This window comes from Youngiibacter fragilis 232.1 (genome assembly GCF_000495435.3).
In the GTDB taxonomy this organism is placed as follows: domain Bacteria; phylum Bacillota; class Clostridia; order Clostridiales; family Clostridiaceae; genus Youngiibacter; species Youngiibacter fragilis.
In genome coordinates this window covers 1-52,013 of the sequence record NZ_AXUN02000233.1, presented here as the reverse complement: position 1 = coordinate 52,013, position 52,013 = coordinate 1, and the positions used below count along the sequence as shown (strand labels likewise).

The 52,013-nt window shown below is 48.1% G+C and carries 49 protein-coding genes and 1 riboswitch; of the genes, 37 read left to right on the top strand and 12 right to left on the bottom strand.

What is annotated here, in order from left to right; genetic code table 11:
- The 6 genes from T472_RS20705 to T472_RS18750 form a co-directional block, all read right to left on the bottom strand.
- Positions 1–99 (bottom strand): RRXRR domain-containing protein (locus T472_RS20705; protein ID WP_174515133.1); only part of this gene is annotated, 99 nt, incomplete at its 3' end.
- A gap of 539 nt (positions 100–638) precedes the next feature.
- The gene (locus T472_RS18775) at positions 639–2,888 is read right to left on the bottom strand and encodes an ABC transporter permease (protein ID WP_207643994.1); all 2,250 of its coding nucleotides are present in this window, start codon (positions 2,886–2,888) and stop codon (positions 639–641) included.
- A 107-nt stretch (positions 2,889–2,995) separates the two neighbouring features.
- A complete protein-coding gene (locus T472_RS18770; RefSeq protein ID WP_023387126.1) occupies positions 2,996–3,694 on the bottom strand; it encodes an ABC transporter ATP-binding protein in 699 nt (232 codons plus the stop codon).
- A 112-nt stretch (positions 3,695–3,806) separates the two neighbouring features.
- Complete coding sequence (locus tag T472_RS18765) at positions 3,807–4,118, bottom strand: hypothetical protein (protein ID WP_052011868.1); 312 nt, start codon at positions 4,116–4,118, stop codon at positions 3,807–3,809.
- A 772-nt stretch (positions 4,119–4,890) separates the two neighbouring features.
- Entirely contained in the window at positions 4,891–5,784 is an 894-nt protein-coding gene (locus tag T472_RS19660) for an RNA-guided endonuclease TnpB family protein (protein ID WP_052011867.1), read from the bottom strand.
- Between the two features lie 552 nt (positions 5,785–6,336).
- Positions 6,337–7,719: an L-cystine transporter gene (locus T472_RS18750; RefSeq protein ID WP_023386098.1), complete on the bottom strand. Its 1,383-nt coding sequence runs from the start codon at positions 7,717–7,719 to the stop codon at positions 6,337–6,339.
- Positions 7,720–8,259: 540 nt separating this feature from the next.
- On the opposite strand from T472_RS18750, the gene T472_RS18745 reads away from it, so the two are divergent.
- From T472_RS18745 to T472_RS18735, 3 genes are all read left to right on the top strand, one after another.
- On the top strand, positions 8,260–8,922 hold the full coding sequence (locus T472_RS18745) for a hypothetical protein (RefSeq protein ID WP_023386100.1): 663 nt from the start codon (positions 8,260–8,262) through the stop codon (positions 8,920–8,922).
- 129 nt (positions 8,923–9,051) lie between these two features.
- Positions 9,052–9,738, top strand: coding sequence for a response regulator transcription factor (locus T472_RS18740; RefSeq protein ID WP_023386102.1), 687 nt, complete (start codon positions 9,052–9,054; stop codon positions 9,736–9,738).
- Positions 9,735–11,099, top strand: coding sequence for a sensor histidine kinase (locus T472_RS18735; protein ID WP_023386105.1), 1,365 nt, complete (start codon positions 9,735–9,737; stop codon positions 11,097–11,099). Before T472_RS18740 ends, T472_RS18735 begins: the two co-directional genes overlap by 4 nt.
- 284 nt (positions 11,100–11,383) lie before the next feature.
- Here T472_RS18735 and T472_RS18730 read toward each other — a convergent pair whose 3' ends face one another.
- On the bottom strand, positions 11,384–12,106 hold the full coding sequence (locus T472_RS18730) for a pseudouridine synthase (RefSeq protein ID WP_023386107.1): 723 nt from the start codon (positions 12,104–12,106) through the stop codon (positions 11,384–11,386).
- 158 nt (positions 12,107–12,264) lie between these two features.
- Here T472_RS18730 and T472_RS18725 point away from each other — a divergent pair, with 158 nt between their 5' ends.
- Positions 12,265–12,495, top strand: coding sequence for a glutaredoxin family protein (locus T472_RS18725; RefSeq protein ID WP_023386109.1), 231 nt, complete (start codon positions 12,265–12,267; stop codon positions 12,493–12,495).
- Positions 12,496–12,546: 51 nt separating this feature from the next.
- Here T472_RS18725 and T472_RS18720 read toward each other — a convergent pair whose 3' ends face one another.
- Complete coding sequence (locus tag T472_RS18720; protein WP_023386111.1) at positions 12,547–13,551, bottom strand: hypothetical protein; 1,005 nt, start codon at positions 13,549–13,551, stop codon at positions 12,547–12,549.
- A 205-nt stretch (positions 13,552–13,756) separates the two neighbouring features.
- Here T472_RS18720 and T472_RS18715 point away from each other — a divergent pair, with 205 nt between their 5' ends.
- The 5 genes from T472_RS18715 (at position 13,757) to T472_RS18695 (ending at position 18,869) form a co-directional block, all read left to right on the top strand.
- Positions 13,757–14,518 (top strand): alpha/beta hydrolase, encoded by a 762-nt coding sequence (locus T472_RS18715; protein ID WP_023386113.1) that lies wholly within the window; start codon positions 13,757–13,759, stop codon positions 14,516–14,518.
- 205 nt (positions 14,519–14,723) lie between these two features.
- Positions 14,724–15,362 (top strand): redox-sensing transcriptional repressor Rex, encoded by a 639-nt coding sequence (locus T472_RS18710; RefSeq protein WP_023386116.1) that lies wholly within the window; start codon positions 14,724–14,726, stop codon positions 15,360–15,362.
- Positions 15,363–15,644: 282 nt separating this feature from the next.
- Positions 15,645–16,547 (top strand): sulfide/dihydroorotate dehydrogenase-like FAD/NAD-binding protein, encoded by a 903-nt coding sequence (locus T472_RS18705; protein WP_023386118.1) that lies wholly within the window; start codon positions 15,645–15,647, stop codon positions 16,545–16,547.
- Positions 16,534–17,925, top strand: coding sequence for an NADPH-dependent glutamate synthase (gene gltA / locus T472_RS18700; RefSeq protein ID WP_023386120.1), 1,392 nt, complete (start codon positions 16,534–16,536; stop codon positions 17,923–17,925). The genes T472_RS18705 and gltA overlap by 14 nt, the downstream gene beginning before the upstream one ends.
- 2 nt (positions 17,926–17,927) lie before the next feature.
- Positions 17,928–18,869, top strand: coding sequence for a DNA-3-methyladenine glycosylase family protein (locus T472_RS18695; RefSeq protein WP_023386122.1), 942 nt, complete (start codon positions 17,928–17,930; stop codon positions 18,867–18,869).
- Positions 18,870–19,012: 143 nt separating this feature from the next.
- On the opposite strand, the gene T472_RS18690 is transcribed toward T472_RS18695, so the two are convergent.
- Positions 19,013–19,675, bottom strand: a complete 663-nt coding sequence (locus T472_RS18690) for a TIGR01906 family membrane protein (protein ID WP_023386125.1) — start codon at positions 19,673–19,675, stop codon at positions 19,013–19,015.
- A gap of 301 nt (positions 19,676–19,976) precedes the next feature.
- Between T472_RS18690 and T472_RS18685 the strand changes: the two genes are divergently transcribed.
- From T472_RS18685 to groL, 5 genes are all read left to right on the top strand, one after another.
- A complete protein-coding gene (locus tag T472_RS18685; protein WP_023386128.1) occupies positions 19,977–21,359 on the top strand; it encodes an MATE family efflux transporter in 1,383 nt (460 codons plus the stop codon).
- Between the two features lie 15 nt (positions 21,360–21,374).
- Positions 21,375–22,280 (top strand): LysR family transcriptional regulator, encoded by a 906-nt coding sequence (locus T472_RS18680; protein WP_023386130.1) that lies wholly within the window; start codon positions 21,375–21,377, stop codon positions 22,278–22,280.
- A gap of 77 nt (positions 22,281–22,357) precedes the next feature.
- Positions 22,358–23,158: an MBL fold metallo-hydrolase gene (locus tag T472_RS18675; RefSeq protein WP_023386132.1), complete on the top strand. Its 801-nt coding sequence runs from the start codon at positions 22,358–22,360 to the stop codon at positions 23,156–23,158.
- A 219-nt stretch (positions 23,159–23,377) separates the two neighbouring features.
- Positions 23,378–23,659 (top strand): co-chaperone GroES, encoded by a 282-nt coding sequence (gene groES / locus T472_RS18670; protein ID WP_023386135.1) that lies wholly within the window; start codon positions 23,378–23,380, stop codon positions 23,657–23,659.
- A gap of 10 nt (positions 23,660–23,669) precedes the next feature.
- On the top strand, positions 23,670–25,286 hold the full coding sequence (gene groL / locus T472_RS18665; RefSeq protein WP_023386137.1) for a chaperonin GroEL: 1,617 nt from the start codon (positions 23,670–23,672) through the stop codon (positions 25,284–25,286).
- A gap of 155 nt (positions 25,287–25,441) precedes the next feature.
- On the opposite strand, the gene T472_RS18660 is transcribed toward groL, so the two are convergent.
- Positions 25,442–26,797, bottom strand: a complete 1,356-nt coding sequence (locus tag T472_RS18660) for an ATP-binding protein (protein WP_023386139.1) — start codon at positions 26,795–26,797, stop codon at positions 25,442–25,444.
- 500 nt (positions 26,798–27,297) lie between these two features.
- Here T472_RS18660 and T472_RS18655 point away from each other — a divergent pair, with 500 nt between their 5' ends.
- Together T472_RS18655 and T472_RS18650 are read left to right on the top strand one after the other, a co-directional pair.
- Positions 27,298–27,642 carry a type II secretion system protein gene (locus tag T472_RS18655; protein ID WP_023386142.1) on the top strand — a complete coding sequence of 115 codons (345 nt, stop codon included), beginning with the start codon at positions 27,298–27,300 and terminating at the stop codon, positions 27,640–27,642.
- The gene (locus T472_RS18650) at positions 27,643–28,212 is read left to right on the top strand and encodes a hypothetical protein (RefSeq protein ID WP_040908254.1); all 570 of its coding nucleotides are present in this window, start codon (positions 27,643–27,645) and stop codon (positions 28,210–28,212) included.
- 38 nt (positions 28,213–28,250) lie between these two features.
- Here T472_RS18650 and T472_RS18645 read toward each other — a convergent pair whose 3' ends face one another.
- Entirely contained in the window at positions 28,251–29,039 is a 789-nt protein-coding gene (locus T472_RS18645) for a Cof-type HAD-IIB family hydrolase (protein ID WP_023386147.1), read from the bottom strand.
- 221 nt (positions 29,040–29,260) lie between these two features.
- Positions 29,261–29,360: riboswitch (purine riboswitch) on the top strand.
- Positions 29,361–29,419: 59 nt separating this feature from the next.
- Between T472_RS18645 and guaB the strand changes: the two genes are divergently transcribed.
- The 4 genes from guaB (at position 29,420) to T472_RS18625 (ending at position 35,127) form a co-directional block, all read left to right on the top strand.
- Positions 29,420–30,877 carry an IMP dehydrogenase gene (gene guaB, locus T472_RS18640; protein WP_023386149.1) on the top strand — a complete coding sequence of 486 codons (1,458 nt, stop codon included), beginning with the start codon at positions 29,420–29,422 and terminating at the stop codon, positions 30,875–30,877.
- Positions 30,878–30,885: 8 nt separating this feature from the next.
- Positions 30,886–32,418, top strand: a complete 1,533-nt coding sequence (gene guaA, locus T472_RS18635; RefSeq protein ID WP_023386151.1) for a glutamine-hydrolyzing GMP synthase — start codon at positions 30,886–30,888, stop codon at positions 32,416–32,418.
- Between the two features lie 226 nt (positions 32,419–32,644).
- The gene (locus T472_RS18630) at positions 32,645–33,922 is read left to right on the top strand and encodes an ATP-binding protein (protein ID WP_023386153.1); all 1,278 of its coding nucleotides are present in this window, start codon (positions 32,645–32,647) and stop codon (positions 33,920–33,922) included.
- Between the two features lie 197 nt (positions 33,923–34,119).
- A complete protein-coding gene (locus tag T472_RS18625) occupies positions 34,120–35,127 on the top strand; it encodes a Fic family protein (RefSeq protein WP_023386156.1) in 1,008 nt (335 codons plus the stop codon).
- Positions 35,128–35,384: 257 nt separating this feature from the next.
- On the opposite strand, the gene T472_RS18620 is transcribed toward T472_RS18625, so the two are convergent.
- On the bottom strand, positions 35,385–36,224 hold the full coding sequence (locus T472_RS18620; RefSeq protein WP_023386158.1) for a Cof-type HAD-IIB family hydrolase: 840 nt from the start codon (positions 36,222–36,224) through the stop codon (positions 35,385–35,387).
- A 329-nt stretch (positions 36,225–36,553) separates the two neighbouring features.
- Between T472_RS18620 and T472_RS18615 the strand changes: the two genes are divergently transcribed.
- The 17 genes from T472_RS18615 (at position 36,554) to T472_RS18535 (ending at position 51,916) form a co-directional block, all read left to right on the top strand.
- Positions 36,554–36,829, top strand: a complete 276-nt coding sequence (locus tag T472_RS18615; RefSeq protein ID WP_023386160.1) for a CC/Se motif family (seleno)protein — start codon at positions 36,554–36,556, stop codon at positions 36,827–36,829.
- A gap of 45 nt (positions 36,830–36,874) precedes the next feature.
- Positions 36,875–37,162: a CC/Se motif family (seleno)protein gene (locus tag T472_RS18610; RefSeq protein ID WP_023386162.1), complete on the top strand. Its 288-nt coding sequence runs from the start codon at positions 36,875–36,877 to the stop codon at positions 37,160–37,162.
- Between the two features lie 146 nt (positions 37,163–37,308).
- Positions 37,309–37,611, top strand: a complete 303-nt coding sequence (locus tag T472_RS18605; RefSeq protein ID WP_023386165.1) for a CC/Se motif family (seleno)protein — start codon at positions 37,309–37,311, stop codon at positions 37,609–37,611.
- 187 nt (positions 37,612–37,798) lie between these two features.
- Complete coding sequence (locus T472_RS18600) at positions 37,799–37,993, top strand: hypothetical protein (protein WP_023386167.1); 195 nt, start codon at positions 37,799–37,801, stop codon at positions 37,991–37,993.
- Between the two features lie 48 nt (positions 37,994–38,041).
- Positions 38,042–38,557 (top strand): SprT-like domain-containing protein, encoded by a 516-nt coding sequence (locus tag T472_RS18595; RefSeq protein WP_160319154.1) that lies wholly within the window; start codon positions 38,042–38,044, stop codon positions 38,555–38,557.
- Positions 38,558–38,698: 141 nt separating this feature from the next.
- Positions 38,699–40,039 carry a glucose-6-phosphate isomerase gene (locus tag T472_RS18590; RefSeq protein WP_023386171.1) on the top strand — a complete coding sequence of 447 codons (1,341 nt, stop codon included), beginning with the start codon at positions 38,699–38,701 and terminating at the stop codon, positions 40,037–40,039.
- A gap of 72 nt (positions 40,040–40,111) precedes the next feature.
- Positions 40,112–40,822 (top strand): pseudouridine synthase, encoded by a 711-nt coding sequence (locus T472_RS18585; RefSeq protein WP_023386173.1) that lies wholly within the window; start codon positions 40,112–40,114, stop codon positions 40,820–40,822.
- A gap of 338 nt (positions 40,823–41,160) precedes the next feature.
- Complete coding sequence (pcrA, locus tag T472_RS18580) at positions 41,161–43,395, top strand: DNA helicase PcrA (protein ID WP_023386175.1); 2,235 nt, start codon at positions 41,161–41,163, stop codon at positions 43,393–43,395.
- A 17-nt stretch (positions 43,396–43,412) separates the two neighbouring features.
- Positions 43,413–45,413, top strand: coding sequence for an NAD-dependent DNA ligase LigA (gene ligA, locus T472_RS18575; protein ID WP_023386178.1), 2,001 nt, complete (start codon positions 43,413–43,415; stop codon positions 45,411–45,413).
- The gene (locus T472_RS18570) at positions 45,406–45,711 is read left to right on the top strand and encodes a hypothetical protein (protein WP_023386180.1); all 306 of its coding nucleotides are present in this window, start codon (positions 45,406–45,408) and stop codon (positions 45,709–45,711) included. The genes ligA and T472_RS18570 overlap by 8 nt, the downstream gene beginning before the upstream one ends.
- 75 nt (positions 45,712–45,786) lie before the next feature.
- Positions 45,787–46,077: an Asp-tRNA(Asn)/Glu-tRNA(Gln) amidotransferase subunit GatC gene (gene gatC, locus T472_RS18565; protein WP_023386182.1), complete on the top strand. Its 291-nt coding sequence runs from the start codon at positions 45,787–45,789 to the stop codon at positions 46,075–46,077.
- Between the two features lies 1 nt (position 46,078).
- A complete protein-coding gene (gene gatA, locus T472_RS18560) occupies positions 46,079–47,521 on the top strand; it encodes an Asp-tRNA(Asn)/Glu-tRNA(Gln) amidotransferase subunit GatA (RefSeq protein WP_023386185.1) in 1,443 nt (480 codons plus the stop codon).
- Between the two features lie 9 nt (positions 47,522–47,530).
- Positions 47,531–48,964 carry an Asp-tRNA(Asn)/Glu-tRNA(Gln) amidotransferase subunit GatB gene (gene gatB / locus T472_RS18555; RefSeq protein WP_023386187.1) on the top strand — a complete coding sequence of 478 codons (1,434 nt, stop codon included), beginning with the start codon at positions 47,531–47,533 and terminating at the stop codon, positions 48,962–48,964.
- 102 nt (positions 48,965–49,066) lie between these two features.
- Complete coding sequence (locus T472_RS18550; RefSeq protein WP_023386189.1) at positions 49,067–50,041, top strand: AIR synthase family protein; 975 nt, start codon at positions 49,067–49,069, stop codon at positions 50,039–50,041.
- Between the two features lie 30 nt (positions 50,042–50,071).
- Complete coding sequence (rph, locus tag T472_RS18545) at positions 50,072–50,809, top strand: ribonuclease PH (RefSeq protein ID WP_040908251.1); 738 nt, start codon at positions 50,072–50,074, stop codon at positions 50,807–50,809.
- 3 nt (positions 50,810–50,812) lie between these two features.
- Complete coding sequence (rdgB, locus tag T472_RS18540; RefSeq protein ID WP_040908249.1) at positions 50,813–51,424, top strand: RdgB/HAM1 family non-canonical purine NTP pyrophosphatase; 612 nt, start codon at positions 50,813–50,815, stop codon at positions 51,422–51,424.
- Between the two features lie 3 nt (positions 51,425–51,427).
- Complete coding sequence (locus T472_RS18535) at positions 51,428–51,916, top strand: metallophosphoesterase family protein (RefSeq protein ID WP_023386191.1); 489 nt, start codon at positions 51,428–51,430, stop codon at positions 51,914–51,916.
- The last annotated feature ends 97 nt before the right edge of the window (positions 51,917–52,013 follow it).

Here is a 52,013-nt window from a genome sequence, read left to right as displayed (position 1 = left end):
TACCACTTTTGCCTTGCCATCCTTCAACAGATGCTTCACTTTTCCATGCCGATTGGTAGGCATAAGTGGATTTCCATTTTTACTTAAAATGTAGACCAAACCGGCACCCCTTTCTTGATGTAGTTAAGTACATAATTCCGGCAAAATTGCCAGTTGGCATCCTTCGCCAATGTTGTAATTGCTTTTTACGCCTGCAACACCGTTCCCGTTAACCCAAGAGAACTTTTAATCACAGGCAACAGAGCCACGGATTAGGATGGACGTCCGTAGGTGTTATGACAAAAACAACGTAGTGCCGAAGCACTTAGGCTAATCAACCAGGCACAATGGATTGCTCCTTCATGCCTTCGACTTCAGTCGAGGGTTAGTTGACACCTATTATAACAAATATCAGTCCCAAAATCGTAAATGCGCTGCTTCGGCTTTCCCAACCAAAAATGTAGCTAAGTGCATTATATAACAGCAATATGGATCCAACTAGCGCCATTACATATCCTTGGTTCTTTGTATTCATTTTACATCCTCCTAAGGCTTTATACGATACAACGATATTGTATAGAAAACTGAGTTTCTTGAAGTATGCATATTGATTGGTGTTCTGCGTGATCATTTTAGTGAAACATTAGTGGCCCTATTGTTTATTCTCCGTATGCCTTTAGGACCTCCTGCAGTGGGACCTTGCTGATGCGGCGCCTGGAAATTGCTGAACCAACGTAGAATATGCCAATGACAAACAACAAACCCCAGATGATCTGGAGAAGCTGGAACTCGAAGGGAATAAGAATTCTATATCCCGAGGCGAAAATACGCATCAATCCCTTTATTACCAGGAGTGCCAAAGGGATGGAGAGGAAATAAGATACCACTGAAAATGCCAGGTAGCTGTTCAGAATCATCCTGTTGACCTCACGCTTGCTATAGCCAAGTACCTTCAAAAGTGAAATCTGGTAGTAGCTGCCCTCTACTGTAAGGGAAGACAGCACAAACAGGAGGAAAGTTGAAATAAGGGCTGAACCGCCTACCATCGCAGAAGTGACGACATTGACAAACTCAGACATTGCAGATGACTGTTCGATGATTGAAGCCTTGCTTGTGACTGACTCATAGGATGAAGCCGATGGCTCGGATTTCGCATAGACTCCGCTGAAAAGGTCCGAATCGGCCCCCGAACTCAGGATCATGCTCAGACTTGTGATATCCAGATAGATGCTGTCACCCAGGAACTCATCTGCAACTCCGTTGACCCTGAAACTGTACAAATCATCTTCTATCCTCACACTGATAGAATCTCCTGTATCGATTCCCTCCTTCATCGACAGTCTCCTGCTTATTACAACACCATTGACAAGCTCCGATGTGATTACCCTATCCTTATCATCGTATAGCCTGTAGAGGGTGGAGTAAGGGGAAATACCCTCCATTGATACAGTCAGTCCATCCATATCCGCGTAAGGATATTTAAGGAACTTCTCCTCTCCTTCAGCAGGCAGGGGCAGCGGTCTGATTGGATCCACAAAGGCTATGTATTCGTAATCGACCTTGTCCAGGTATCCAACGGTCATACGCTGGACAATGCCCTTAGTCATGAAGGAAAACTGAATCAGTATGGTGAAAAACAGTATTCCTACAAAGAAAACAATGAAGGAAAGCGTATTGCGCATGGCGTAAAGATACTTGAACTTGGTAGAGGCCTTCATTCGCTTGAGAAGCTTTGAAACACTCTGCATTACAGACCCCTGAACCTTTGGGACCGGGGGATGCAGCAGGGAAAGGGGGCGCTCACTAAGGATCCGGGAGATGATAAACGCTGAAATGTTGCTGAAAAACAGGAGAGGGACAAATACAGAAGTGGCGAAGATTCCAAACTTATGGACGATAGGTACGTAAGGAACCAGATAGAAATCAACATATAGCCCCTTCATAGGCTCTGAAAGAAGGTATCCTACAAAATACCCTGCCAGAAGAAGGAGAAACGTAAAGAGTGAAATGGACAGCAAGTATGGTTTGGCTATCCTTCCTTTACTATATCCGATAGCCTTCATCAGGCCTATCTGGCTGCGCTGGCCATGGAGCAGATGATAAAGCATCAGGGCTACCACCGCTGCACCGATGGCTCCAATAAATAGAGACAGTCCGATTCCCATTACCCAACCCTGGGTCATCTCGCTAAAAATAGCTCCGCTCCACAAGGTAGTTTCTTTGTCAGTGAGTGTGCTGACGTAGTCTATGTCATATTTGTAGAAGCTGTCGTCCACTGGAGTACCTGATAAGCTTGCTCCAGAAAGGTGGAATCCTTCGTCGCCACCCAGGGCTTCAAATGCGTTATCAGACATAAGGGCTGTAGTCTGGATTCCGGTGTTTACATTGAAGCTGTTGTCAATCATCGGGAAGTTGTAGTCGGGGAACAGAACAAATCCTGATAGTACGTATGACCGGCCTCCGATTGACAGGCTGTCTCCGATCTCCAGATTGTTTTTTCGGGCATAGACTCTGCTGACGCAGATTTCACTGTCCGATGATGGTGAGGTTCCTTCCTCAATCATGGAGAGGTTAATCCTCTCGGCATCTTTAAGGACCATGGCCTTGTGTTCTGTGCCGTTTAGACTATAGCTGATGATCCTGTACTGGCGGAGCTCGAGTTCAAATCCAGAATAGTGGCTGCTAAACTCACTTATCCGATCCTGTGCCAGAGAGAAGAAAAGATTGGGATCTTCCTCCTTGATGTCTGAGAGTGTGTATTTACCCTGGGCAGCAAGAACGGCAAGGTCAGGGTCAGTAAGCTCCTTCTGAGTCAGTACCGGCTTCATTTCAATTGAGAAGTCCTCCAGCCTGTACTCTTCAAGGAACTGTCTCGTTGGATCCTCAAAGCTTGAAAGTGAATAGAACATCATGGAATATATGGCGGAGCATAATAGGACAATGCCCCCCAATGCCAGGAGCTGGATCCATTTTCTGCTAAAACTTCTTAGGATGTTTTTGTATAGCATGGGACCTCCTAACTCCAGGAAATATCCCTGGCCCGTTTTCGAACGGGGTTCACTGTATTTGAAATGATCTGGCCTGAATTCATGCGGATTACCTTGTGGGCCATTTCAGCGATACCGGTATTGTGTGTTATCACAATTATCATTGTCCCGAATTCCTCATTCAGCTCCTGGAGAATGGCAAGGATCTGCTTGGAGTTTTCCTCATCAAGTGAACCGGTGGGCTCATCACAGAATATGATTTCAGGATTCTTCGCAAGGCTCCTTGCAATTGAAACACGTTGCTGCTCACCTCCGGAGAGCTGCCAGGGGTATTTGTTGCGCAGATCGTAAAGACCGACACGTTTCAGAAGCTCTTCGACATTCAGGGGCTCATTTCCTATTTCAGCACCGATCTGGATATTCTCCAGGACAGTAAGATTAGGAAAAAGGTTGTACTGCTGAAAAATGAAACCGAGCTGTTCACGTCTGAACCGTGTCATTTCTGTGTCACTGAACTCAGTTAGTTCATTGCCGTTATATATGATGCTGCCTGAGGTTACTGTATCAAGTCCGCTGATGACATTCAAAAGTGTGCTCTTGCCGCTGCCGCTCGGGCCCAGGATGACAGCCAGTTCACCATCCTCAATTTCCAGGCTGACTCCTTTGAGGGCCTCTGTCCTGACCCCTCCGGCTTCGTAGGTTTTGGTCACATCCGTTAGTTTGATCATGATTTTCCCACTCCTTTTCCCTGCACGCTTCAGTCAGGTTCACCAATTGGTAAAATCCATCTGTTAAATTTTTCATATTTGGCAGCAGATGCTCCTCAGTTAAGATCAGGCTTTAGCCTATTGAACTCATAGACTTTACAAGGGAATCATTTTTGATATCCCTATGCAATGATTCAATCCCGTTTAAAGCTTCTGCATAGTGTGAGTCTGATACAAAACTGACATTGGGGTTCTTTTGGATTACACACGATACATATGTTGGATTGTTTTTTGAAGGCTGTTCTGTGAAGGTATCAATGCCAATATACTCAATGAAGAGGTTTGCTACTATCATATCTGCAGCAGGCAACCCGTTTTCAATGTCTGACAAATCTGATTTCTTGTGCACAAGCAGATTTTCAGATTTCTGTACTTCTCTCTGCATGCATCCAGATGGCCTGATTTATGTCAATACCATAAACAGCCTTTATCCTTGAACGGTCTATTTGCTGCAAGTCATTTCCGCCTGCTATGCCTAATATGGTAACCGATCTAACCTCGTATTCATGCAGCTGTGACTTCATGATCTTATTCGGTTTATGCAATTGCTGTACAGATTTTTATTAATGCCCATTCTGAAATTGTGAACCAACTCTATATATATAATTATAATCCTAAATTTTCAGAAACATCCAATTTTTCAAACGGGACTGAAGCATAAAAGCTCTCTGTAAGCAGACTGGAGTGATGCAGTCTTACTGTACTTCTGTTATCGAATTAAATTCTTCCTCATTGGTTACACCGACAGGAATTCAGAGAAGATTTGGAGTCCAAGATTTGCGAGATGAAAAAAGACACCTCAGTAGAAGTGTCATCTAAATATTTGCGATGTTGATCGAATTAAAGCAGCTATCCTAGTTTGAAAATGATCAGCGAATCTCAATGTGTACTTCCTTTCCTAAGCTTTTTGCGATTTTTGCCAGGAATGCTCTCATGACTAAAGTCACGAGATTCTTGGGAACAGAGCATACTTACCGGCTTATTTCTTTGCCGCCAGAGGTTTCTCTTGTTTACCAAGCTATCCCCGCAATTCCTGCGGTTCCTGTTTGTTTCTGTATTGCTAAGACTCTGGTGTAAGAGCTCTTATCCTGATGACTTCTTTTCCATACCAGGAAGCCTTGTACTGCAGTTTCGATACAAGGCTCGTCCACGATACATCAGAAATGCTTTTTGCCAGTTTGTGGCTCTAGCATCATGCCCTTCACGTTAAGGTCCTCGATACAGATGATATCGTGGTTTTTGACTATCTCCGTACTGAGTTTGTTCAGAAATTCATTTCGCTGGTTCGCAATCCTTTCATGGAGCCTTGCTACCTTCCGTCTCTGCTTCTGATAGTTCCTGGCTTCAGACAGGGGAACGCCTCTTTTCTCCGCATCAAGTGCACGCCTTGCAAGCTTTCGCTGCTCACGTCTTAGTCTCTCTTCCATTTGCCTGGTGAAATGGTTGTTGTCATTCCTGATGCCGTCTGACAGGACTGCAAAGTCAGTGATTCCGAGGTCAATACCGACTGCAGAGTCAGTCTTGGGCAATTCACAGATTTCCTCTTCACAAAGGATTGATACGAAGAATTTCCCACTCGATTTCCTTCGTACTGTGGCATTCAGTATACGCCCTTTCATCTCCCTGCTGTCTGCAAACCTGACCAGGCCGAGCTTAGGCAGCTTCAGGTAGTTTCCGGATACTGCGATATTGTTGTTAGTTAATTGTGTAGTGTAGCTTTGCCTCGGGCTCTTTTTGCTCTTGAACCGGGGATGCTCATTCTGTCCTTTGAAAAAGCGGGAGAAGGCGTCCGACAGGTTACGAAGCGAATTCTGGAGAGAGAACTTATCCACTTCACAAAGCCATACAGTTTCCGGGTCCCTCTTCATCTTGGTCAGAAGTTTGGAGTCTGCGAAATAAGTCAGACCTTTTCCGGTCTCCTCATATTCATTGTTCCAAAGTTCCAGAAAATGGTTGTATACATACCTTGAACAGCCGATGGTCCTTACAATCAGCGTTTCCTGTTTCTTATCCGGATAGATGCGGTATTCATAGGCCTTATGCTGCAGCACTGCACTCACCTCCACCAATGTAAAGTATGGAATGTCTCATTTCTTTTCTGATTCTGTATGTACCTGCGGATCTGTTCCTCGGTGCTTTCGATCTGCAGATGTACATAATCATTATGCGTTTCAACATCCAAAATATACAAAGCATTTTTATCAGTAATCAGAATTAACAAATCGTTCACATAACCGTGTACATAATGGATTTTAGACATAAGAATACCCCAGGTACGTATAACATTTGGAAATGCAAAGCTATTATTCAAGTACTTGATGATATTTATTACTTTGTATGTGTTATTCTTCAAACTATTGATTGTTTTTTGACTTTGCTTGCTAACTCACGACTGAAGTCACGAGTTTGCGCAAGCTATTTCATCAAGTACCAGTTCAAAACTTGCTATCTATGCCTGGATACTTTTGGGCTGAATCTATCTGTATACGCATCTTCGATTGTTATGCTCAGTTTGCAAAACATATTTCAGTCAGAACCTGGTAAATAAATTACAGTTATAAAAGAGCTGCCGCCACCAAAGAGGTGAGGGACAGCTCCTTTTGCTATGCGGTTAATTCTTCCTGGTCGCTGCTGTTATATACACTAAGGTCAAGTTCTCCAAGCCGCCTTGCTGTGACCACACCTGCAAGCATGGAATCTGAAACGTTGAGTGCAGTCCTTGCCATGTCTATGAGCGGCTCAATAGCAATCAGGAGTCCCACCAGGGCAACAGGCAGTCCCATCGAGGAGAGGACTGTGAGGGCTGCAAATGTTGCTCCGCCGCCTACTCCGGCTATACCGAAGGAGCTTATGGCAGTAATGACTATGAGCTTCACCATGAAGGCTGCATCAATGGGAATACCGGTGCCTACCGCTATCATCACTGCTAGCATGGCAGGGTATATCCCAGCGCAACCGTTCTGGCCTATGCTGGTACCAAGTGAGGCCGAAAGGTTTGCTATTCCCTGGGATACACCAAGCTTTCCAACCTGTGTCTCCACATTGAGGGGAAGCGTGCCTGAGCTTGACCTTGATGAGAAGGCGAAGGACAGGGGACCTGATGACTTCCTGAGGAATGTAAGGGGGTTGAGTCCGTTTAACGAGATTATCGCAAGGTGTACCAGGAACATTACGGCTATTGCTGCGTATGAGGCGAGAACGAACTGCAGTAGCCTTGCTATCTCAGTGAAGTTTGAGGTTGCGACGAACCTCGTGATGAGGGCGAATATTCCATAGGGAGCCAGTCTAAGTACCATTGTCACCATCTTCATGACGATGTCATTAAGCATAGACAGGAAAGCTGTGAAGTTCTCAGCGACCTCGGGCTTCTTCCTTCTAAGGGATACTGTGGCGATTCCAAGGAATGCCGAGAAGAATACCACCGATAGGGTAGCTGAGCTTCCCTGACCAGTCATTGCGTAGAAGATGTTCCTCGGGATGATCTCAGTTATCTGGTCGGCAATGGGCTTTGCCTGGAAATCCGCAAGCGCCTTTACCAGGGCTTCACTCCTCGCTGCTTCAGCCTGTCCTGATATCAGCGTGCTTGAGTCAAGTCCGAAGATGAGCGCTGCCGCTATGCCGATGGCTGCTGATATTGCAGTGGTAATGAGAAGCACAGCGATGACTGAGCCTGCGCTCTTCTTGAGGCTGTTTGAGTCCTGTTTCACGATGGCGGTTGTTATCGCAACGAATACGAGTGGGATCACGATCATTGCAAGAAGCCTTACATAGCCGTTTCCTGCTATACCAAGAACGGTCATAGTCTCCTTGACTATATCAGAGTTGCTTCCGAAGATGTACTGAAGTGCAGCACCTGAAACGAGACCTGCACCAAGTGCTGTCATGGTCCTTGCTGTGAATGAAAAGTGCCTTTTCTGCATTGAATATAGTCCGTAGAGTATTGCGGAAAGTACAAGGATATTTACGATGATATATATTGTGTTCATTTCTTCCTCCTTAATTTGAAATCCCGGGCAGTTTCACCATGCCGGGAGTCCTTTTATTTCCGGCCGAAAAATAAAAAGACTCCCGCCTCATACAGAGGCGAAAGTCAAGCTTCCACGGTTCCACTCTGTTTAAGGAAAATCACAAGGATCCTCCCAAACTCATTATCGGTACAAACATACCTCAATGCTGTAACGGGCATACCCGCTGGAGTCTACTAGTCTTCGATCCAGTACTCAGAGATGCATTTCATTCCTGCTACGTATGGGATCCCTCTCAGCCATGGGGTTCCTTCTCTGTAGACATCGCCTGGAACTACTCTTCTCGTCAATGTAATCCGATTATTCTGCTCGGGATTAAATACAATTGTTACTATAAGGCAGAGTTGGAATGTTGTCAACACCTTTTGGAAAACCGGATTTCCAGTTACCACAATTATGCCACAGTCTTCACTGAGGTTTAGGGGTATTATTGAATCAGAGAAATGGTATATTTTCTACAAGGGAAGCAGATAGCTTCAGAAATGAAAGGGAGAGATGATGATGAACAAGAAAGTGATCGCAGCTGCAATGGCGGCGGTAATAGGAATCGGAGCAATGGCATTCTTCGGATCGAAGGCACTTGCGGCTGAAACTGAGACGGAGGTTCCACAGCAGAACCAGTACTACAACAGAGGCGGATCGTTTGGCGGCGGAATGTTCGGGAGAGGCAGCAGGAATACCGGGGCCCGCGGCATGATGGGTGGACAGGCTGGTAACTACCAGGACCTGACCGATGCACAGATAGCAGACCTTCAGAAGATCAGGGAAGAGATGATCGACCTGAGGGACGAGTTCTATGATGAGACACAGGAAGTAAGGGATGCTCTTAAAGGAGCGCTTGAAGAAGCGGACAAGGCAAAGATACTTGCAGCATATCCTGCATACAAGACACAGAAGGAAGCTAACATCAAGGAGATGGAGACCCTCAGGGACAAGATGCACGAGATACTTGGAGTAACTGATGTGACACCAAGAGGACAGGTTTTCCTTGATGAGGCCGATGACCTCATAGAAGAGCTCAAGAAGACTGATGACCAGACTGAGATCAAGAGCATAGCTGATGAAATCCTCGGACTCTTCGGCAGAGGCGGCGGCAGGGGCGGCAGTGGCGGCTTCAGGGGAGCTGGCTGCGGATTCTACAACGCACCTGACAGCGACAGCTAGAAACAAATAGCATGACAGTACCTCTGGTAAACAGAGGTATTTTCATATCCATATATTTTCCATATCCAGGATGAAATATGATGGATAATGGTTTAGAATCAAGTAAAGACAGTATTTTTGGAGGTTGAGATGGGAAGACTCATATATGCCGCAGATGACGAAGAGAATATCAGGAAGCTCATACAGTCGTTCCTTGAGAAGGAGGGCTATGAGGTTTTAACCTTCGGTGACGGGGAAGCCCTGCTTTCAGCCTTCAGGGAGAAGCCTTCGGACCTTGTGGTGCTTGACATCATGATGCCGGGAAGGGATGGCTTCGCAATTACTCAGGAGATAAGGAGCATCAGCAGGGTGCCTATAATAATACTTACGGCCAAGACCTCGGATGCAGATTTCATAGCGGGAATAACTCTCGGAAGCGATGACTACATGACCAAGCCCTTCAGTCCAATGGCGCTTGTAATGAAGATCAGGGCAATGTTCAGAAGGGTTGAGCTTGACAGAGAAGACCAGGGAGCTCAGCAGTCAGTCTTCCTCGACATCGTAATAGAGAACCAGAAGAAAGAGGTTAAGGTAAAGGGCAGGACAGTTGACCTCGCCCCCAATGAATACAGCCTTCTGAAGTACCTTGTCGACAACCAGCACAGGGCGGTTTCAAGGGATGAGCTTCTTGACAAGGTGTGGGGCTACGCTACCGCAGTCGAGACAAGGGTAACAGACGATACCATGAAGAGGCTCAGGAAGAAGATTTCAGACAGCGATGCCCAGATCGAGACAGTCTGGGGCTTCGGCTTCAGGCTCAGAAAGAGGGATTCATGATGACTAAAAGAGGCATCAGGACAAAGATACTCGTATATTTTTCAGCAGCCATGGCGCTTGTGCTGATCATGGTCGCAGTGGCTTTCGGGCTTGCGGGAAGGCAGTATTCTGTCAACGAGGCCAAAAGGCAGCTTGAAGATGCTTATGAGACTGTGACCTCAAGAAGCGGTATGGGAATGGGACGTGGCATGAGGTCCATGGAATACTCCATGATCATAAGGCAGGGCAACGTCCTGTCTGATGTGGACGCGATAATAGTTGACAAGGACCTCGCCATAGTGCAGGAGAATTCTCTCACAGACAGGTCAGCAAGGATTGTGGCTGAGGCGGCAAAGGACAGCAAGGTATCGCTCGGCGTGAGCTCTACGGTAAGGGTAGCAACCTCTGACGGGGCTTATTTCGTTAAGTCCGCAAAGCTTTCAGAAACGGTTGACGAGTACCTGCTGATGTACATAAGCTTAGCAAAGTTCCAGGGCATCACCGACCGCTTCCAGGGGATACTCAGGCTTGTCATACTGTTTGCACTGGCTATTACTGTAGTGTTCGTACTCTTCCTTTCAAATGGCATAGTTGAACCCATATACAAGCTTCAGGGGCTCTCAAGGAGGATAGGGAACGGGGACTTCACCCATGAGGACTTCAACTTCACGGAGAAGGAGCTTGCCGACCTGAACATGAGCCTCAATGAGGCTTCAGCCAAGCTCTCGGACTACAACGAAGCACAGAAGACCTTCTTCCAGAACGTCTCGCATGAGCTCAAGACCCCTCTGACATCCATCGAGGGTTATGCTGAAGGGATCAAGTACGGGGTGTTCACTCCCGAGGAAGCAAGTGATGTAATAGTTGCAGAAAGCGAGAAGCTCAACAGGCTTGTGGAGGATATACTCTTCCTCTCCAAGATGGAGTCAAGGGGAGAGGGGCACCAGGAAAAGACCAGGAGCCTCCTTGATGACATGGTAATGGAATCCATAGAGAGGACAGCCACGTTCTTCAGGAAAAGCGGCAGGGAGCTTTCAATAACAGTGATGGAAAAGGGAATGAAGGCTGATGTTGTTGCCGAGGAGATACTGAGGGCACTGGACAACATCCTTAACAATGCAGCGAAGTATTCGAATTCAAAGGTTCAGGTGTCTCTGACAAAAGAAGGGGACTTCGGGGCGATAAGGATCACTGATGATGGCGACGGGATTTCCGAAAAGGACCTTCCGCACATATTCGAAAGGTTCTACAAGGGCAGGTCAGGAAGCCATGGCATAGGCCTGTCAATCGCTTCCACGGCAGTCGAGAAGCATGGAGGAAGCATAATGGCAGGGAATACAGGAAGCGGTGCGGTTTTCACGGTGAGGCTGCCACTGGCTTAGATAAGGTGAAGGCCTGGAGATTCTCCAGGCCTTCATTTTGCTGTGGGGATAAACTTCAGTTAATCCCCAGGATTTGCCCACACTTGCAACAGGTTTTCCACAGATGCTGCACCGGTTTTTGTTGATATCTGTGGATAAACCGGTATTCTGAGACATCGATGGAATGAGTCGCTTTGGTAATCAAACTGATTTCCAGAGGATAGAAACAGCATCTCCACAAGTTATCCACAGGTGATTGTGCACAATGTTGAAAACTGAACAGACGTACTATCGGACTTGAATCATTACGGGGTATAGGTCTTTTCCGAATCCTTGAGCAGTGATTCCAACCCATTTAGCTCCAGGGGTGAAAGGTTCCTCCACTTGCCGGTCTCGAGGGATCCGAGGGTAATGTTCATTATCCTTATCCTTTTGAGGGAAACGACCCTGTAGCCAAGGTATTCGGTCATCCTTCTTATCTGCCTGTTGAGACCCTGGGTGAGTATTATCCTGAAGGTATCCTTGTATATCCTTTCAACATGGCATTCCCTTGTGACCGTATCGAGGATCGGGACACCCTTTGACATCTTCCTTAGGAAAGCATCGTCATAGGGTCTGTCAACCTTCACTATATATTCCTTCTCATGGTTGTTCCTTGCCCTCAGGATCTTGTTCACTATGTCCCCGTCATTTGTCATGAGGATGAGGCCTTCTGAATCCTTGTCAAGCCTTCCTACAGGGAATATCCTTTCCTTGTGTTTCACGAAGTCCACGATGTTGTCCCTTGTCCTCCTGTCTGTAGTGCATTCTATCCCTCTGGGCTTGTTCAGGGCGATGTAGACCATGGGGGGCTTTTTTGACACGGTTTTACCATCCACCGTGATTTCATCCTCAGGTGTCACCTTCATGCCCATGAGTGCAGGACTTCCGTTGACCTTCACCCTTCCTGCATCTATGAGGGAATCTGCCTCCCTGCGGGAGCAGAAGCCCGTATCTGATATTGCCTTGTTGAGTCTTTTTTGTTCCATTCGATCACCATCTATAAATATTTTATACAATTTAATTTATTAAAATTTAATCTTTGTTCATTAGACAAATTTCATTACATAGTATACAATCATTTTAGGTGGAATGCACAATTATTTTGGCGCTTTGAATGTCGCCTGTATAAAATGGAGGGAAAAAGATGGAGAAGAAGGTTGTAATATATACTTCGCAGACATGCCCATACTGTGATCTTGCAAAGGAGTACTTCAACGAGCACGGGATAGCGTACGAGGAGAAGAGCACTACAAAGCCTGAATTCAGGAAGGAGCTCATAGCACTTGGAGTAAGAAGCGTACCGACGATCTTTGTTGACGACAAGTACATGGTTGGTTTTGAGGAAGGCGCATTCGAGGAGCTCTACAAGGGCTAAAACTGCATCTGAAAATGACAAGGACTGTCTTATTGAAAGGCAGTCCTTATATTATTTTGTCGGTTTCAGCTCAATGCTCATGAGGTTTCCCAGGTTGTTTATCTTGTACTTCAGCTGGTAGCTCACGATCCGGTCATGGGTCCTTCCTGAAGTGAAGAAGTCTGAGGGGAGGGCTTTACCGGATATGAGGATGGTTATCTCATCGCCCTCTCTGATGTATTCCCTGATGTATGCCTGCTCGATCATCTCCCCGATGGCGGTATCGATATCCTTCCTGTCGAAGATAGCACCTTCGAGCATTGTTGTTCCCCTTGAATTCTCAGCCCTTGAAGAGATCATCGTCCCGAGCTCGTTGAACTGAAGCTGGACAAGGCCTCGGGCTGATATCCTGACAGTAGTTGCAATGGTCTTTGACATGTTGTATGAGATCAGGAGGAAAAAAGCAAGGAGCACAGTTAGGATAACAAGGGGGATCCTTAGGTGGTTCCTTGTGTTTGCAATCCTGCCTGTTGTAATTTCACCGATTCCGGAATCAGATCCGGTTATTGCCAGGAACTCACCCTGGCTGGTCATTATCATTGTCTTGTCCTTATGCTTCTTCAGGGCAATCCCTGTGAATATCCTCTTGTCCTTCTGGAAGCTGTCTCCCTGTCCTCTTTCAGCGAACTGGAGATACCTCGTCACCAGAGGGTATTTTCCGCTGCAGAAAAGGAGGACATAGGCGGTGAGATATTTCTCATGCTTCTGCAGGAAGAATACAGGCTCCTCAACGATCTTTGAGATCCTCTTGAAGGGCAGCCTGCGAGTTGAAAGAAAGCTGCTTACAAGCGTCTCTTCCGTCGATATTATCAGCGCAATGTTAAGAAGAAGATTACGTGTCCTCTCGTCAGGAACCTCCTGGGAGAGCTTCATGAGACTTAGCTTGTGCTGGATGAATTCCCTCTTCATGAGGGATATCTGCCGCTCCCTGCTCTCTATCTCGCTCTTGTGATAGACCTCCATGGCAGGTCGCTTAAGGAATATATATCTGTCTTTTTCAAGTATCCTGCCTTTCATGGATCACCTCAGTGTCGTCTTTGATGGTGAAGTCTAAGTGATGCACTATGGCATACCCTGCAGACTTAAGTAGATTTTATCACAATTTGCTGCAATATTGGCGCGATGTGAAAAACATAATCAATTTTTAAGTTGAGCACTTCGTCAGGTTAGTGAGGTATAATGGAAAGGGTCTATAGAAAGCGAAGGGAGATTCATATTTGACATGGAAAAGGTATCAAAGAGAAAAAGAAGAAGCAAGGCCACTATAGCCACGCTGAAGGTCATATTCGTTCTTGCCGTATTCGGAGCGGTAGGAGGCTACATATGGTCATCTGACTACTACAGGGCTTCTGTGACGGCTCTTGAGGCGCTTGAATCAGGAGAAGTGAATGAAAGAGGCGATATAGTTTTTGATGTTGAAGGCACGGATAAGGGTGTGATAATATATCCTGGCGGAAAGGTGGACGAGAAAGCCTATGCGCTTCTTGCGAAGAGCATATCAGAGCAGGGCTATGACGCATATGTCGCAAAGATGCCTCTTCGGCTTGCAATCCTTGGGATTGGAAGGGCGGAAAGGATCATGGAGGAGAACACAGAGGTCAACGAATGGGTAATGGTAGGCCATTCACTTGGCGGTGTTGCAGCTTCTCGCTTCATAGTGAAGGATCCTCACGGCATAAAGGGGCTTGTGCTGCTTGGCTCATACCCTGATGACAAGACAGACCTTGCTTCAGCTGGTATCAAGGTTCACTCGCTTATCGGAACGGAGGACAGGATAGTGGACCGCGCAGCTCTTGGCGCTGCTGACAAAAGGCTCGGGAAAGACTTTGTCAAGGTAGATGTTCAAGGCGGCAACCACAGCTACTTCGCGAACTATGGTGTCCAGGATGGTGACGGCGAAGCCGCAATCGGGTATGGGATTCAGCAAAGCCTTGTCCTGAAGGCTGTTTCAGACATATTCGCATCTGAACCGTCAGGGGAATGACAATAAGTCGTCGACTTTGTGAAAACTGGTTGATGTTTTGTTAAAAAAGATAGTTAAAAAATAACAATGTACCGTTAAAAGTGTTCGATAATTGGATTTTTTGCATTTATTTTAAATCCAAGAATTTCTTTGATAAAAATGTCCACAAGTATGCAGATAATATGGTATTATATCGTTAATAAATTATCTAACATAGGGGTGTAAGATGGACAAAAAGAGAGACATATCCATGGCGGTCATAAAGAGATTGCCGAAATATTACAGACATCTGGCTGAACTTCTCAGGAACGACGTTGACAGGATTTCATCAAAGGAGCTAAGCGACAAGATAGGATTCACCGCATCACAGATAAGGCAGGACTTCAACTGCTTCGGTGGATTCGGACAGCAGGGCTACGGATACAATGTGAAGGAGCTCTACAACGAGATAGGGAAGATCCTTGGTACCGACAAGGAGTACAACACCATAATAGTCGGTGCAGGAAACATAGGCCAGGCAATTGCAAACTACTCGAGATTCGAGAAGGTTGGCTTCAACCTTAAGGGTATCTTCGATACCAACCCTAAGCTCATAGGAGTAAGGATAAAGGACATTGAGATCGAGGATGTTGACAACATCGACGCATTCCTCTCCAAGAACTCTGTGGACATCGGAATAATCTGTGTTCCAGCGAACACAGCGCAGAAGATAGCTGACCTGTTCGTTTCGAACGGTATAAAGGGAATCTGGAACTTCGCTCCGGTTGACCTTGACGTACCTGAGGACGTATCGGTTGAGAACGTACATCTCCTTGAGAGCATGCTGACCCTTGTTTATCTCATGAACGAGCAGAAGGCAAAATAAATATTGAACCAATGGGCAGGCTGGAATTGTGCGATTCCTCCTGTCCTTTTTCATTCTCCATGAGGAATTTGAATTTCAAAAGCCTCCCGTTGTGAAGGAACCCTTATGGATATTAAGTTATGAATGACAACGATTAAGGATGAAAATCGGCAAAACTGTAGTCAAAACGCTAAAAAAGTCGTAAAATTTATTGGTAACGGGTATGCTTTGCATAATATCTCAAATCATGTGCAAAGCAACGGGTATGGTAGAATAAAGTATCAAGGGATAAGGGGTAGTGTGATGTATCTTATAACAAAAAAGGAAGAGCTTACTGAAAACATCTATTGGATGGATGTCTGCGCACCAAGGGTAGCCAAGTCAGCCAAGCCGGGACAGTTCCTGATCGTCAAGGCCGGGGAGAAGGGTGAGAGGATTCCTCTTACCATATGCGACTATGACAAGGAACAGGGAACCGTGTCAATAGTGTTCCAGACGCTTGGAGATTCGACGAAGAAGATAGCCGCCCTCAATGAAGGTGAATACCTGCATGATTTCGTGGGACCGCTTGGAAACCCGTCGGAGCTTGTGTTTGAGGATCCGGAGGAGCTGAGGAAGAAGAAGATATTGTTCGTGGCAGGAGGAGTAGGCACCGCGCCTGTATATCCTCAGATAAAGTTCCTGCATGACCTGGGGGTTGACGTTGATGTGGTGCTCGGAACTAAGAGCAAGACGACACTGATCCTTGAGGACAAGATGAAGGGTGCCTGCACAAACCTTTATGTGTGCACCGATGACGGAAGCTACGGCTTCAAGGGCATGGTGACTGACAGGGTGAAGGCGCTTGTAGAGAATGAAGGGAAGACCTATGACCTGTGCGTGGCCATAGGACCGATGATAATGATGAAGTTCGTGTCAAAGCTCACAAAGGAGCTCGGGATACATACCATAGTCTCCCTGAACCCTATAATGGTTGACGGAACTGGCATGTGCGGTGCATGCAGGGTTACCATCGATGGAAAGGTAAAGTTCGCATGCGTGGACGGACCTGAGTTCGACGGTCACCTCATAGACTTTGATGAAGCCATGAGACGACAGGCGATGTACAAGACAGTTGAAGGCAAGAAGGCCATTCTTCAAGAGAACAAGGAAAGGGAGCACAAGGAAAAGTGTGATTATACGGAGGCTTTGAATGAGACTAAATAAGGTACCGGTAAGGGAACAGGATCCTGAGGTAAGGAAAAGGAATTTCAGTGAAGTAAGCTTCGGCTACAATATGGAAGAGGCGATGTCGGAGGCGGAGAGATGCCTTAACTGCAAGAAGCCGAAATGCGTGCCCGCATGCCCCGTTGCAATTGACATACCCGGATTCATCAGGGAGCTCAAGGACGGTAATGTAGGTGAGGCTGCAAAGGTGATCGCAAGGTCAAGCTGCCTTCCTGCTGTATGCGGAAGGGTATGCCCCCAGGAAGAGCAGTGCGAGGGCAGCTGCATAGTTGGCCTCAGAGGGGAAGCAGTGAACATCGGCAAGCTCGAGAGGTTCGTGGCTGACTGGTCAAGGCAGAACAATATAGAGTTCACAGAGAAGCAGCCGGCAAACGGCATGAAGGTTGCTGTCATAGGAAGCGGCCCTGCAGGTCTTTCCTGCGCAGGGGACCTTGCGAAGATGGGCTATGACGTTACCATATTCGAAGCGCTCCATGAGCCGGGAGGAGTCCTTGTATATGGAATCCCTGAGTTCAGGCTTCCGAAGGAAGCAGTCGTAAGGGAGGAGATCAACCTCCTTAAGAAGCTTGGAGTGAAGCTTGAGACAAACGTCATAATCGGAAGGACGGTTACAATTGAGGAGCTGTTCAGGGATGAGGATTTCAAGGCTGTGTTCGTAGGCTCGGGAGCAGGCCTTCCGAAGTTCATGGGAATACCCGGTGAGAACTCCAATGGAGTCATGTCAGCCAATGAGTACCTTACAAGGGCGAACCTCATGAAGGCATTCAGGAACGACTATGACACGCCTATTACCATGGGCAGGAAGGTCGCCGTGGTAGGCGCAGGAAACGTGGCAATGGACGCAGCAAGGACCGCTGTGAGGCTCGGAGCTGAAGCATACATAGTATACAGGAGATCCGAGAAGGAGATCCCGGCAAGGATAGAGGAAGTCCACCATGCCAAGGAGGAGGGTGTCATATTCAACCTTCTTGTCAATCCGGTTGCGATACTTGCAGACGAGAAAGGCTGGGTAAAGGGACTGAGATGCGTAAGGATGGAGCTTGGGGAGCCTGACGAGTCAGGCAGAAGAAGGCCTGTTGAGATGAAGGGCTCGGAATTCGATATCGAGTGCGACAGCGTGATCATGAGCCTTGGAACAAGCCCGAACCCGCTCATAGCTTCAACAACTGAAGGGATAAGCACCAACAGGCATGGCTGCATACTCATTGACGAAGCATCAGGCGAGTCTTCAAGGGAAGGCATATTTGCAGGCGGCGACGCCGTTACAGGCTCAGCTACGGTAATCCTCGCGATGAGCGCAGGAAGAAAGGCTGCAGCAGGAATAGACAAGTACATCAAAGGGAAGTACATGAGGTAACAATGGACTACGATCATCTGGAGCCCACTGACGGCGGGCTTAAGCTCATAGGGGTCAGGAATTTCAAGCCGAAGCACATTTTCGAATGCGGACAGTGCTTCAGGTGGGATATGGTCAATGAGGGCAGATACCTTGGCATAGTCAGGGGAAAGGTCCTCGAGGTAAGCGAGGAAGACACAGGGATATTCCTTCACAATGTGAATGAGGAGGATTTCAGGACTGTCTTCGAGGACTACTTCGACCTGAAGAGGGAATACGGACCGATTAAGGAAGAGCTTTCGAAGGATCCTCTCCTGAAGGAATCGGTTGAATTCGGTCACGGGATAAGGATACTCAACCAGGAGCCCTTCGAGACCCTGATATCCTTCATAATCTCAGCGAACAACGGAATACCGAGGATAAAGGCTGCGGTCGCGAAGATCGCGGAGAAGTGGGGAACGCCAATTTCCTACAACGGAAGAACCTACCATGCCTTCCCGAGCCCTCTGCAGCTGTCAAAGGCTTCAGAAGCGGACCTTAGAGGAATCGGCATAGGCTTCAGGGCAAAGTATGTCGCAAGGACAGTCAGGGCTGTATACGAGGCTGAGTGCATTGAAAGGGAATCCCTCACAAGGAAGCTTACTGACGATGAAGCCCTTAGCCTTGAGCAAAGCCTGGACAGGATAGCGTCTCTGCCACACAAGCTATGCCATGACGCGCTGCAGTGCTTCGAGGGCGTAGGACCAAAGGTTGCGGACTGCATAATGCTCTTTTCAATGGGCAAGCAGGAAGCATTCCCGGTGGACGTATGGGTTAAGAAAGCCATGAGCTTCTTCTACAAGGCCCCTGAAATGTCCCTCCCTATGACCAGGGAATTCGGCCAGGACAAGTTTGGAAGATTGTCTGGCTTCGCCCAGCAGTATCTTTTCTACAATGCGAGGGAGAACAAGGTGAAGGTCGAGTAGTGCGTTGCCTGGAAAAGCGGCTAAAAGTCGTTAGGATCAGCACAAAGCGAATATGATATGGGACAAATACAAAGGAGCATCCGGTTTCGGATGCTCCTTTGTATTTCCTGACTTATTCTTTAAGTCATTTCCAGCTTATAGGGTCACTTCAGCATATAGTTCCTCGGGTCATAGCTTATGCTATCGTCTTTTCCCTTCCTGAAGCCAATTGCAAGCTGTATGACAGCAAGGATCAGTATAAGGCCGATTATGAGGAACGCCTCCTGCATGAAGAACCATTCAGGCAGTATGTTGATTATCGGGTCGACTGCAGGGTCGAAGAGCCAGAAGTCATTGGAGAAAGCAAGTTCATGGAATACCACGAAGGCTGTGGAGAAGTCAAGAATGAAGGGTATTGCCAGTGTGAAGGGTATCAGCACCGTCAGAAGCCCCGACCATCTCATGTACCGGAGGTCTCTCTTTCTCATGAAGCCAATGAAAAAAGCTGTTGAGATAAGGAAAGAGATTGCCATGGCCCAGAATACCTTGGTGAATATCAGCTTCACTTCATAGAAGTGGAATTCACCGCTGTCTGACATAGGGATCCCCTCGAGGACAAGCTTGTCAGGACCGAGTGGGCTCTGGTAGTCAATGAGTATGTCGTAGTTGTTCCTGATGGTCTCTTCGGTGTACTTCGGATTTTCAGCCGCTATCTTCGGTATCTGGAGATAGTAGGCCGGCCTGAAGTTAAGGACAGCGACCACAGAGAAGGAGACTATGAAAATTGAAAGCGTAAGTGCCGCTATGGCAGCAGTAAATCTCTTCATCAAGCACCTCAAAAGCCGGCGAGGTTTACCCTGCCCGCTGTATTATTTCTTCCAACGATATTATATCAGAAAAGTGTCAACAATATGAAGAAAATGGGTCATCGATATATTTACATGTAAAATGAGGCTGTATTCGGTGGAATCTGGAGAGGCCTGTGTAAGTCACAGAGGGTTAAAGGTTTCCGGGCAGCTTTTCATTCTACATTATCATGCTTAAAAAGCATCATAAATCATATAATATAGGTATTTTATTATTTTTCTTGATTCTGTTAGGATGATTTCAGGACAAGGAGGATGAAAAATGGACCTGATATCCAAGATTATCGAACCAAAAACGCAAATAGAAGATAACAGAAAGCTGTTTTCGAATAATTATCTGAAGCACCTCATACTCCCGCTTTTCGTTGAACAGCTGCTGGTAATGTCAGTAGGGATAGCGGACACACTCATGGTAAGCTATGCGGGAGAATCGGCGGTTTCGGGAGTGTCCCTAGTCAACATGTTCTATACCATATTCATCTACATATTCACTGCCATTGCTTCCGGCGGGGCGGTTGTAGTAAGCCATTACGTGGGGAGCAGGGACAGGGAAAAGGGAAGCCAGGCAGCCAGCCAGATGGTCACCCTCGCAATGCTTGCTTCTGCAGTTTCAACCATACTCGTGCTTCTTTTCAACAGGCAGATACTCGGTCTTCTCTTCGGAAGCGTGGATAGTGCCGTAATGGAAGCAAGCATCATCTACCTGAGGATATCCGCATATTCGTTCATTGCGCTGGCTCTATACAACGCAGGCGCTGCGCTGTTTCGGAGCATGGGGATGACGAGGGTGACGATGTACATATCACTTCTCATGAACATAATAAATGTAGCAGGCAATGCGATCGGCATATTCGTGCTTAAGGCAGGAGTTGCCGGTGTTGCCTGGCCCTCGTTCATATCAAGGGTATTTGCGGCCGTGGTGGTCATCACCCTTTGCTTTTCGAAGGACAATCAGGTGGTGCTCAGCCTCAGGCATATCTTCAGCTGGAGCAGGGACATGGTAAGGAGGATACTCGGTATTGCGGTACCAAACAGCATAGAAAGCGGATTGTTCCAGCTGGCGAAGGTTGCGCTCTCAAGCATCACGGCATTGTTCGGGACAAGCCAGATCGCTGCAAACGGGGTCGCACAGAGCTTCTGGTCGCTCTCAGCACTTGTGGGAGTCGCAATGGCACCCGCATTCATAACCGTCGTAGGGCAGAGCATGGGTGCGAAGGATCCGGGAGCCGCGGAATACTACATGACTAAACTTCTGAAGATTACCTTCCTTTCGTCTGTCCTCTGGAATGGAGCCATACTCCTCGCAACACCAGTCATGCTGACACTATACGACCTGCCGGCATCGACAAAGAGTCTTGTGTTCATCCTTGTGCTCATCCACAACATCTTCAACTCAGCGGCATTCCCTGTGGCAGCGCCGTTCGCAAACGGACTGAGAGCGGCAGGTGATGTCAGATACACGATGTACGTGTCTCTGTTCACGACTGTAGTTGTCAGAGTGGTGCTGTCTGTCATCCTGGGCATCTGGCTAAACCTCGGAGTAACAGGAATCGCTCTCGCCATGGCCGGGGACTGGTGCATAAGGGCTCTTCTGATGTACCATAGGTATAGAGGCGGAAAATGGAAATCATTCACTCTGATCTGAGAAGGAAGGTGCTTCATGGATATACGTGTCCTCAAATATTTTCTGGCAGTGGCAAATGAGGGAAACATAACGAAAGCGGCCGAGGTGCTGCACATAACTCAGCCGACCCTCAGCAGGCAGCTCATGGAGCTTGAGGAGGAGCTTGGTACAGCGCTCTTTGTAAGAGGAAAAAGGCAGGTTTCGCTGACTGACAGCGGGATACTTTTCCAGCAAAGGGTGAAGGAAATCATCTCACTGTTAGGAAAGGCTGAGAGGGAGATCTCAGAAGAAAACCAGCTAGTGGGAGGAGTCATTTCAGTAGGCTGCGTTGAATCTGCGGCATCGATGATATTACCTGAGGCCATGTCGGAATTCTCCGGCAAGTATCCCATGGTAAGGTATGAATTGTATACTGCAAATGGAGATGATTTGAGGGACAAGCTTGATTCTTGCGCGATTGACATAGGGATACTTGTTGAGCCTGTAGAGACTTCAAAATATGACTTCATGAGGCTGAAGGTTACAGACAGGTGGGGCCTCCTCGTGAGAAGCGATGATAGACTGGCAGCGAAGGAATCCATTGATGTCTCTGACCTCATTGACCTTCCTCTTATAGTGCCGCGGCGAACAATTGTCAAGGAAGAGATAGCAGACTGGCTTGGAACAGGCACAGGGCAGCTGAATATAGTCGCATCGGTGAATCTGCTCACAAACGCTCTATTGCTGGCTGAAAGGAAGCTTGGCTACATTGTAACCATAGAAGGGGCCTATCAGATCAGACCGACGGATGGATTAAGGTTCATACCATTCTCACCGGAAAAGATATCCGGACATGTTGTGGCATGGAGGAAGAACCGCATCTTCACTAAGGCAACAAGGCTGTTCGTTGAACAGCTGAGGGACCTGTCAGGTGAAGAGCAGTCTGGCGGCATGGCGGAGTGATGAAATGCACATGACTTAAGAGCGTATCTTTCACAGTATCAGGATGTATCGCATAAGCTCAGAAAGGAGTAGGATAAATGGAGAAAAGGCAGGCGAAGGCTCCGGCAACTGTAATAATTGACCAGGATGCCTTTGGCAGGATAAACCACACTGAAGTACGATGGCTTGGAAATTCCGGCGCATTGATAAACAGCAGGGGCACTACCCTGATGATAGACCCTCTGCTTAAGGGCTTCGACATGCCGCTTCTGATCGGGATGCCGATAGCGACTGATGAGATTCCAGGACTCGATGCAGTGCTTATAACACACAGCGACAATGACCATTTCAGCAGGGTTACCTGCAGTGAGATCGCGCCTGTTGTAAAGGAGTTCCATGGACCGCATTATGTGGCGTCCCTGATGAAGGCGATGTCAATTGACGGGAAGGGTCATGACATACATGAGTCCTTCGAGGTGGGGAACGTGAAGGTTACGCTTACCCCTGCGGACCATGCATGGCAGAACGAATACCCCAAGCACAAGACAAGGGAATTCATGATGGAGGACTACTGCGGCTTCTGGCTTGATACACCGGATGGCAGCATATGGGCTGTTGGAGATTCAAGGCTCATGGAGGAGCAGCTGAACATGCCATCCCCCGACGTGATGCTGTTTGATTTCTCTGACAGCGCATGGCACATCGGCTTTGAAGGTGCGGTAAGGCTTGCTGACGCATACCCTGACTCAAAGCTTATCCTCTGGCACTGGGGCAGCGTTGATGCGCCAAACATGAAGGAATTCAACGGAGACCCGGCAGACCTTGCGGCAAGGATCAAAAATCCCGGGAGGATCATAATCCTTGCTCCCGGTGAAGCGTACAGGATGGAAAAACCTTAATTGGGACCACAAGGCAAGAACAGGGGATGGAGCAGTGCTTTGATTCAGTATTTGAATCAGAGGACAGCTACGTTCCCTGTTCATTTTCATATGGAGAATTAATCAGAAATTAATGCAAGACCCTTGAAATTTGGCATGGGTGAATTATAATAAAAAGGTAAGTATTAGCACTCGGTCAAAGTGAGTGCTAACAAATAAACTTCTGGAGGTATGTGGAACATGATAAAACCATTAGCAGACAGGGTAGTCATCAAGAGGCTTGAAGCTGAGGAGACTACAAAATCAGGTATAGTCCTTACAGGTTCAGCGAAGGAAAAGCCTCAGGAGGCTGTTGTAGTAGCTGTAGGCCCTGGTGGCTATGTCGACGGAAACAAGGTTGATATGGAAGTCAAGGTGGGAGACAAGGTCCTGTTTTCAAAGTATGCAGGGACTGAAGTCAAGCATCAGGGCGAAGAAGTTATAATAGTAAGGCAGAGCGATATTCTGGCGATAGTGGAGTAGGAGGAATAAAATGGCGAAGAAGATAGTACTTGGAGAAGAAGCGAGGAGATCCATGCAGAAAGGCGTGGACATACTGGCAAATACCGTTAAGGTGACACTCGGGCCTAAGGGCAGGAACGTAATCCTTGAGAAGAAGTTCGGTGCACCACTCATAACCAATGATGGTGTGACTATAGCAAGGGAGATCGAGCTGGAGGACGGGTTCGAGAACATGGGAGCCCAGCTTGTAAAGGAAGTTGCTACAAAGACAAATGACATAGCAGGAGACGGAACGACAACAGCTACCGTGCTTGCACAGTCGATAATCAAGGAAGGTCTCAAGAACGTGACTGCTGGAGCAAATCCGATGCTCATAAGACAGGGCATCAAGATGGCTGTGGATAAGGCAGTCGAGGAGATAAGGAACCAGTCAATTGCCATAAGAGGCAAAGAAGACATAGCAAGGGTTGCCGCAGTATCCGCATCTGACGAGGAAATCGGAATACTCATATCCGATGCAATGGAAAGAGTCGGAGCTGAAGGCGTAATAACAGTAGAAGAGTCAAGGTCAATGGTCACTGAGCTTGAAGTTGTTGAAGGAATGCAGTTCGACAGGGGCTACGTATCAGCATACATGGCAACTGACACTGAGAAGATGGAAGCAGTACTTGACGACCCATACATACTCATAACAGACAAGAAGATATCAAACATCCAGGAGATACTTCCTGTGCTTGAGCAGATCGTACAGCAGGGCAAGAAGCTCCTTATCATCGCGGAGGATATCGAGGGAGAGGCCATAGCTACCCTTGTTGTCAACAAGCTGAGAGGAACATTCATCTGTGTCGGCGTAAAGGCTCCTGGCTTCGGCGACAGAAGGAAGGAAATGCTTCAGGACATCGCCATCCTTACCGGCGGTAAGGTGATTTCCGAGGAGCTCGGAAGAGAGCTCAAGGAAGCTACCATAGACATGCTTGGAAGAGCCGAGAGCGTAAGGGTAAGCAAGGACAACACTGTACTTGTCAACGGACACGGGGACAAGAACGAGATCCACAACAGGATAGCCCAGATCAAGAGCCAGCATGAGGAGTCAACCTCAGACTTCGACAGGGAGAAGCTGCAGGAAAGGCTTGCAAAGCTTGCAGGCGGAGTAGCGGTTATCAAGGTTGGAGCCGCAACTGAGACAGAGCTCAAGGAAAAGAAGCTCAGGCTCGAGGACGCACTTTCAGCTACCAAGGCGGCTGTTGAGGAAGGAATCGTAGCAGGAGGCGGAACAGCCTATGCCAACGTAATTCCAAAGCTTGCAGGCCTCACCCACGAGAACCATGAGATCAAGGTCGGTATCGACATAATCAGAAGGGCTCTTGAGGAGCCTCTAAGGCAGATTGTCACTAACGCAGGCCTTGAAGGCAGCGTGGTAATTGAGAAGGTAATGCACAGCGAGCCTGGAATAGGATTCAACGTACTCACTGAGAAGTATGTAGACATGATCCAGGAAGGTATCGTTGACCCTACCAAGGTAACAAGGTCAGCACTCCAGAACGCCGCATCAGTAGCTGCTACATTCCTCACAACAGAGGGTGCGGTAGTGGACATCAAGGAGCCAACACCTCCGATGCCAGCACCTGGAATGGACGGAATGTACTAAGCCATATTATTTAATAAACGACAAAGGGATGCGCGAGCATCCCTTTTCATTTTTGCAAAAAAATTCAAAATAGCTTTTAACCTGAACAGATGCTATTTCTGCTGATTGTGGGCAGGATTTCCTGAGCTGCATCGATCCTTAAGAGACACGCCAAACTAAAATTCAGAGCTTCCCTTGCCGAGCTGCTCCAGTGCAATTCCAATAAGCTTGTCTGCATGGTCTGCCAGAAATAGCGGAATATTGAGCATATCGTCATCCAATTTAAGGTTATCCAGCGAAAAGCGCACACGCAGTTTGACTTTGTCGCCGAACAATTCCTTGAACTTTTTCAGGCTCCTGCTTGTAGTATTGGTTTCGGCCTTGACTTCCACAGGGATGATGTCATTTTCCCGCTGTATCAAAAAGTCAACTTCATATGGTGGATTAATTTGTGCCCAATATCGTGGAGTAGCCTCAAACTGTTTTGTCAAAGCCTGAAGCACGTAATTTTCAGAAAGAGCACCCTTGAACTCAGTGAACAGCCGATTGCCCTCATTGAAGGCAGTAGGTGCAAGCAGGGACAGTCTTCTGAGAAGTCCCACATCGGCAAGGTAGACCTTGAATGCTGAGAGATCATCGTAAGCTGAAATAGGAAGGCCTGGAGCACTGCGCCTGAAAACCTTGTGCACAAGTCCTGCTTCCACAAGCCACTGCAGGGCGTCTTCATACTCCCTGGCACGAGCACCTTCCCTGATAACCCTATAAAGGAATTTCTTATTTTCTCTGGAAAGCTGGGATGGTACTGATTTCCAGAGCATGGAGATTTTAGGGAACTGAGTAACGTCCGGATGCTTGCCGAAGTCACGCTCATATGCACCTATTATGCCTGACAGCGCTCCCTGGATTGCATCCACATCGCGGGCTTCCGTCCACATAAGGACTGATTCAGGCATACCACCGGTAACGTAGTACATCTTAAGCTTTTCGTAAAGCGGATTGAAGAATGCGTCGGGTATGGGTTCAATCATATTTATTGTATCCAAATAACGGGCAAGGTTCTCATTGCCGTTGGCAAGAAGGAACTCGGTAAAGGTCATCGGATCAATTTGCAGGAAATTGACTTTACCAACCGGGAATGAGGAGGGCTTTGCAAGTGCGATGCCTAGCAGGGAACCTGCACAGGCAATATGATATTGTGGTGCGTTCTCCTGGAAGTATTTCATTGAGTTTATCACATTGGGACAGTCCTGAACTTCATCGAAAACTATCAGGGTCTTTTCGGGAATGATCTTCTGTGAACTTGCCAACATCAGGTTTTGAAGTATTCGGTCAACATCCTTTGTGGTTTCGAAGAATTGCCTGTATTCCATGTTCTCATCGAAGTTGAAGTACGCAACATTGTCATAATATTGCCTTCCAAATTCTTTCAGTATCCAGGTCTTGCCTACCTGCCTGATACCTTTTACGATCAGAGGCTTTCTGTAAGGGGATTCCTTCCATTTTGTAAGTTCTTTTATGATAAGGCGTTCCAAAAGCATCATCTCCCAAACTTTAATTGGCATTAATGTAATGTAGTCACACCTTCATTATAACACGTGTTCTAATAGAAACTTTCCGAATCACATAATTATATGGAATTATGTGACTCCAGTCACATAATTATTAATTATTATGTGTATGATGCGGTTTTTGTACTCAAAGGACAGCTCTTAACTCAAAACGACCCTTTTTTAATGCTCCTTATTTGCAACGCTCGGCCTATCGCTTCATCTATCGTTGCATTTTGAAGCGATAATGCACCTATCGCTTTCCATCGATGTGGAACTATGGAAATCCAACCTCAGATACGAATGTTTTTGCCATGCAGTCTGAATAATTTTAATGCCATATTCCAGTCCTTCTGCATCAATTCCTATTCAAAGAGGATAGAAATAAACAAGGGGAAATTTGATGTGAACTCCTGATTAATATGTTTGTTCCTGGTTATTCCTCAGCATAATGTGGATACCAAACAAAAAGAGGGGGAATATAAATGGAAAGACGGAAAAGGATGAAGGGCTTCACTCTTGTGGAGATGCTGGTGGTGATCGCAATTTCTGGAGTGATCCTTGCAATCTCTGCGCCAAAGTACAACGGGCTTGTGGAGAAGGCTGAGAGCATTCAGGAGCTGTCGGTCAAGAGGGAGGTCGTCATGCTTGTCGATACCTACAACGCCCTGAATGCAACGGACATCGCTGAGGATGACACCATGACGGAGATCGCTGCGCTGACAGGGATAAGTACGGACCTTAAGGACATACTTACAAGGGAGAATGCTGATACTGATTTCGCTGCCCTTACAGTTGCAGGTCTTCGGACTGCACTTTCTACACCCTGATTGATGACGCTGATGCAGCTGTCGCTGTCAGCGGTCTCAACAATGTCAGCATGCGCGGCTGGAGCCATGATCCTTCTTAAGGATGGAAACGAGGTGAAGAAGGCGGCATTAGCCGCCATCTTCATATCGTCCATGCTGCTCAACCATGTTTCTGGTATCAGTGGAATGGAGGTGGTTTTCTCGTCTGTGCTGCTTGTCAGTGCGATCACAGACGCCTATACAGGGGAGGTGCACCAGATCCCAATGTGGCTCCTGTTTCCGGCAGCAACAGCAGGCTTCATTGTGAGGAAGAGTTACGTTGCGGCATTGTTCGGATTCCTTGTCTGGATATACAGGAAGGACAGGAGGCTCAAATACTGGTTCGGTGAGGGGGATCTGTATATCCTTGCGGCGATTGCCATGATGTACGGGACGGGGGTATTCAGGGCTATGGCTATAGGAGCAGCGCTCGCGCTTGTCTGGTGCCTTGTGAAAAGAAGCCGGGAGGCTTACTTCATACCCTTCCTTTATCTGGGGCTGATGGTATCAAGGATGGAGGTCACTGATACCTTATTCTACTTCTTCATATAGAAAAAACCTTCGGAAGCTGAGACTCCGAAGGCTTTTTTCTATTTCAGGTGCTGTTCCATGATCGCGAGCACTCCGTCATCGTTGTTTGATGGTGCTGTGAATCTCGCGGCTTCCTTGACCCTGGGTATGGCATTGTCCATGGCGTAGCTGTACTCTGCCCTGCCCAGCATCTCAATGTCATTGCCGTTGTCGCCGAATACCATGGTCTCTGAGGGTGAAATGCCGAGCCTTTCCTGAAGATAGGCTATTGCAGTGCCCTTGTTAATGCCCTTCTTCATGATGTCCACGTTGTTCTTTGCAGTCGCGACAGCGACCATGGAGTCTCCCACGATATCCTGGAGTATCGGGGCATAGTGGACAGCATCGTTGTCTTCTGTGATGACTGTAAGCTTCAGTATCTCATCCTGAAGTCCGGTAAGGGTGTCCATATCCCTCAGCCTGTGGAAGAATTTGTTTATGTGTGCTGCTGTCTCGGCTTTGACTCCTGAGATATATGCGGATTCCTTCCCGCACACGACCAGCGCGACCCCGTCCATCGCCTGGATGGCATCTATTGCCTTTCCTGTCATTTCCTTCTCTATTGAAGTGTTGAACACAGGCTCTGTTCCCTTCACAAGGAAGTTCCCGTTTTCAGCAGCGAACCATATGTCATCCATCTTGTCCTGGAAGAAGCTTCTTATCTGGTAGTACTGGTTTCCTGAAGCGACAACGAAATATGCTCCGGTTTCCTTCATCCGGTTGAATAGGGTATCGAAACGTTCCCTGTCATAGGTCATGTCTGACCGGAGGAAGGTACCGTCCATATCTGTAACAACAAGCCTTATCATTCAATTCACCTCCCTTAGATTATATCAGCACATCATTTGATCCAGCCGATATTATCAGAATCTGGAAACGGTGTAAACCATTGCGGTTGCTTGCTTTACGGATTTTTCTCAATATGGCCTGAAAATATGAAGGATTCGATTTAATGTTTATGTAAATTTACAACTTTTCTTGCATGGCTTCAATTGACATGGTACAGGTACATGGATATAATTAAGTTTAAAATTAAATAAGAAACTATACTCATATATGTTCTGGATAAGGCAGGACGTCTCTACAAGGAACCATTTGAATTCCTGTCTATGGGTGATAGAAGCTGTATCTTATGGCGTGCTGTCACTTGTTGACGGCATGCCATTTTAATTTTGAGGAGGAAACCGACTTGAACAAGATTGTCAAAACCGCTTATACCTTCGATGATGTGCTTCTGTTACCCCATAAATCCGAGGTGCTTCCAAAGGATGTTTCCCTTAAGACCAGGCTCACTTCAACTCTGGAGCTGAATATCCCCCTAATGAGCGCAGGAATGGATACGGTCACTGAATCTGCGATGGCGATTGCAATAGCAAGGGAAGGCGGCATCGGTATAATCCACAAGAACATGTCTATCGAGGAGCAGGCCCACGAGGTGGACAGGGTAAAGAGGCAGGAGAACGGCGTAATAACGGATCCATTCTTCCTCAGACCTGACAACACACTGGAGGATGCCCAGTGGCTCATGGCAAGATACAGGATAAGCGGAGTGCCTATCGTAGTTGACGGCAAGCTGGTCGGCATAGTCACCAACAGGGACCTTGTATTTGAGACGGACAACACAAGGCTTATAGATGAAGTCATGACAAAGGAAGGCCTTATAACCGCCCTTGAGGGAACTACACTCGATGAGGCGAAGGAAATCCTCAAGAAGAACAAGATCGAGAAGCTCCCGCTTGTCGACAAGGATAACAACCTCAAAGGTCTGATTACTATCAAGGACATCGAGAAGATAAAGAGGTTCCCTAATTCTGCCAAGGATTCAAGGGGCAGGCTTCTCTGCGGAGCTGCTGTCGGTGTAACCGAGAATCTGCTTGACAGGGTCGCGGCTCTGGTCAAAGCACAGGTGGATGTGGTAGCATTAGATACGGCACACGGACATTCACAGGGTGTCATGGATGCGGTAAGGAAGATAAAGGCTGCCTTCCCGGACCTTCAGGTAATAGCCGGAAATGTAGCTACCGCCGAGGCCTGCGAGGACCTTGTAGCAGCTGGTGCTGACTGCATTAAGGTCGGCATAGGACCAGGGTCGATCTGTACGACAAGAGTCGTTTCAGGTGTTGGCGTACCACAGCTTACAGCAGTCATGGACTGCGTCGAGGTTTGCAGCAAATACGGAATCCCTGTCATAGCTGACGGTGGAATCAAGTTCTCAGGTGACATTGTCAAGGCGCTTGCCGCAGGAGCGAAGGTCGTAATGGCCGGATCGATACTTGCAGGCTGCGAGGAGTCACCAGGAGAAATGGAGATATACCAGGGCAGGAACTACAAGGTATACAGGGGAATGGGTTCCCTTGCTTCAATGAAGAAGGGCTCAGGAGACAGGTATTTCCAGGAGAATGCCAAGAAGCTCGTGCCTGAGGGAGTCGAAGGAAGGGTCGCTTACAAGGGCTACGTATCCGAGACAATATTCCAGCTTATGGGCGGAGTAAGGTCAGGAATGGGTTATCTTGGAGCTGAGGACCTGGAGGCTCTCGAGAGGAACGCGAGATTCGTCGTCCAGACTTCAAGCGGACTAAAGGAAAGCCATCCGCATGACATCTATATTACAAAGGAAGCACCGAACTACAGCAACGCAGATTTATAGGAGGTCCCATGGAACAGAAGGGAATCGTAGTCATCGACTTCGGAGGTCAGTACAATCAGTTAATAGCAAGAAGGGTCAGGGAGGCTGGTGTTTTCAGCGAACTGATACCAAACAGGACGCCTGTCGACGAGATAAGGAAGAAGAATCCGGTGGGCATAATACTGACAGGAGGCCCTAACTCGGTCAATGCTGAAGGTTCAATGACCATAAGCACAGAGATCTTCGAGCTTGGAGTTCCGGTTCTCGGGATATGCTACGGCCATCAGCTCATGACAAAGCTTCTCGGTGGAGAGGTTGTAAGAGGTGATGTCAAGGAATACGGAAAGACCGAGATAACATTCGAGGACAACACCACTCTGTTTGACGGACTGAGGAAGGAATCCATAGTATGGATGAGCCATGGCGACACTGTCCACAGGGCTCCTGAAGGATTCAGGATATCAGCTTCAACCAAAGACTGCGAAGTCGCTGGTATGGAGAATGATGAGAGAAGACTCTATGGAATACAGTTCCATCCTGAGGTAGTGCATACCGAGCTTGGGACTGAAATCCTCGAAAGCTTCATATACAACATCTGCAAGGCTGAGAAGACCTGGGAGATGAAGGACTATGGCGACATGAAGATCAGGGAGGTCAAGGAGCTTGCAGGGGACTCAAAGGTAATCTGCGCGCTTTCAGGCGGAGTTGACTCATCGGTTGCAGCTGTCCTTGTACATAAGGCCATAGGCAAGAACCTTACCTGCATATTCGTCGACCACGGACTTCTTAGGAAAGACGAAGGCGACATGGTAGAGGAAATATTCAGGAAGAGGTTTGAGATGAACCTCATAAGGGTAAATGCAGAGGAAAGGTTCCTTTCAAAGCTCAAGGGCGTATCAGACCCAGAGAGGAAGAGAAAGATAATCGGCGAGGAGTTCATAAGGGTATTCGAAGAAGAGGCCAACAAGCTTGGCGACATAGACTACCTTGTACAGGGAACCATATATCCTGACGTTGTTGAGTCAGGTACTGGAACCTCAGCGGTTATCAAGAGCCACCACAACGTGGGCGGACTTCCTGAAGACATGAAGCTGAAGCTCATAGAGCCGCTCAGGGAGCTGTTCAAGGATGAGGTCAGGAAGCTTGGAGAAGAGCTTGGAATACCGCACGACCTTGTATACAGGCAGCCATTCCCGGGACCTGGTCTTGGAATCAGGGTTCTCGGAGAACTCACTGAAGAGAAGCTCCACATTGTAAGGGAAGCTGATGCCATATACAGGGAAGAGATTGCAAAGGCTCACCTTGACGAGACCATATGGCAGTATTTCGCTGCACTTCCAAACGTAAGGTCCGTTGGAGTAATGGGCGACGAAAGGACATATTCACACATGATAGTCCTTAGGGCAGTCAACTCAATCGACGGAATGACCTCAGACTGGTCAAGGATACCATATGATGTCCTGGATATCGTAAGCAGAAGGATAGTAAATGAGGTAAAGGGAGTAAACAGGGTAGTTTACGACATAACCTCAAAGCCGCCTGCTACAATAGAGTTCGAATAAGCTACATATACGCTGAAGGTCAGTAAATGGCCTTCAGCTTTTTTCATGAAAGCAAATAAATAAAAAAGGCAAAAGATGTTATAGGAATAAAAATCGCAAAGCAGGGGCTTGAAATCACAAGGAATGTAATTATGAAATCACAAGGAATGGAAATGCAAAATCACAATGAATGGAATTGTGAAATTACAAGGAATAGGATATGCTGTAGTTAGGAGGAGGAGTGGTAATGAATTTATCGGATTACAGACCGCGAATCATAGATAGCAAGATTGAAGACTACCTGTCCGTTTTTGGAGCAGTATGTATTGAGGGCCCAAAGTGGTGTGGAAAGACATGGACTTCATCATATCATTGCAAGAGTGAAATTTTGATTGGAGATCCGGCAGGTAATTTTCAGAACAGGAGATTGGCAGAGTTGAATCCGGCCCTTGTACTTGAAGGGGAAAATCCAAGACTGATAGATGAATGGCAGGAAGTGCCCCAATTGTGGGACGCTGTAAGACATAAGGTGGATCAGGAAAAAGATAAGGGCAAGTACATTTTGACTGGTTCAGCTACACCTAATCATAAGGGAATAATGCACAGCGGGGCGGGAAGGATTGCAACCATAAGAATGAGACCCATGTCATTATTCGAATCAGGCGATTCAAGCGGGAAGGTGTCACTTGAGTCAATCTGTAATGGAGAAGATGTTTCAGCAATGACAGGAGATGTTGATCTGAAGAACATCATACATCTTATCATCAGAGGTGGGTGGCCCGGCAATCTGAATGTTCCTGAGAAAAAAGCAGGGCTGGTTCCTGCAGAATACCTGAAGGCTATAGTCAATGATGATGTTTATCGAATAGATGGAATAAAACGGGACACTGCAAAAATGAATCTGCTGTTGAAATCCCTGGCAAGAAACGAAGGTACAACAGCAACAATTAAAAAGTTGAAAAATGACATAAGTTCTGCAGATGATGAAGACATTGATGTGGCAACAATTGCAAGTTATCTTGATATACTTTCAAGGTTGTTCATTATTGATAATCAGCAGCCATATTCTACCCGCATCCGGTCATCAGTACGTGTTAAACAGGCAGAGAAGAGGCATTTTGCAGATCCATCATTGGCATGTGCACTAATGAAGGCGACTCCTGAAATGCTTCTGAATGACCTGGAGACGTTAGGTTTCCTGTTTGAATCACTCTGTGAGCGTGACTTGAAGATATATGCGGAATCATTTGGCGCAAATCTATATCATTATCAGGACTACAGGAGCAGGGAAGTAGATGCAGTCATAGAGTTGAAGGATGGAAGATGGTGCGCATTTGATATAAAGCTTGGTGCGAACCAGATAGATAAAGCAGCAGAAAGCCTTACAAAATTGAGCAGGGAAATTGCGGATGATCCACATGGGAAAGTGCCATCTGTACTTTGTGTGATATGTGGAATGTCAGTTGCAGCGTATAAGAGGAAGGATGGGGTATACGTAATCCCTATTACTGCATTGAGAGCATGAGCAATTGAATTGGACCATTTTTTGTATTTGCAGTGCTCTTAGCTGGAAAGAGAAACTCAAAAACAAAAATTTAATTCGAAAAGCCTCTAAATAGAATCGGACAGTCTTATTATTAGGTAATATGATATAATTAAGTAGAAGTATAAAACAATAGTAATAATATATTGAAGCGAATTTTACACATCAGTGAGGATACCATGAGCAAAAATGGATATGTTCCGCCATATACAATATCAAACAGAACGGTCAATCTGATTTCTGAGATTACAGAAATCATTGTCGAAATTGCAATAAGTGATAAAATGAGCAACAATCCAAGGCTAAGGAGAGACAGTCGAATCCGGACAATCCATGCATCGTTAGCCATTGAAAACAATTCGTTATCTTTAGATCAGATGACAGATATCATCAATGGAAAGCGAGTCCTTGGATCACCGGATGAAATATGCGAAGTTAAGAACGCTTTTGAGGCATATGAAAGACTTCTTGAGTTAAACCCATACTCAATCGAGGATCTTCTTTTGGCCCACAAGGTACTGATGAAGGACCTGACTAAGGAAGCTGGTACATATCGAAGCGGCGGGGTAGGAGTATTTGCAGGAGAACAATTGGTACATATGGCTCCACCGGCAACCCAGGTACCACACCTTATAAAAGACCTGGTAGAGTGGGCAAATGAATCAGAGGTACATCCGCTGATTAAAAGCTGTGTATTTCACTATGAATTTGAATTCATTCATCCTTTTGCTGATGGGAATGGCAGAATGGGGCGAATGTGGCAGACACTGATTCTCTACAAATGGAAGCCGTTGTTTGGATGGCTGCCTATAGAGACGTTGATCAAGGAGAGACAGGATGAATATTACAAAGTGTTGGGAGAATGTGATCATAGCGCTGACTCTGGCAAATTCATCGATTTTGTTCTGACTGCTATTTATGATGCATTAAGGGAACTTGCAGAAAACGCACAGGTCACCGCACAGGTCACCGAACAAGTCACCGAACAAGTCGAGAAGTTGCTGGGAGTCATGAGTGATAAGGAATATTCTACGAAGGATTTAATGGAGCTTTTGGGATTGAAGCATAGGCAATCATTCAGAGATAAATACCTGTTGCCTGCTTTGGAAATGGGTTATGTAGCAATGACCATACCTGATAAACCTAGCAGCAGCAGGCAGATGTATAAGAAGCTGGTTAAGAAGTAAGGTAGTTAATGCACATACCTATTACTTCATTAGGATAATGAGATGATTTGCCATTCCGCATCTTTAAAAATACGTGTCAGCCTCAGAATCGTTCATATTTGTTTGTATAATATCGGTTGCTGTAATGAACTTTTCAGATAGGATTAAATATCACTTGTCAGCATATCGTGAATCAGAATAAAATGTTGTTCTGCAGAATAAGGCACCACTAGCAGAAACTAGTGGTGCCTTTAATGATATGTTTTTTAAGGGCTATTTCAGATAAGCCCGAAATGCACGAATGCATTGTACAAACCGTCCTTGTCTACGTCGGTGGTGACGAAGTCTGCAGCTCTTTTGGCCTCATCCCCGCCGCTTCCCATGCAACAGCTCTTTGCGCAATATTCGAACATCGGTATGTCTATGTTCGCATCCCCGAAGGCTATGGTGTCCTCGACGTCTGCACCGAGATGCTCGAGAAGCTGATGGACAGCGTTTGCCTTGTCGATTCCCTTGACTCCAAGGTCACCGAACAGAGGATGCTCTCCCTTGCCTCCCCAGGTATTTGCCTTAAGGTCTGGGAATTCACTGCGGGCATCAAGGAAATCCTTGTAGCTTGAAAGTACGAAGCTGACCTTGTTGAGGTCATCCCTGTAGAGCTCGCCTCCGAAGATCATCTCGGGGAAAGCCTCGCGGACTGTTATTGAGGCGGCCTTGGCATTTCCTTTTCCAGCAGAATACTCACGTATGACAGGCTCCCCGACCTCTTCAAAGCGTTCGCTGGCGTAGAGGCCGCTGTTTGATTCGAGATAGAATTCAAGCTTTCTCGAATGGAGCCAGTCCACTATCCGCCTGGCCTGCTCAGGAGTGATCCTCTGGTGCATTACGACATACCCGTCATCCTCCACATAGCTTCCGTTACCTCCGATCATGCCGTCAAGGCCGATGTCCCAGATGTTCTGATATACCTCGGACCTGCTCCTTCCGGTACATATATAGACGCGGTGCCCATTCTTCCGTGCTGTCCGTATCGCATTGACTGCGCTTTCCGGAATGTTGTTCTGATAGTCTACAAGAGTACCGTCAACATCAATGAAGAGTATCTTATTTCCGCTCATCTCTTATCCTCCGTTCCATTTTTGTCATGAATATTGGATTTCTTTGATTCTCTTATCATTATAAGCCACCAGGCCGGTATCAGGCATGTTAAGATTCAGTGAATGGAAATCCTGATAAATGGATCTGCATGAGGTATACGGGGAGAAATGTTAAGCCATGCAGAGCACTGTACAGATACAAGAAATTTAGAGTTTTTTAGGAATAATATGGTATGATTTACCATAAGGATATGTAGAAATGAGACATCGCAGCTTATCAGTATTTGTAAGAAAGGAGCATGGGACATTTGCAGTCTTTAGAACACAGTAAGTATGACTTAAAGGTAAATATGACCTCTGAAGCCAGGGAGTTCATAGTTTCAAAGGGCGGAGCTTGCTATGTAAATGAGGGTGGAATTCACGGCTGCTGCACAGGTGCGGCTCCCATATTGACGGCTTATGTCGGAGCCCCCAAGGATATTACAAGGTTTACCTTGGTAGAGGTTGACGGAATCAAGGTATACGTGGACAGGAAATATGTAGGCAGGAATCCGGTGAGGATTTCACTCGACAACATAATCATGATCAAGAGGCTCTATGCTGAAGCAAGGGTAACCGAAGATTAAGTTAAGTAAGTTTATGCAGGAAGTCTTAGATATGGAGGGTCAGTAATGAACGTAAACATCACAAAGGAAGCAAGGGATTTCATAATTCAGAAGGGCGGAGTAGTCTATATCAATGAGGCGAACTCACAGGGCTGCTTCAGCGGAGCTACTCCAATACTTTCAATATATGTAGGAAAACCAAAGGATACGACAAGGTTCGAACTTGTTGAGGACGAAGGCGTAAGCGTATATGTAGACAGGAGATATGTCATAAGGAATGTGATAAACGTCTCGCTGGACAACATACTTATGATAAAGAAGCTCTATGTCGAGGCAAAGAGCGTAGAGGAATAGAAGAATTGCACCTAATTGAGAATTGTTATCAATAATTCACAGGCTTTTAAAAGTGTGTACACATGGAAATGAATTATGGATGCTACAATGACTATGATGGAGGAGATATAACCTTCCATCAATAGCCTGTAAAAGAGGTGCTTAAAATGAGGATCAAAATTTCACCAGAGGCAATGGATTTCATAGTCGAAAAAGGTAATAACGTATATATAGTGGTTGCAAATGCGATGGGTCGCATTTCATGGGTTCATCCGGTGCCAAGCATATATGTCGGGGTTCCGAAGCACGCCGAACGCTTTGTCAAGTATGAGAAGGACGGAGTAAACCTGTATATCGACATGAGGTATCCGCTCAAGGACGAGATAAGGATAACACTGGACAAGATATTCAACATCAGGAAGCTTTATGCTGAGGGCAGGCTGGTCGAAAGCCTGTTCAACACCGCCTGACCTAATGTCAGGCAAGTGGGTTAGTTTCAAGCGATATCATGGCGGAAAGCTCATGCTTTTCGCCATTGGAATTTTTCCTGGGTTTGTGCGCCTGCATGAGTTGCCGGGAAGCGTTTTTGTTAATCGATTGTACACAGAATCAAAACATTTTGATGTTATAATCTTTAAAAACAAGGAGGCGATTTCTTTGAGTATCGAGGACATCAAGAAGAAGGCTGGAATCATAAAGAAGCACGACGATCCTGATACGAACGTTGATGTCAACAAGATCATCGAGCACAGTGACGTCACCAGGGAAAAGGTTAATCCTGCCGGGATAAGCCACGACAATAACTTCATGCACAAGGAGAAATCAACTGCACAGAAGAAGAGGGGCAAATAAAGTGAAATGGAGGCCAGATAATTCTGGCCTTTCTTAATGGGTGGTAGCATGCACAAGATATGGAATCTTAATGAGGTTGAAAGGGTCCTGACTGAGACAGGTGAAAGGGCCGGATTAAGTACGAAAGGCATCCCTGTGAGCATAAGCGACAGGATGGAGAAGACAATGGGTTCCTTTGTCTTCAAGGAGAAGGACGGAAAGGTGAAGGCACATGAGTTCAGGTTTTCCGCAAGGCTGCTTTCAGGGGAGTTTGACGAGGAAGTTGTCAGGAACGTGATAATACATGAATATGCGCATTTCTATGCCAATGTGACCACAGGAAGGAACAACGGGCACAATGCTGTATTCAAGAACGTATGCAGATCCCTCGGGATTCCTGATGACACTCTTTTCACTGCTCCAGGAACAAGGGTTATAAGGAAGAAGGGCTATAAGCTGGTGTGCTCAACCTGCGGTGAAACCGTAGCGGTGAGAAGGCACAGGGATGCAGCGGTGGATATCGTGAAATACAAGATATCCGGATGCTGTGAAGCGAAAATCAAGGCCATGATGGGCTATTTCTGAGCAATCTGCCATGAGAAGCCGGGTTTCGTTGAAAATCACGTCATATTAGCGTAAAATTGAATCAGGTGACTGTACCTGATTCATTTTTCAGCGGGTTTTGTCATTGAATAACCATAAGATAAAGTAAAGGCTGGTGTGAGTATGTTAAAAGTCGATCTTTCAAAACTTCAGGGATTCATCAATCCGGACGAACTCGAAAAGCTTGAGCCAATGGTCAAGGCAGCGTACAAACTTGTAAAGGACAAATCCGGTGCAGGAAATGACTTCCTTGGATGGGTAGACCTTCCGGAGGACTACGACAAGGAAGAATTTGTCAGGATAAAGAAGGCTGCAGAGAAGATCAAGGGCGATTCAGACGTGCTTGTTGTTATCGGAATTGGCGGTTCATACCTTGGAGCCAAAGCGGCAGTAGAGATGCTTAACCATGGTTTCCACAACCTGCTTCCGAAGGAGAAGAGGAATGCTCCGCAGATATTCTTCCTTGGGCAGAACCTCTCAGGAGCTTACCTTAACCAGGTGCTTGAGATGATCGAAGGGAAGGACATCTCGGTCAACGTAATATCCAAGTCAGGAACTACCACGGAGCCTGCGGTAGCCTTCAGGATAATGAAGGACTACATGGAGAAGAAATACGGCAAGGAAGAGGCTGCAAAGAGGATCTATGCCACAACCGACAGGGCAAGAGGAGCCCTCAAGACCCTGGCGACTGCTGAAGGCTATGAGACCTTCGTAGTTCCGGATGATGTAGGCGGAAGGTTCACGGTACTGACTGCAGTTGGCCTGCTTCCGATAGCTGCAGCCGGAATAGACATTGATGCCATGATGGCAGGAGCTAGGGCAGCAAGGAATGACTACGCTGCAGACAGCCTGAAGGACAACGAGTGCCTGCAGTATGCGGCTGCAAGGTGCGCGCTGTACTACAGGGGCAAGGTGACTGAGATACTCGTAAACTACGAGCCATCACTGATATACTTCTCTGAATGGTGGAAGCAGCTCTATGGTGAAAGCCAGGGCAAGGATGGCAAGGGAATATTCCCTGCATCAGTATCCTTCTCGACCGACCTGCACTCAATGGGACAGTACATACAGGAAGGCCTGAGGAACATATTCGAGACTGTGATAAAGGTTGCTGAACCAACATCTGACTTCGTTATCGAGGCAAATGATGATGACCTTGACGGACTCAATTTCCTTGCAGGAAAGACCCTGTCCTACGTCAACACAAACGCCTTCAAGGGAACTCTTCTCGCACATGTTGACGGAGGAGTACCGAATGTGGTGCTCAACCTTGACAGGATAGATGCGGAGAACTTCGGATACATGGTATACTTCTTCGAGCTCGCATGCGCAGTCAGCGGATACATGACAGGAGTCAATCCATTCGACCAACCGGGTGTCGAGGCATACAAGAAGAACATGTTCGCACTCCTCGGCAAGCCTGGCTATGAAGAGCTGAAGGAAGCGCTGGAGAAGAGACTGTAACATAAAATAAATGAAAGGGGGAACGCCTGAAGAACAGTTTTCAGAGTTTCCCCTTCTTTTTTAAGGAGTAGCATGGAAAGACTGGATAAGATACTCGGGAATATGGGCTATGGCTCAAGGAAAGAGATAAAGGAAAGCGTAAGGAAGGGTCTCGTCACCGTAAACGGGATCGTGGCAAAGGATCCGGGGATGAAGGCAGACCCGGAGAAGGATGTCATTGTCATTGACGGGGAGGAGATAGTATACAGGAAGTACATCTACCTCCTCATGAACAAGCCGGCGGGAGTGGTTTCAGCAACCTTCGACAACCATGACACCACTGTAGTAGACCTTCTGCCGTTTGACTACAAGTCCTTCGAGCCTTTCCCTGTGGGAAGGCTGGACAAGGATACGGTGGGGCTGCTTCTGCTTACGAATGACGGCGAGCTGAACCACAGGCTCCTTGCGCCTAAAAGCCATGTCGACAAGGTCTATTACGTGAACCTTGAAAATGAGGCTGATGAGAGCGACATAGAAGCCTTCAGGAAGGGGCTTGAGATAGACGGAGGCTACAGGTGCATGCCTGCTGACCTTGTTATCTCTGAAGATGACAGGAAAGAGGTCCATGTAACCATCAGGGAGGGCAAGTTCCACCAGGTCAAGAGGATGTTCAAGGCGAGAGGCAACGAAGTGACCTTCCTGCAGAGGGTGTCCTTCGGACCAATCGTCCTGGACGAGGACCTTGACGAGGGCGAAATCAGGGAGCTCACCGATGAAGAGATAAACATGCTCCAAAATCTGTAAATCTAAAAGTTTACATTATTGTAATTCCAAAATGAAAAGGTTTAATCAGGCGAGATGCTGAAATATGACGCAAAGCGTTGATACAGGCGGGTTTTTGGGTTTATAATCCATGTAGGGATAAGCAAAGGAACAACAGCCCCTTTTCTTATTTGGCATGGCGCCCCCCCAATTCGCCTTGCCCGAAAGCCTCATAAACCCTCCGGATCCCCCCAGATTGCCGGAGGGTTGTTTTTTTATATTGACAATGATCATGAGTGAACATGAGTTCTTATAAAAGTCGTGGAGAGCTCCGGCTGATATGGTATAATCTAATGGAAATGATCTTAGGAGTGAGTTATTTGGACCTTAAGAAACTGCTTAACAAAGAACAGTACGAAGCCGCAACCACGATAGACGGACCTGTCCTCATTCTGGCAGGTGCTGGCTCAGGAAAGACCAGGGTCCTGACACACAGGATCGCCTACATGATACAGGAAATGGGAGTCCAGCCGTATGAGATACTTGCCATAACCTTCACCAACAAGGCCGCAGGCGAGATGAGGGAAAGGGTGGTGAGCCTCATAGGGGATGTGGCCCTCAACATGTGGATCTCAACCTTCCATTCGAGCTGCGTGAGGATACTGAGGCGCGAGATAGAGAACCTGGGCTACAAGAAGGACTTCACCATTTATGACAGCTATGACCAGAAGTCCCTCGTCAGGCAGATCATGAAGGAAATGAACATAAGTGACAAGGAATACCCTGAGAAGCAGATAATAGGGATGATCTCCGATGCCAAGAACAAGCTTGAAAGCCCTGAAGCCTTCAGGAGGAAGCACGAGTACCACTACAGGAACAGGAAGATTGCCGAGGTATACGAGACATATCAGACAAGGCTCAAGGCAAACAGCGCCATGGACTTCGATGACCTCATAATGAAGACTGTGGAGCTTTTCAGAAGGTTTCCTGAGGTTCTTGAGAAATACAGGAGAAAGTTCAGGTACATCATGGTGGACGAGTACCAGGATACCAACCATGCCCAGTACACTCTGGTGAAGCTCCTTGCGTCAGAGCACAGGAACATATGCGTGGTGGGAGACGACGACCAGAGCATATACGAGTTCAGGGGAGCCGACATAAGGAACATCCTTGACTTCGAGATGGATTTCCCGTATGCCAAGGTAGTAAAGCTTGAGCAGAACTACAGGAGCATGGGAACCATACTAGATGCCGCAAACAACGTCATAAGGCACAACCTGGAGAGGAAGCCGAAGGCGCTCAGGACAACGAAGGACAGGGGAGAGAAGGTAAGGGTCTACAGTGCGTACAACGACAAGGATGAGGCATCGTTTGTGGCGTCAGAGGTGAGAAGGCTCGGAAGGGACGGCAGGAACTACAAGGAGTTCGCGGTCCTCTACAGGACAAACGCCCAGTCAAGGAACTTCGAGGAAGCCTTCATGAGGGAGGGCATTCCCTACAGGATCATTGGAGGACTGAAGTTCTACGACAGGAAGGAGGTCAAGGACATCCTTGCATATCTCAGGCTTGTGAACAACCCCTTCGACGAGGTGAGCCTGAGAAGGATCATTAACGTGCCTAAAAGGGCCATAGGGGACACCACTGTTGAGAAGCTGGCCCAGGCCGCAAGGGACAACGAGGAGACGATGTTCGACCTGATGCAGGACCTTGAGGAGCTCAACATAATCAAGGGGAAGACGCTGAAGTCCGTAATAGACTTCAGGAACATGCACCTTTCCTTCATGGAGAGCCAGCTTGACATGACTGTTTCTGCATTCGTGAAGCATGTGCTGGAAACCACAGGCTACATGAAGGAGCTGGTGGACTCCAAGGACCCTGAGGACCTGTCGAGGATAGAGAACCTTGAGGAATTCGTGAATGCGGCCCTTGACTTCGAGATGATGAATCCGGACGGGCAGCTTTCAGATTTCCTTGAAAGCGTGGCTCTTGTCTCTGACATAGACTCCATGGATGCCAAGGAGGACGCTGTCCTCCTCATGACCCTCCACAGCGCAAAGGGACTTGAGTTCCCGGTTGTGTTCATGGTGGGCATGGAGAACGGACTGTTTCCGGGAGCGAGCTCCCTTGAGGACCAGAAGGATATGGAGGAGTCAAGGAGGCTCGCCTATGTGGGCATAACCAGGGCCATGGAGCTTCTCTACATGACCCATGCCGAGGTGAGGGTGGTGTATGGAAGGACTGTAATGTATCCGCCGTCGGAGTTCCTTGTTGACATACCGAAGGAGCTCAAGGAAAGCGTCGGCGGTAACAAGGAGGCTTACGTCAGGGCTCACTCGCAGGGGACCGGAGGCTTCTTCGAGAGAAGGTCGAGGCTTTCAGAGTATGCTGCAAGGGAAGCGCAGGAAAGCGCCATGCAGACCCTCGACAGGCCTGGAAAGAAGACACTGTCCAAGGAGGACGCCAAGCCCGGTACGAAGGTAAGGCATCCGAAATTCGGGAATGGTACGATAGTTAACGCCATACACGAGAGCGGTGACGTGAAGGTCACAATAGCCTTCGATTCACAGGGAATAAAGAATCTGATGCTTAGCCTTGCTCCACTGGAGCTGGTATAGCTGGTATAGGAGTTGAAATGGACAGTATTAAGCGGATGGAGGAGCTTGTTTCGGAGCTGAACAGGCTTTCAAGGGAATATTACGTTTTGGACAGCCCCAGCGTCACCGACGCTGAATATGACAGGAAGTACGACCTGCTTAAGGCAATCGAGCTTGAGACCGGGATCGTGCTGCCGGACTCGCCTACCCAGAGGGTGGGTGACACCGTGCTGCCTGAATTCAGGAAGCACACTCACAAGGGAAGGCTCTGGAGCCTTGACAAGGCGCAGAGCCTTGAAGAGCTTCACGCATGGCACCTTAGGAACGTGAAGTTCGTCGAGGCTGCAAATGCGGAGGGTGGTGAAAGCCTTCCTCCGCCTTCATATGTCATAACAAGGAAGTTCGACGGACTTACACTTAACCTGACCTATGAGGACGGGCTGCTCGTGACTGCAGCAACAAGGGGAACGGGAGCAATTGGCGAGGAGGTGACCGCCCAGGCGAAGACCATAAAGTCAGTGCCCTTAAGGATCCCTGACAGGAACACTCTGGAGATCCATGGAGAGGCCATGATGACGAAGGCCGCCTTCAGGAAGTACAACGAGGAGTCCGATGTCCCTCTGAAGAACACGAGAAACGGTGCTGCAGGGGCGCTGAGGAACCTTAACCTGAACGAGACGAGGAAGAGGAACCTTACGGCTTACTTCTACGATATCGGGTACATCGAGGGAAGGACGTTTTCCAGCTATACGGAGATGCTTACGCATATCAGGGATTGCGGATTCCTCATGGATGAGTATGTGAGAACTGCAGGAACCTTCTCTGAGATAGAGGCAGCCATAAGGGAGATCGAGGAAGGGCGTGCAGAACTTGACTTTGACATCGACGGAGCCGTGATAGCTGTTGATGACACAAGGACTCGGGAGCTCATGGGCTATACGGTGAAGTTCCCCAAATGGGCCATTGCCTACAAGTTCGAGGCTGAGGAGGCTGTAACCAGGCTCCTTGACGTGGAGTGGAACGTGGGAAGGTCAGGAAGGGTCGCCCCTACAGCGATACTTGAGCCGGTGGAGCTGGCAGGTGTAACCGTGAAGAGGGCTACCCTGAACAACATGGATGATGTCAGGCGAAAGAACGTGAGGATTGGCTGTGATGTGCTTGTCAGGCGTTCGAACGACGTCATACCTGAGATCCTGAGGTCAGTTTCAGAAGGTGATGAGGGTACCAGGGAGATAGTGCCACCGGAATTCTGCCCGTCCTGCGGCACTCCTCTGGTCCTTACGGGAGCCCACTATTTCTGCGACAATACGCTTTCCTGCAAGCCGCAGATGGTGAAGAGCCTTGTGCACTATACTTCAAGGGATGCCATGAACATCGAGGGATTGAGCGAGAAGACTGCCGAGCAGCTTTTCGAGGCCCTGGGTGTCAAGAGCATCTCGGATATCTACAGGCTGAAGAAGGAACAGCTTCTCACGCTGGAGAAGTTCGGGGACAGGAAGGCTGAAAACATCCTGAAGGCAATTGAGGATTCCAAGGGCAGGGAGCTGCATGCGTTCCTGTACGCGCTTGGGATACCGAATGTTGGGGTCAAGACTGCAAGGGACCTATCCGAAAGGTTCGGGTCGCTGGAGAGGATAAGGGATGCAAGCCTTGAGGAGCTCCTGGAGGTCCCTGAAGTCGGAGGGATAGTCGCCGACAGCATCCACGAGTTCTTCAGGAGCCAGGCGGTTCTTGACGAGCTTGAAAGTATAAGGGAGAGCGGCGTAGTACCGAAGTCAACAGAGAAGGTGAGGATCGAGAGTCCGTTCACAGGGAAGACTGTGGTCGTGACCGGTACCCTCAGGAACTTCGGAAGGAAGGAGATCGAGGAGAAGCTGATCTCACTTGGAGCAAAGGTGTCATCCTCGGTATCGAAGAAGACTGACTTTGTCCTCTATGGCGAGGAAGCGGGCTCAAAGCTCACGAAGGCCATGGACCTGAATGTGAGGACAATTACAGAGGAGGAATTCCTCGGTATGGCTGGTGGTCTTGATGGATAGGGGAACGCTTAATACACCTGACTTCCTTGACCACCTTCTGACAATTCTTTGCTGGGTGTTCGTTGCCGTGACCACTGGAGTGCTTCTGCTCACAATGCTCACGACCTACCATTTCCTTTACCTGCAGTATTTCAATAACTATGATGCCCTTCAGCTCTCCATGTTCATCGGACAGCTGCTTTGGGGCATCAGGTTCATGATAGATTCGGGGAAATGGCCGAAAAGCAGGGTGTATGGCATTATTTCACTTGCAATGGCTGCGGTGAGCCTCTTTTTCTTCTATTCAGGAGTGTCCTGAAGCGAGGGTTGTGGTAAAATATATGAATTAAGGCGGAAACGGCAACTATAGCCGTGCCTTCAATGGAGGTAGAATATGTCTGTTTCTAGGAAGGACGTGGACTACATAGCCGAGCTTGCGAGGCTTAAGTTCACCGAAGATGAAAAATCAGGGTTCATTACGGACCTCAACAACATACTGGGATACGTGGACAAGCTTTCCGAGCTTGACACTGAAGGTGCTGAAATCCTGGTCAATCCTATCTATATCGAGAATGTGTACAGGGAAGACGTGGTTGCAAAGTCAATGGACCAGGATGAATTCCTGATGAATGCTCCCGACAGGGTCGAAGAGTATCTCAGGGTTCCCAGCGTCATAGAGGTGTAAGATGGAACTGTTTGAATACAAGGCGCATGAACTTAAGGGTATGCTCGGTAAGGGCGAAGTAAGCGCAAAGGATGTTGCGGAGTCCTTCCTTGGAAGGATAGGGGCAGTGGACGAGAGCGTAGGCGCATTCCTTGCCGTTGACAGGGAATCCGCTCTCGCGGGAGCCAAAAGGTACGATGACGGCGAGAAGGATGGCCTTCTTGCGGGAATTCCAGTAGGGATAAAGGACAACATATCCGTGAAGGGTATGCAGAATACCTGCGCCTCGAAGATCCTCGAGGGCTACATCGCTCCCTACGATGCCACAGTCACAGAGAAGATAAAGAGGCAGGGCGGAGTTATCGTCGGAAAGCTTAATATGGATGAATTCGCAATGGGGTCATCCACAGAGCACAGCGCATACAAGCTGACAAGGAACCCCTTCGGTCTTGACAGGGTACCGGGAGGTTCTTCAGGCGGATCGGCAGCATCAGTTGCCGCAATGGAGGTTCCGGTTTCACTAGGCACTGATACTGGCGGATCGGTAAGGCAGCCTGCTGCCTATTGCGGAATAGCCGGACTCAAGCCTACCTACGGCTCCATTTCAAGGTACGGTGTGACTGCCTTCGGTTCGACCCTTGACCAGGTGGGGACACTTGGTCGCGACGTAAAGGACCTTGCACTCATAACCTCCGCAATAACCGGCAAAGATGACAGGGACTTCACCACACACTCAAGGGACCTTGGCGACCTGTATGCAAACCTATCAAAGGACATCAGGGGCAAGAGGATAGCGCTCCCTGATGAGTTCCTTGGTGAAGGCCTTAATGAAGACGCAAGGAAGAGCATCGAGGAGTCAGTCAAGGTATTTGAAGCACTTGGCGCCAAAGTCGAGAGAGTAAGCCTCAAGATGGCGGACTTCTCCCTTGCGGCCTACTACATAATATCCTCGGCGGAGGCTTCGTCCAACCTTGCGAGGTTTGACGGAATAAGGTATGGGTTCAGGGCGAAGGAGGCTCTCGACCTCATCGACCTCTACAAGGAGTCGAGGAGCCAGGGCTTCGGTCCTGAGGTAAAGAGGAGGATCATGCTCGGAACCTACGTCCTTTCGGCCGGCTACTATGACGCCTACTACAAGAAGGCGCTTAAGGTAAGGAAGCTGATACAGGACGAGTACAACAGCATATTCTCCAATTTCGACGCGATGATCTCCCCGACTACCCCTACGCCTGCATTCAGGTTAGGGGACAAGACTGAGGATGTCATGGCAATGTACCTTAATGACATCTACACGGTTCCGGTGAACATAGCGGGCATACCTGCAGTTTCAATACCGTGCGGACTGAGTGAAGGGATGCCGCTTGGACTCCAGATAATGGGAGCCCATTTCAGCGAGCAGACCATACTTGACATCGCCTATGCATACGAGAGTGAACGGGGCCTTGACCTAAGGCCTTCATTATAGGAGGGCACCATGAGATACGAAGCGGTTATAGGACTCGAGGTCCATGTTGAGCTCCAGACAAAGACGAAGGCATTCTGCGGCTGCACCACTGAATTCGGCGGAAAGCCCAATTCACATGTCTGCCCAGTATGTCTCGGGCTTCCGGGAGCCCTTCCGATGATAAACAGGCAGGTCGTTGACTTCGCGCTGAAGACCGGACTTGCGCTCAACTGCAAGATCAACACATTCAACAGGTTCGACAGGAAGAACTACTTCTATCCTGACGCTCCGAAGAACTACCAGATAACACAGAATGACTTCCCCATATGCCATGACGGCTATGTGGAGATCGAGACTTCTGACGGAAGCATAAAGAGGATCGGGATCGAAAGGATCCACATGGAGGAAGATGCAGGAAAGCTCATGCATACCTCCAAGGGCTCCCTTGTCGACTTCAACAGGTCAGGAGTGCCTCTCATAGAGATAGTCACGAAGCCTGACATAAGGACTCCGGAGGAGGCTACTGCCTACCTCACGAAGCTCAGGGCAATACTCTTCGCACTTGGCGTCTCCGATGTCAAGATGGAGGAGGGAAGCCTGAGGTGTGACGGCAACATTTCCGTGAGGGAAGTCGGTGTAACTACCCTTGGCGTCAAGTCAGAGGTCAAGAACATGAACTCCTTCAAGGCCCTTGAAAAGGCCCTCGGCTATGAGTACAGAAGGCAGTGCGAGGCTGTTGAGAACGGGGAGAGGCTCACCGTCGAGACCAGGAGATGGGATGATTCCATCGAGGAGACAAGGCTCATGAGGTCCAAGGAGATGGCCAACGACTACAGGTACTTCCCTGAAGGCGACCTGGTCACCCTCGATATAAGCGATGAGTGGATCGAGAGGGTAAGGAAGACGATACCTGAGCTTCCGCACGAGAAGGCTGAGAGGTTTGTCAGGGAATACGGCATACCGAAGTATGATGCCATGGTCCTGACACTTACAGCGGACATGGCTGACTTCTTCGACGAGGCAGCCAAGGAAGCGAAGGACGGCAAGGCAGTGTCCAACTGGATAATGGGAGACCTTTCGAGGCTCATGAACGAGAACGGTACCTGGATAGCCGACCTGAAGTTCGGACCCAGGGAGCTGTCAGGGCTTGTCGCGATAATAAAGGACGGCACAATATCCTCTGCCATGGGCAAGAAGGTACTTGAGTTCATGTTCGAGGAGGGCAAGGACCCTGCTTCTATCGTTAAGGAAAGGAACATGGTCCAGGTGAGCGATGAAGGCGCGCTTCTTGAGGAAGTCAAGAAGGTGCTTGCTGCGAATCCCAAGGTAGTCGAGGACTACAGGGCAGGCAAGACGAAGATACTGGGCTTTGCTGTTGGACAGGTCATGAAGGCCACAAAGGGCCAGGCGAATCCGACTGTCATAAACAAGCTTGTCGCTGAGGAGCTTGAAAGGCTGAAATAGGAAGAATGGCAATGCCTCCGGACACTTTACGTGGACGGAGGCTGTTCCATTTTTCAGCCATTGTGGTAGAATGTAATGAGTCAAATAGTAGCGAGGTAGATTATGGAAACTGGCAAACTCAACTGGGACATACTCCAGAGGCTTATAAAGAAGAATAGCGGTGCTGAAAGGGCTGAGGTGCTGAAGAGCGGAAGCATCGGTGAAGACTGTGCGGTGCTCAAGATGAACGACGGTCTGATAGTCATGTCGACTGACCCTGTGACTGCGGCGACAAGCGGTCTCGGCAACATCGCGCTTCATATCAACATAAATGACATTGCAACGACCGGGGCTGAACCGCTTGGGGTGCTTGTAACTATCCTTGCGCCAAAGGGTTCTTCCTTCGGGGATATAGAGACTGTCATGAAGGACATTTCAAGGGAGGCACGCCTCATGAACGTGCAGGTCATGGGCGGGCATACCGAGGTGACAGATGCCGTGAACAGGATGGTTGTATCCCTTACAGCTGTTGGAGTTGTAAGCGAGGAAGAGCTTATAACGACCTCAGGAGCAAAAGTTGGAGACAGCATCATCGTCACCAAATCGCTTTGCCTGGAGGGGACCTCCATAATAGCGAAGGATTTCCCGGACAGGTCAAGGGAGGTACTTACCGAGGAGGAACTGAGGGAAGCTGAAAACTACGCAATGGAGCTCTCGGTGCTCAAGGAGGGAATGCTCCTGAAGGGTCTTGCATCCTCGATGCATGACATAACCGAAGGCGGGGTGCTTGGAGCGCTTTGGGAGATGGCTCAGGCTTCCGGAACCGGCTTTTCGGTCCGTGAGGACATGATGCCAGTAAGGCGTGTTACAAGGAAACTCTGCGAGAGCTTCGGGCTTGACCCTTTAAGGCTCATATCCTCAGGCTCAATGCTCATAGCGGTGAAGGATGCGGATGAAGCCCTGAGGAGACTCGAGGGGGCTGGGATCAAGGCCACTGTGATAGGCAGGGTAACTGAAGGAAGAGGAATACTTCTTGCTGAGGAAGAGATTGAAGTGGTCCCTCCTGCGAGGGATGAGATATACAGGCTCTACGAATAATTGCCGTTCAGGCGCGAAAGAGGAAAATTTATGAGGATTGACGGAAGATTAAACGATGAGATAAGGAACGTGAAGGTCACCAGGAACTTCACCAAGTACTCCCAGGGCTCCGTGCTCATGGAGATGGGGGACACGAAGGTAATCTGCACCGCGATGATCGAGGATAAGGTACCAGTGTTCCTGAAGGGCTCAGGAAGCGGATGGATAACGGCTGAATACAGCATGCTGCCAGGATCCACCCAGACGAGGAAGCAGAGGGACATTGCGAAGCTTCGGCTTGACGGAAGGTCCACTGAGATACAGAGGCTTATCGGGCGTGCACTGCGGTCAGTAGTTGACCTCACTGCCCTCGGTGAGAGGACCATATGGGTCGACTGCGACGTCATACAGGCTGATGGAGGCACGAGGACTGCCAGCATAACGGGTGCTTTCGTGGCCCTTGTGGACGCGGTAAACGCCATCGACAAGGTCACCCCGTTCAAGAGATATCCAATAAGCTCCGCGGTAACCGCAATCAGTGTCGGAATTGTACATGGCGAGCCTATGCTCGACCTTTGCTATGTGGAGGATTCCAAGGCTGAGGTGGACATGAACGTCGTTATGAACAGCAAGGGTGACTTCATAGAGCTGCAGGGGACCGGAGAGGAAAGGCCCTTCAACAACATCGAGCTCATGGACATGCTTGAGCTGGCGACGATCGGGAACCAGGCGCTCATAGAGAAGATGAAGGAGACCCTGGGAAGCGCAATGGACAGGGTTCTGAGGTAGGATATGAGGATAATAATAGCAAGCAACAACAAGCATAAGGTTGAAGAGATAAAGGACATGCTGGCGCCTCTGGGATTTGATGTATTATCAATGAAGGATGCCGGAATAGTGATGGAGGTCGACGAGGACCAGGATTCCTTCAGGGGCAATGCCCTGAAGAAGGCTACCGAGCTTTTCGAGAGCCTTAGCCTTCCTGAAAGGAAGAATACCTATGTCCTTTCCGATGACTCGGGACTTTCCGTGGATATACTTAACGGCGCTCCAGGCGTCTATTCTGCACGCTATTCGGGCGAAGGGGCTACTGATTCCAAAAACAATGAGAAGCTCCTTAACGAGCTCTCTGGAGTCGCATGGGATGAGAGGACCGCAAGGTTCATCTGCGCCATGGCTCTTATAGGTGAAGAGAAGGAAATCATAGTCCAGGGGGAGACTCCGGGGATAATAACATTCGAGCTGAAGGGGGAAGGCGGCTTCGGCTATGACCCGATGTTCTATTCCCTTGAGCTTAACAAGACCTTCGGTGAGAGCGCACCTGAGGAGAAGAACGCAATATCCCACAGGGGCAAGGCGCTTGCGCTGCTTGTAAAAGAGCTGTCACTTGAAGAAGGGGAATAGCATATGCTTATCGCGGTAGTTTCCGATACCCACAGGAGGACCACGAGCATCAAGCAGGCCATAGCCATAATCGGTAAGGCTAAGCCTGACAAGGTGATCCACCTCGGGGACAACATGGATGATGCCGACCTCATGGAGGCCATGCTTGGTATGGAGGTAATAACCGTTCCTGGCAACTGCGACTACAGCGCTGAAAAGGACTTCAAGGTCATCGAGGCGGGACACCTTAAGATATTCGCTACGCATGGCCATGCGTACGGGGTCAAAAGGGGTCTCCACGAGCTTGCGAAGGCTGCAAAGGATAAGGGGTGCCACATAGCCCTCTACGGGCACACTCACATCGCTTCAGAGGATTCGTCCGATGGAATACTGACCTTCAATCCGGGCAGCGCTGCTGAGCCCAGAGGGGGCCAGAAGCCTACAATCGGTTTCGTCGAGATCAGGGGAAACAAGACTGGATTCAGGTTTGCAGGCATTGACGCTGGCCGATAGGCATGAAAAATTCAGAGGTTAATTGATAAAGTAACTTCCTCTTTGCCAAACTCAATTCCACTCATGTAAGAATCGGTAATTTCTTTGATGTGTATGG

What these genes read in the sequence shown, in the direction of transcription:
- T472_RS18775 (WP_207643994.1), bottom strand. Translation starts at nt 2,888, where the DNA reads ATGTTCTATTCACTTTCAAGCTTTGAGGATCCAACGAGACAGTTCCTT.
- T472_RS18770 (WP_023387126.1), bottom strand. Translation starts at nt 3,694, where the DNA reads ATGATCAAACTAACGGATGTGACCAAAACCTACGAAGCCGGAGGGGTC.
- T472_RS18765 (WP_052011868.1), bottom strand. Translation starts at nt 4,118, where the DNA reads ATGCAGAGAGAAGTACAGAAATCTGAAAATCTGCTTGTGCACAAGAAA.
- T472_RS18750 (WP_023386098.1), bottom strand. Translation starts at nt 7,719, where the DNA reads ATGAACACAATATATATCATCGTAAATATCCTTGTACTTTCCGCAATA.
- T472_RS18745 (WP_023386100.1), top strand. Translation starts at nt 8,260, where the DNA reads ATGAACAAGAAAGTGATCGCAGCTGCAATGGCGGCGGTAATAGGAATC.
- T472_RS18740 (WP_023386102.1), top strand. Translation starts at nt 9,052, where the DNA reads ATGGGAAGACTCATATATGCCGCAGATGACGAAGAGAATATCAGGAAG.
- T472_RS18735 (WP_023386105.1), top strand. Translation starts at nt 9,735, where the DNA reads ATGATGACTAAAAGAGGCATCAGGACAAAGATACTCGTATATTTTTCA.
- T472_RS18730 (WP_023386107.1), bottom strand. Translation starts at nt 12,106, where the DNA reads ATGGAACAAAAAAGACTCAACAAGGCAATATCAGATACGGGCTTCTGC.
- T472_RS18725 (WP_023386109.1), top strand. Translation starts at nt 12,265, where the DNA reads ATGGAGAAGAAGGTTGTAATATATACTTCGCAGACATGCCCATACTGT.
- T472_RS18720 (WP_023386111.1), bottom strand. Translation starts at nt 13,551, where the DNA reads ATGAAAGGCAGGATACTTGAAAAAGACAGATATATATTCCTTAAGCGA.
- T472_RS18715 (WP_023386113.1), top strand. Translation starts at nt 13,757, where the DNA reads ATGGAAAAGGTATCAAAGAGAAAAAGAAGAAGCAAGGCCACTATAGCC.
- T472_RS18710 (WP_023386116.1), top strand. Translation starts at nt 14,724, where the DNA reads ATGGACAAAAAGAGAGACATATCCATGGCGGTCATAAAGAGATTGCCG.
- T472_RS18705 (WP_023386118.1), top strand. Translation starts at nt 15,645, where the DNA reads ATGTATCTTATAACAAAAAAGGAAGAGCTTACTGAAAACATCTATTGG.
- gltA (WP_023386120.1), top strand. Translation starts at nt 16,534, where the DNA reads ATGAGACTAAATAAGGTACCGGTAAGGGAACAGGATCCTGAGGTAAGG.
- T472_RS18695 (WP_023386122.1), top strand. Translation starts at nt 17,928, where the DNA reads ATGGACTACGATCATCTGGAGCCCACTGACGGCGGGCTTAAGCTCATA.
- T472_RS18690 (WP_023386125.1), bottom strand. Translation starts at nt 19,675, where the DNA reads ATGAAGAGATTTACTGCTGCCATAGCGGCACTTACGCTTTCAATTTTC.
- T472_RS18685 (WP_023386128.1), top strand. Translation starts at nt 19,977, where the DNA reads ATGGACCTGATATCCAAGATTATCGAACCAAAAACGCAAATAGAAGAT.
- T472_RS18680 (WP_023386130.1), top strand. Translation starts at nt 21,375, where the DNA reads ATGGATATACGTGTCCTCAAATATTTTCTGGCAGTGGCAAATGAGGGA.
- T472_RS18675 (WP_023386132.1), top strand. Translation starts at nt 22,358, where the DNA reads ATGGAGAAAAGGCAGGCGAAGGCTCCGGCAACTGTAATAATTGACCAG.
- groES (WP_023386135.1), top strand. Translation starts at nt 23,378, where the DNA reads ATGATAAAACCATTAGCAGACAGGGTAGTCATCAAGAGGCTTGAAGCT.
- groL (WP_023386137.1), top strand. Translation starts at nt 23,670, where the DNA reads ATGGCGAAGAAGATAGTACTTGGAGAAGAAGCGAGGAGATCCATGCAG.
- T472_RS18655 (WP_023386142.1), top strand. Translation starts at nt 27,298, where the DNA reads ATGGAAAGACGGAAAAGGATGAAGGGCTTCACTCTTGTGGAGATGCTG.
- T472_RS18645 (WP_023386147.1), bottom strand. Translation starts at nt 29,039, where the DNA reads ATGATAAGGCTTGTTGTTACAGATATGGACGGTACCTTCCTCCGGTCA.
- guaA (WP_023386151.1), top strand. Translation starts at nt 30,886, where the DNA reads ATGGAACAGAAGGGAATCGTAGTCATCGACTTCGGAGGTCAGTACAAT.
- T472_RS18630 (WP_023386153.1), top strand. Translation starts at nt 32,645, where the DNA reads ATGAATTTATCGGATTACAGACCGCGAATCATAGATAGCAAGATTGAA.
- T472_RS18625 (WP_023386156.1), top strand. Translation starts at nt 34,120, where the DNA reads ATGAGCAAAAATGGATATGTTCCGCCATATACAATATCAAACAGAACG.
- T472_RS18620 (WP_023386158.1), bottom strand. Translation starts at nt 36,224, where the DNA reads ATGAGCGGAAATAAGATACTCTTCATTGATGTTGACGGTACTCTTGTA.
- T472_RS18615 (WP_023386160.1), top strand. Translation starts at nt 36,554, where the DNA reads ATGACCTCTGAAGCCAGGGAGTTCATAGTTTCAAAGGGCGGAGCTTGC.
- T472_RS18610 (WP_023386162.1), top strand. Translation starts at nt 36,875, where the DNA reads ATGAACGTAAACATCACAAAGGAAGCAAGGGATTTCATAATTCAGAAG.
- T472_RS18605 (WP_023386165.1), top strand. Translation starts at nt 37,309, where the DNA reads ATGAGGATCAAAATTTCACCAGAGGCAATGGATTTCATAGTCGAAAAA.
- T472_RS18595 (WP_160319154.1), top strand. Translation starts at nt 38,042, where the DNA reads ATGCACAAGATATGGAATCTTAATGAGGTTGAAAGGGTCCTGACTGAG.
- T472_RS18590 (WP_023386171.1), top strand. Translation starts at nt 38,699, where the DNA reads ATGTTAAAAGTCGATCTTTCAAAACTTCAGGGATTCATCAATCCGGAC.
- T472_RS18585 (WP_023386173.1), top strand. Translation starts at nt 40,112, where the DNA reads ATGGAAAGACTGGATAAGATACTCGGGAATATGGGCTATGGCTCAAGG.
- ligA (WP_023386178.1), top strand. Translation starts at nt 43,413, where the DNA reads ATGGACAGTATTAAGCGGATGGAGGAGCTTGTTTCGGAGCTGAACAGG.
- T472_RS18570 (WP_023386180.1), top strand. Translation starts at nt 45,406, where the DNA reads ATGGATAGGGGAACGCTTAATACACCTGACTTCCTTGACCACCTTCTG.
- gatC (WP_023386182.1), top strand. Translation starts at nt 45,787, where the DNA reads ATGTCTGTTTCTAGGAAGGACGTGGACTACATAGCCGAGCTTGCGAGG.
- gatA (WP_023386185.1), top strand. Translation starts at nt 46,079, where the DNA reads ATGGAACTGTTTGAATACAAGGCGCATGAACTTAAGGGTATGCTCGGT.
- gatB (WP_023386187.1), top strand. Translation starts at nt 47,531, where the DNA reads ATGAGATACGAAGCGGTTATAGGACTCGAGGTCCATGTTGAGCTCCAG.
- T472_RS18550 (WP_023386189.1), top strand. Translation starts at nt 49,067, where the DNA reads ATGGAAACTGGCAAACTCAACTGGGACATACTCCAGAGGCTTATAAAG.
- rph (WP_040908251.1), top strand. Translation starts at nt 50,072, where the DNA reads ATGAGGATTGACGGAAGATTAAACGATGAGATAAGGAACGTGAAGGTC.
- rdgB (WP_040908249.1), top strand. Translation starts at nt 50,813, where the DNA reads ATGAGGATAATAATAGCAAGCAACAACAAGCATAAGGTTGAAGAGATA.
- T472_RS18535 (WP_023386191.1), top strand. Translation starts at nt 51,428, where the DNA reads ATGCTTATCGCGGTAGTTTCCGATACCCACAGGAGGACCACGAGCATC.